Raw genomic sequence first — 46,836 nt, 5'->3', positions numbered from 1 at the left:
GGCGGCGGCCCCCCCCGCCCCCCCCCCCCCCCCCGGCCCCCCCCCCCCCCCCGCCCGCCCCCCGCCCCCCCCCCCCCCCCCCCCCCCCCCGCACGGGTGTCACGACACGCGGACGGCGAGCAGGGCGACGTCGTCCTCGGCGTCGGGGAGGAACAGCCGCTGCAGCACCCGGTCGCACAGCCGCTCGAGCGGCAGGCCCGCGGTACCCCGCAGCACGTCGAGCAGCTGCTCGGTACCGGCCTGCAGGTCCCGGTCGCGTCGCTCGACCAGCCCGTCGGTGTGCAGCAGCACCGTGCTGCCCGCGGCCAGGGCGGCGGTGTGGTCGGTGCGCGGGCGGTCGGGGTCCACGCCGAGCAGCAGGTCGGCCGGCTCGGACCGCAGCACCCGCACGCTCCCGTCGGGGTCCACGACCACCGGCGGCGGGTGGCCGGCGCTCGACCAGTGCAGCACGGCCCCGTCGGCGCCGGTGCGGTCCAGCCGCGCCACCAGCGCGGTGGCCATGGCACCCAGCGCCAGGCCGTCGGCCGCGCGGTCGAGCTGGCCGAGGATCGCGGCCGGTCCGGCACCGCTGGCGTGGCTGATGCCCCGCAGCAGCCCGCGGAGCTGGCCCATCACCGCGGCGGCATTGCGGTCGTGCCCGACGACGTCGCCGATGACGAGCACCGTGCCGCCCAGCACCCCGGGGAAGGCGTCGTACCAGTCCCCGCCCACCTCGGCGCCCTCCGACGCCGGGACGTAGCGGACGACGATGTCGAGCCCCTCCGGCCGCGGCGGCGCGGTGAGCATGCTGCGCTGCAGGGCGTGCGCCAGCCCGCGCTGCTGCTCGAACAGCCGCGCGGTCTGCAGCGCCAGGCCGGCCCGGCGGCCCACCTCGGCGGCGGTCTCGACCTCCCCCGGCGTGTGCGGGCCGCGCTCGGCGTCGTTGGCCGTGCCGAGGGCGCCGATGACCTCCCCGCGTGCCACGAGCGGCACGATCAGGGCCGCGTGCGGCGCCAGCCGCAGCAGCGCCTCCTGGGCCACGGGGTCGTGCAGCGCCCGCCTGATGCGCTCGACGTCGACCTCGGGCACCACCAGCGGCCGGCCGGTCCGGGTCACCACCCGCGCGGCGTGCTCGTCGGTCATCCCGTGCACCATGGCCCCGACGTACTCGGCCACGTCCGCCCGGCGGGCGGGGTCGCGGTGGGACCAGGCCATCTCGTGCAGCCGGCCCTGCTCGTCGGTGACCACGATCCAGCACCAGTCCGCGAGGGCCGGCACCACCAGGTCGGCCAGCCGGCCCAGCTGCTCGGTGATCTCCAGGCTCCCGGACAGCACCCGCCCGGCGTCGGCGAGCAGCTGCAGCCGCTGGTTGGCCTCGGCCATCGCGGCGACGGCGGCGGCGCGCTCGTCGTCGGCCCGCAGCCGGGACACGCTCAGGGCGATCTGCGCGGTCAGCGCGTCGAGGAGCTCGACGTCGGCGTCCTCGAAGGCGTGCTCGGTGTCCCAGACGACGACGAAGCTGCCGAGCAGCCCGGCCTCCACCCGCAGTGGCAGGGCGGCCATGGCGCGCAGGCCCAGGGCCGGGCCGACCTCGGCCATCTGCGGGAAGCGGGCGACGGCCTCGTCGAGGTCGGTGAGCAGCACGCGCTCGCCGTGGCGGGCCGCGTACTGGGTGGGCAGCGCGTCGTCGAGCTCGATGGCCAGCCCCTCGGGCGGGGCCTCCACCTCGGCCTCGGCGGCGGCCGCGGCGACGGTGTCGGCGAGCTGCCGGGCGAGGTAGATCCGCAGCACCCCCTCGCCGTCGAAGGCGGCCAGCGCGCTGGAGGACGCGCCGAGCAGCCGGGCGCCCCGCAGCGTGATGTCGGCCAGCTGCGACAGCGCGGTCGCGTTGGCCAGCTCCGCGGCGACCTCGGCGACGGCGGCGGCGCGCTGCACCGCGGCCATCCGGCGGGCGGCCTGCTCGCGGGCGTCGGTGACGTCGACGACGGTGCCGAGCACCCGCACCGCGTCGCCCCAGGAGTCGCGCACCACGCGGCCGCGCGAGACCGTCCAGCGGGTCGAGCCGTCGGTGTGCATCGCCCGCGCCTCGACCACGTACTCCCCCGTGCCGGCCAGCGCGTCGGTCATGGCCGAGCGGACGGCGGCGTGGTCGTCGGGGTGGATCCGGGCGGCGATCATCGCGTCGACGTCGGTGATCACGAGGGGGCCGGACAGGCCGTGGATGGCCGCGCAGCGCTCGTCCCAGTGCAGGACGCGGGTGCGCAGGTCGTGGTCCCAGATGCCGATCGCCCCGGCCTCGAGGGCGACCTCGAGGCGGACCCGGGAGGCGCCGATCGCCGACCGGGCCGCGGCGAGCTCGAGCTCGGCGACCACCGAGGCGGCCAGGTGCTCCAGCAGCGCGACGTCGTCGTCCTGCCACGTGCGCCGCCGGCCGTCGTAGACGGCGAGGACGCCGATCACGTGCCCCGAGGCGGAGACCAGGGGGCTGCCGAGGTAGGCGACCACCTCCCCGGACACGACGGCGGGGAGGGCGGACACCCGCGCGTCGGCGGGGGCGTCGGGGACCACCAGGGGGCGGCCCTCCCGGACGACGCAGGCGGAGAACTCCCCGGTGAGCTGCGCGCGACCGCCGACGACGCCGGGCGGCAGGCCGTGCCCGCCGACGACGGTGTCCTGGTCGGTGAACACGGTGACCTTGGCGTGCCCCGCGTCGAGCAGGCGCGCGGCGAGTCCGGAGAGCCGGTCGTAGGCCGCGGGCCCGGACACTTCGAGCAACAGCCGGCGCGCGGCGGCGACGCGGTGGGCGTCGTGCAGCACGTCGGCGGCAGGCGACGGCGCGGGGACGGACACGGCCCTCCTCGGCCAGGCGCGGCCCGGGCGGCCGCAGCCGACCATGCTGCCACGCTCCGCGCGGAACGGAATCGACCGTCCGCGCTCCTCCCCCCGGACGGGTCGTCCCCCGGGCGGGTGAGCCCCGCCGGGCGCCCGGTGGAGCGGCTCCCGGACCGGGCCGATGGACCGCGCATGACGGGGATGCTGACGCGGGCGCTGCCGGACTGCCGGCCGCTGCTCGCCCACCCGGACGACCTGACCCTGGTCTTCCAGCCGATCGTCGACCTCGCGCGCGCCCGGGTCGCCGGCTACGAGGCCCTGGCCCGCTTCCCCGGTACCGCCGGCCCCGACGTGTGGTTCGCCGCGGCCGCCGACGCCGGGGTCGCCGCCGCGCTCCAGGCCCTCGCGGTCGGCAAGGCGCTGGCCGCGGTGCCGGACCTGCCCGCGGACACCTTCCTCGCCGTCAACGTCGGCCCGCACCTGCTCGGCACCCGGCCGGTGCAGCAGGCGCTGGCCACCCGCCCGGACCTGCGCCGCGTCGTCGTCGAGCTGACCGAGCAGGGGCCGGTGCCCGACGTCGCCGCGCTGCGCGTGGAGGTCGCGGCGCTGCGGGCCCGGGGTGCGCTGGTGGCCCTCGACGACACCGGCTCGGGCTGGTCGGGCCTGCGCCGGCTCGCGGCGCTGCGGCCCCAGCTGGTGAAGCTGGACCGGTCGCTGGTGGCCGGCGCCGACACCGACCCGGTGTGCACGGCCGTGGTGGAGATGGTCGGCGGGTTCGCCGGCCGCATCGACGCCTGGCTGGTCGCCGAGGGGATCGAGACGCGCGGCGAGCTGACCGCCGCCTGCCGGCTCGGGGTGCCGCTGGCCCAGGGCTGGCTGCTCGGCCGCCCGGCACCCGGCTTCGGCGGGCTGTCCCCCGAGGTCGTCGGGCTCGTGCGCGGCTGCACCGCCCGCGCCCGGCAGCGGGCGACCGTGGCGGGCCTGCTGCGCCCGGTCCGCCAGGTCGAGGTGAGCGAGCCGCAGCCGGGCCTGCCCCCGGTGGTCCTCGTCGGGCCGGACGGCGAGCCGCTGGCGCTGCGACTGGCCGATCCCCGCACCGGCGCCGCGCACACCGCACCGGTGTCGCTGCGGGTCGGCCCGGCCGACGACGTCGTCGCGACGCTGCACACGGCCCTGACCCGCCCGCCGGCGCACCGCTTCGACCCCGTCGTCTGCACCGACGCCACCGGCACCGTGCTCGGGCTGGTGCGGGTCGAGGACCTCGCCTCCGCGGCCGCCGCCCGCTGAGGTGCCTTCATCGCTACAAGGGCACCCCTCCGGACGTCGGTGAGGTGCCTTCATCGCTACAAAGGCACCTCGGAGGGGCTACTCGGAGGCGGCGGTGAGGGCGGCGCGCTCGTCGTCGGTGAGCACGAGGTCCTGCACCGGCAGCAGGTCGGCGAGCTGGTCGACGTCGCGGGCGCTGGCGATCGGCGCGGTGACCGTGGGCTGGTCGGCCAGCCACCGCAGGGCGACGGCGGCCTGGCTCACCCCGTGCGCGGACGCCACCTCGGCCAGCGCCGCGAGCACCCGGTCGCCGCGCTCGCCGAGGTAGGCGCTCGCCCGCTCGGCGCGCGGCGAGTCGACCCGCTCGCCGGCGCGGTACTTGCCGGTCAGGAAGCCCCGGGCCAGGCCGAAGTAGGGCAGGCAGCCCAGCCCGTGCGCCGCGACGACGTCGCGCAGCCCGTCCTCGTAGGCGGGCCGCTCGAGGAGGTTGTAGAGCGGCTGCAGCGCCACGTACCGCGTGGTCCCGAGCCGCTCGGAGGTCTCCAGCGCCTCGGTCAGCCGCGCCGGCGAGTAGTTCGACGCCGCCACGTGCAGCACCTTGCCGGAGCGAACCAGCTCGTCGAACGCCGTGAGCGTCTCCTCCAGCGGCGTCGTCTCGTCGTCGTAGTGCGCGTAGTAGAGGTCGATCCGGTCGGTCCGCAGGTTCCGCAGCGACCGCTCCGCGGCGGCCCGGATCTCGCCCGCCGCCAGCGGGTGCGCCTTCTGCTGCGGCGAGGCCTTGGTGGCCACCACCAGCCGGTCGCGCAGGCCGCGCTCGGCCATCCAGCCGCCGAGGATCTGCTCGGAGCGGCCGTCGCCGTACATCTCGGCGGTGTCGACGAAGGGCCGCTGGGTGCTGGGGACGGCGTCTACGAAGCGGTCGAGGACGGCCTGCGACGTCGCCGCGTCGGCGGTCCAGCCGAAGACGTTGCCGCCCAGGCACAGGTCGCTGACGACCAGGTCGGTCCCGGAGAGCTGTGGCACCCCCTCACGCTAGGTCGGCCCGCGCCCACCCGCCTGCGCTGGGACGGGTGGTACCGGCGGGTCGGCTGCATGCGATCGTGGCCCTGGACTGGCCAGATCCCCCGCTGCCGTGACACGGTGCCCCGGGCCGGGGCCCCCGCGGGGGGACCGGTCCGTCCCGGACGACCGTCCGGGAGCCGGCCGCGCGCTGCGGCCGGCGCCGTCACCGGCGGCCCGCCGAGACCCGGGCGGGCGCCGACACCCACGAGAGGATCCCCGTGAACAAGGCCGAACTCGTCACCGCCATCTCCAAGCGCGCGGACGTGCCCAGCGCCACCGTGGACGCCGTCCTGGCCGGCCTGCAGGAGGAGCTCGTCGACGCGATCACCCGCGGCGAGAAGGTCGCCGTCTCCGGTCTGCTGACCGTCGAGCGGACCCAGCGCTCGGCCCGGACCGGCCGCAACCCGCAGACCGGCGAGTCGATCGACATCCCCGCCGCCAACACCGTCAAGGTCACCGCCGGCTCGAACCTGAAGAAGGCCGCCAGCAACGTCCCGGTCTGATCCGCCGGGCCCTCGCGACGTCCCGGTCTGATCCGCCGGGTCCCCGCGACGTCCGGTCCGACCGGCGCGTCCCCCGGACGTGACCGCGGGACCCACGCGGTCGCCCGCCGGGGCGGCGCCTGCCTCCTGTGACCCGCCGCACCGGCATGGGTCAGGATGCGCAGGGCAGGCGCCGCCCGAGGGGACGGCACCGGGACGGAGGCACGCGTGACGAGCGGACTGACCCAGGACACCGATCCCGCCGAGGTCGGCCTCGACGGCACCCGGCTGGAGCGCCTCGACCGGCGGCTGGCCCGCTGGGTCGACGACGGGCAGCTCCCCGGCTTCCTCGTCACCGTGTCGCGGCACGGCCGGCTGGCGCACGTCGGCCGCTACGGCTCCCGCGACGTCGAGAACGGCCGGCCGGTCGAGGAGGACACCCGCTGGCGGATCTTCTCGATGACCAAGCCGGTGACCTCGGTGGCGGCGATGATGCTGTACGAGGAGGGCGCCTTCGAGCTCGGCGACCCGATCCAGCGGTGGCTGCCGGAGTTCGCCGAGACCCGCGTCTACGTGGCGGGGTCGGCCCAGAAGCCGGTCACCCAGCCGCAGGTCGAGCCGATCCGCATCCGGCACCTGCTGACCCACACCTCCGGGCTCACCTACGGCTTCCACCACGCCCACCCGGTCGACGCGATGTACCGCGCGATGGGCCACGAGTGGAGCACCCCGCCGGGCACCGACTCCGCCGAGGCCTGCCGGCAGTGGGCCTCGGTGCCGCTGGTGTTCCAGCCCGGCGCGGAGTGGAACTACGGCGTGTCCACCGACGTCCTGGGGCGGCTGGTCGAGGTGGTGTCCGGCCAGACGCTCGACGTCTTCTTCCAGGAGCGCGTGTTCGGCCCGCTCGGGATGACCGACACGTCCTTCGGCCTGCGCGAGGACGACGACGTCGACTCGCTGGCCCGGCTCTACGCCGCCGTCCCCGGGCAGCCCGGCGGCGCGTCCACCGGGTTCGCGCCGATCGACGCCATGGGGCAGGCGGCGCACCACCGGCCGACGTTCCTGTCCGGCGGCGGCGGGCTGGTCTCGACCGCGGGTGACTACCTGCGCTTCTGCGAGATGCTGCGCCGCGGCGGCTCCTACGACGGCGGCCGGCTGCTCGGCCCGCGCACGCTGGCGCACATGGTGCGCAACCACCTGCCCGGCAACGCCGACCTGGAGACCTTCGGCCGGCCGCTGTTCGCCGAGACGCCGCTGCGCGGGGTGGGCTTCGGCCTGGGCTTCTCGATGGTGATCGACCCGGCGCGCTACGGCGTCCTGTCCAACGAGGGCGACTACAGCTGGGGCGGGGCGGCGTCGACGGCGTTCTACGTCGACCCGGTCGAGGACGTCGTCGTCACCTTCTACACGCAGCTGCTGCCCTCGAGCACGCTGCCGATCCGCGCCTACCTGCGGGCGCTGGTCAACCAGGCGATCGTGGTCTGACCGTGCACCTCCGCGGATGTGCAGCGGGCACATCCGCGGAGGTGCACGGGGTCAGACGTAGCGGCGGAAGAGGATCGCGGCCACCATCGCCGGCTTGCTCTGGCCCTCGATCTCCATCGTGACGCCGAGGTTCATCTGCACGCCGCCCTCGAACGGCTTGGCCTCGTCGAGGGTGGCCGAGGCGCGGATGCGCGCACCGACCGGCACCGGCGACATGAAGCGGATCTTCTCGGCGCCGTAGTTGACGCCCATCCGGAAGCCCTTCGCCTCGATGATCTGCGCGGCCAGCGCCGAGACCAGCGACAGCGTCAGGTAGCCGTGCGCGATCGGGCCGCCGAAGGGGCTCTCCCGCTTCGCGCGCTCGACGTCGACGTGGATCCACTGGTGGTCGTGGGTGGCCTCGGCGAACTTGTCCACCTGCTCCTGGGTGATCTCCAGCCAGTCGCTGTGCCCGAGGGGCTGGCCGACCTTCGCCAGCACGCCGTCGATGCCCTCCACGGTGGTCTGCGCCATCGCCTGTCCTCCTGTGTGCGGGGTGGTCTGGTTGGCTGACTCCACCACACCGGCGACGGGGACGGAGACGACGGGTGCTGCGACTGGGCCGGCTGGACGTCCCCGACGGCGGCCTGCTGGTGATGGCCATCGTGAACCGCACGCCCGACTCGTTCTACGACCGCGGCGCCACCTACGAGCTGGCGGCCGCCGTCGAGCGGGTGCACCGGGTGGTGGCCGAGGGCGCGGACCTGGTGGACGTCGGCGGGGTCAAGGCCGCACCCGGCGAGGAGGTCGACGCCGCCGAGGAGATCCGCCGCACCGTCGACCTGGTCGCCGCCGTCCGCGCCGCGCACCCCGACCTGCCGATCTCGATCGACACCTGGCGGGCCGAGGTCGCGCGCGAGGCGCTCGCCGCCGGGGCCGACGTCGTCAACGACGCGTGGGGCGGCGTCGACCCGGAGCTGGCGCACGTCGCGGCCGCGGCGGGTGCGGGGATCGTGTGCACCCACGCCGGCGGGCTGCCCCCACGCACCCGGCCGCACCGGGTGCGGTACGACGACGTCGTCGCCGACGTCGTCGCGCGCACGACGGCGCTGGCCGAGGCGGCCGTGGCCGCGGGCGTGGACCCCGAGCGGGTGCTGGTCGACCCCGGTCACGACTTCGGCAAGAACACCCGCCACTCGCTGGAGGCCACCCGCCGGCTCGGCGAGCTCGTGGCCACCGGGTGGCCGGTGCTGGTGGCGCTGTCGAACAAGGACTTCGTCGGCGAGACACTCGACGTCCCGCTGGAGGAGCGGCTCACCGGCACCCTCGCGGCGACGGCGGTCAGCGCGTGGCTGGGCGCCCGGGTGTTCCGCGCGCACGACGTCGCGGCGACCCGGCAGACGCTGGACATGGTGGCCTCGATCCGCGGGGACCGTCCCCCGGCGCGCACCACCCGCGGCCTGGCCTGAGCGGTCGGAGCCGCCGGGGTCCACGCGGTCCGCTCGCCCGGCGCCGTCCCCGCCCCGTGGTGCCCGACCTCACCCCACAGCGCGAGGTCGGGCACCGCACCGCGAGGGCCGAGGGCCGAGGGCCGGTGGGCCCGGGCGGGCGCGACTCAGGACCCTTCCCCCGGCGCGCCGGACGGATCATGCTCAGGACGCCCGCCGGGGCACCCGGTCCCGCGGGGACGGTGCCGAGGAGGCCGTCATGATCGAGCAGCCCGTGCGCGCCGACGAGTCGCAGGCGCGCGGACCCCGGGTGGTGGTGGGCGTCGACGGGTCGGCGGGGGCGCGGGCCGCGCTGCGGTTCGCCGTCGAGGACGCCGCCCGCCGGGGTGTGCCCGTCGAGGCGGTGGTCGCCCACCGCCCGCCCGAGGCGTGGATGGACTTCGACGTCGTCGGCGACCGCACCTACGACGAGGCCGAGGCCGCGGCGGTCGCCCGGACCGAGGCCTTCGTCGCCGAGGTGCTCCACGAGGTCCCGGAGCCGCACCCGGTGATCCACGTGACGGCCGTCCTCGGCTCGGCCGCGGACGCGCTCATCCGGGAGTCGGCCGGCGCGGACCTGCTGGTGGTCGGCAGCCGGGGGCACGGCGGGTTCTCCAGCATGCTGCTGGGGTCGACGGGCATGCAGTGCGTCCTGCACGCGCCGTGCCCGGTGACCGTCGTCCACTCGGCCGAGGCACACCGGGAGCGGCTGCACCTGCGCCGTCGCGACGGCGCCGAGCGGGTGCGCACCCAACGCCGGCGCTTCCGGGGCACGAGGGCCGACGCCGCCTCCCGGTGACCCGCGCCGGCGCTACGGTTCCCGCCCGTGGCCGCCACCGGGTTCCTCACCGCCGACGAGCTCAACACGCTCCTGCCGGGCACGCTGCCCGGACTGCTGGGCCTGACGGTCACCGCGCACGAGCCCGGTCGCCTGGAGGCGGGCCTCGACGTCCGCCCCGACCTGCTCGCGCCCAACGGCTACCTGCACGCGGCGACCGTGGTCGCCCTGGCCGACACCGCCTGCGGCCTGGCGACCCGCGCGCTGCTGCCCGAGGGCGCGACCGGCTTCACCACCATCGAGCTGAAGAGCAACTTCCTCGGCACCGTCCGCGAGGGCCGCATCCAGACGGTGGCCACCAACGCGCACGCCGGCCGCTCCACCCAGGTCTGGGACGCCGTCGTCACCTCCGGCGCCGGGCGGACGCTCGCGCTGTTCCGGTGCACCCAGTCGGTGCTGTGGCCCCGATGAGGTGACCGGCGAGTAACCCCCGTGTCCTGCGACACACCCGGGGTGTGAGACTGGCGCCACTACGCCCCCAACGAGGAGGAGCCCCGTGCCCCTGGCCAGCCGTTACCCCGACGTCGAGATCCCGGACCTCTCGGTCCCCGACTTCGTCCTCGCCGCGGGGCGGGAGAAGCCCGACGCGCCCGCGCTCGTCGACGGCCTGACCGGCGACTCGATCAGCCACGGCCAGCTGGCGACCTACGTCGACCGGGTCGCGGCCGCGCTCGCCGCGCGCGGGCTGCGCAAGGGCGACGTCGTTGCGGTGCTGTGCCCGAACACCATGTGGTACCCGGTGGTGTTCCACGGCATCGCCAAGGCCGGCTGCGTGATGAGCCCGATCAACTCCCTGTACACCGCCCACGAGGTCGCCTTCCAGCTGAAGGACTCCGGCGCGAAGGTGCTCGTCACCGTCTCGCCCTTCCTCGACCGGGCGCTGGAGGCCACCGCGCAGACGCCGGTGGACGAGGTCATCGTCATGGACGGCGCCGAGGGCCACGCCTCGCTGCTCGACCTGATCAGCAGCGACGCGCCGTCGGTGCAGGTCGACATCGACCCGGCGAACGACCTGGTGACGCTCCCCTACTCCAGCGGCACCACCGGCCTGCCCAAGGGCGTCATGCTCACCCACCGCAACCTGGTGGCCAACGTCGCCCAGTGCCGCCCGCTCATCCAGCTGGGCGCGGACGAGCGGATCATCGCCGTCCTGCCGTTCTTCCACATCTACGGCCTGACCGTGCTGATGAACCAGGGGCTGGCCTGGGGCGGCGCCGTCGTCACGCTGCCGCGGTTCGACCTCGAGCAGTTCCTGCGCACCATCCAGGACCAGAGGATCACCCGCGCCTTCGTGGCCCCGCCGATCCTGCTGGCGCTGGCCAAGCACCCGATGGTCGACCAGTTCGACCTGTCCTCGCTGACCTCGATCCTCTCGGGCGCGGCGCCGCTGGACGAGGCGCTGGCCCAGGCGGCGGAGGCGCGGCTGCGCCGGGGCGCCGACACCGGCGTCACGGTGGGCCAGGGCTACGGCATGACCGAGCTGTCGCCGGTGTCGCACACCACGCCCGACCGCGGCGGCGAGCCGGAGGGCTTCTCCGGCGAGGTGCCCAAGGGCTCGGTGGGCCTGGCGATCCCCAACACCGAGTGCCGGCTGGTCGACTCCTCCACGGGCGAGGACGCCGCTCCTGGCGAGCGCGGCGAGCTGTGGGTGCGCGGCCCCCAGGTCATGAAGGGCTACCTCAACAACGCCGAGGCCACCGCCGAGACCCTCGACGCCGAGGGCTGGCTGCACACCGGGGACGTGGCGGTCGTCGACGAGAACGGCTGCTACACCGTCGTCGACCGGGTCAAGGAGCTGATCAAGTACAAGGGCTACCAGGTGGCCCCGGCCGAGCTCGAGGCCGTGCTGGTCGGCAACCCGCAGATCGCCGACGCCGCCGTCATCGGGGTCAAGGACGAGGAGAGCGGCGAGGAGCTGCCCAAGGCGTTCGTCGTGCGGGCCCCGGGCTCGGAGATCACCGAGGACGAGGTCATGGAGTTCGTGGCCTCCCGGGTGGCGCCGCACAAGAAGGTCCGCGCGGTGGAGTTCATCGAGCAGGTGCCCAAGTCCGCCGCCGGCAAGATCCTGCGCAAGGACCTCAAGGCCCGGGCCTGACGGCGGACCCCGTCCCTCGTCGACGCCGTCCTCGCACCGCCGCTCACCCGGCGGGGCCGAGGACGGCGTCGCGCGTCCCGGCGTAGCGCCGGGCGCCGAGCCGCAGGACCAGCAGCTCACCGCGGGACGCGTTCCGCAGCACGTCCGGCAACTCGGCCGGGTGGCAGGCGTCGAGCAGCCACGGCAGCGCGAACAGGGCCTGGCGGACGGTCCGCCGGCCGGCGGGTGCCGCCGGCCGCGTCCACGCGTCCAGCCGGGCCGCGACCAGGTCGGCGAGGTCGGCCAGGGCCGGCGCGAGCAGCGGCGCGCCGGCGCCCAGCTCGCGGGCGAACAACGCCAGCGCCCGGTCGGTCCGCGCGAGGACGGCGTCGAGGGCGACGTCCCCGTCGCGTCCGGCGAGCGCCCCGTGCGCGCGGACCTCGGCCACCACGCCCGCGGTCCAGCGCACCAGCTCGCGCTGCCGGCCGACGCAGCAGGGGTCGTCGAAGGCGATGCCGGTGACCGCGTCCGCGACCAGCCGGGTCCCCGAGCGCAGCGCCCGGGCCGCCAGCGCCGGGGCGTCGAGGAAGGCCACCCGGGTGCGGGCCGGCGCGGTCGGCAGCGTGTCGTGGTCCGGCGTGCGCGGCGCGGGTATGCGGACGGGGGACGTCGTCGTCGTCATGACCGGGACGGTGCCGCCGGGCTCCTGCGACGGGCTTGTGAGCTGCTTGGACGGGTCTCGCAGGTCGCCGGTCAGCCCGCGGACCCCGACGGCACCGGCTCGCCCGCCGCGGTCGGCGGCACGCCGACGACGCGCTTGTAGGCACGGGAGAAGGCGGCCTCCGACTCGTAGCCCAGCCGCCCGGCCAGCTCACCGACCCGCGCGCCCTGCCCGAGGGCGACCGTGGCCAGGTGCATGCGCCAGCGGGCCAGGTAGTGCATCACCGGTTCCCCGGCCAGGTCGGTGAAGCGGGCGGCGAACGACGACCGCGACATCCGGGCCTCCCGCGCCAGCCGGGTCAGGGTCCACGCCGTGCCGGGCTCGCGGTGCAGGAGCGCGACCGCCCGACCCACCTGCGGGTCGCGCAGGGCCCGCAGCCAACCCGGACCCGTCGCCGCGGTGTCCAGCCACGCGCGGACGGCCTGGAGGACGACGACGTCGGCGAGCCGGGTGACCACGGCCTCGGCGCCGGGCCGGTCCTCGGCCGCCTCGTCGGCGAGGACCCGCAGCAGCATCGGCAGCCAGCCGCCGCGGGCCCCGTCACCCCCGTCGACGACCAGCACCGGCGGCAGGAGGCCGAGCAGGTGGGCCGCCCCGGGCCGGTCGGGTTCGACCACCCCGCAGACCATCCCCGTCGCGGCACCGCCGCCGTCGAGCCGCAGGACGGAGTAGTGGTCCCCCAGGTACTGCTGGGGCAGCAGGTCGGCACGGCCGGAGACCGGCGCCTCCGGGGCGCTGCGCAGCAGGTGACCGCGGCCGTGCGGGACCAGGGCCAGGTCGCCGACGCGGAGCTCGTGCCGGTCGCCGTCGACCTCCAGGACGCAGCTGCCCCGGGTGACGACGTGGAAGCTCATGCACCCGGCGAGCGCCGGCATCTCGAGACCCCAGGGCGCGGTCGCCTCCGCCCGGCAGTAGAAGGTGCCACGGATCCGCAGGTCGGCGAGCACCCCGCCGAGCGGGTCGACCGGCGTCCACGGCCGGCCGGGGTCCGCGTGGGTCTCCTCGCTCGCGTGCACGGCTCCAGCCTGCTGACCGCCGCACCGGGCGTCCAGGTCCGCCGGACGAACGGGCACGGACGGCGGACGCGCGGTCATGGGCCCGAACCGGCCGGCCCGCCAGTCTCGACGGCGACCGGCCACGAGGGTCGGCGGGACCGGAGGGGTGAGGAGACGTGCGCGTGCTGGTGGTGGGAGCGACGGGTGGGTCCGGACGGGCGGCGGTCGAGGCGCTGACCGCCCGGGGACACGAGGTGACGGCCTTCGCCCGGCGGGCGTCGGCCGCCCGTGCGGGGCGTCCGGGCGTCCGGGCCGTGGACGGCGACGCCACGGTGCCGGCCGACGTCGCGCGGGCGGTCCGCGGGCAGGACGCGGTGGTGGTGACCCTCGGTATCAGCGAGCACCCGCTGCGGGTGCGGCTGCGAGGCAGCCGGGGCACGCCACTGGACGTGCGGTCGCGCGGCACGGCCGCGGTGGTCGCGGCCATGCGCGAGCAGGGCGTGTCGCGGCTGGTCGTGCAGTCGTCCTACGGCGTCGGGGAGACGCGGGACCGGCTGCCGCTGTCGGCCCGGCTGGTGTTCGCGCTGCTGCTGCGGCCGCAGATCGACGACCACGAGCGGCAGGAGCGGCTGGTCCGGGACAGCGGCCTGGACTGGACGATCGTCCAGCCGGTGTACCTCACCGACGGCGACGAGCCGGCCACGACCTCGCCGACCGGGGAGACCGCGGGGATGCACGTCTCCCGGCGCGCGGTGGGCGAGGTGCTGGCCGACCTGGTCGCCGCGCAGGGTGGCGGCAGGTGCGTCACCGTCTCCGGCGCGGTGGCGTCCCCGGCTCTCGCACCGAGCACCCGAGCGGGCGTCCGGCCCTCCTAGGGTCGGGGGCATGCGTGCGGTGACGACCAGCGGACCCGGCGGCCCCGAGGTGCTCGGCTGGGGTGAGGTCCCCGATCCCGTGGCCGGCCCCGGCGAGGTCGTCGTCGACGTCGCGGCCACCGCCGTCAACCGGGCCGACCTGCTGCAGCGGGCCGGGTTCTACCCGCCTCCCAAGGGTGCCAGCGACGTCCTCGGCCTGGAGTGCAGCGGGATCGTGAGCGAGGTCGGCGAGGGCGTCGTCGGCTGGTCGGTGGGCGACGAGGTGTGCGCGCTGCTGGCCGGCGGCGGCTACGCCGAGCGGGTCGCCGTACCGGCCGGGCAGCTCCTCCCCCGCCCCGCCGGGGTCGAGCTGGCCACCGCCGCGGCGCTGCCCGAGGTGACCTGCACGGTGTGGTCCAACGTCTTCCAGCTCGCCGGCCTGCGCCGCGGGGACACCTTCCTCGTGCACGGCGGGTCCAGCGGCATCGGGACGATGGCCATCCAGCTCGCCGTCCGGGCCGGTGCACGGGTGTTCACCACCGCCGGGAGCGCGGCCAAGCTGGAGTTCTGCCGCGAGCTCGGCGCCGAGGTGACCATCGGCTACCGGGACGAGGACTTCGTCGAGCGGGTGCGCGAGGAGACCGACGGCGCCGGGGTCGACGTCGTCCTCGACAACATGGGCGCGAAGTACCTGGCCCGCAACGTCGACGCGCTCGCCGTCGGTGGGCGGCTGGTGGTCATCGGCCTGCAGGGCGGCGCCAAGGCGGAGCTCGACCTGGGGAAGCTGCTGGCCAAGCGGGCGTCGGTGGCGGCGACGGCGCTGCGCTCGCGGCCGCTGACCGGGCCCGGCGGGAAGGACGCGATCGTCGCGGCGGTGCGCGCCGAGGTCTGGCCCGACGTCGAGCGCGGCGTGGTGCGCCCCATCGTCGACCGCCGGCTGCCGATGTCGCGCGCGGCCGAGGCGCACCGCGTCGTCGAGGCCAGCGAGCACACCGGGAAGGTGCTGCTGCTCCCCGGCACCTGACTACAGCGCGACTGACTACAGCGCGCCCCGCAGCGCGGCCACGGAGTCGATCACGTAGCCGACCTCCTCGGCGGTGTTGTAGTGCGCCAGGCCGAGGCGGACCGCGCCGCCGGCCTCGTTGACGCCCAGCGCGTCGAACAGCTCGCGGGCGTAGAAGTCGCCGTCCCAGGCGCAGATGCCCCGGCGGGACAGCTCGGCGGCCACCTGGCGCGGGCGCATGCCGGGCACGGTGAACGACAGCGTCGGCGTCGTGTGCTCCGGGAAGCCGACCACCTGCACGTGCCGCATGGCGCGCAGGGCCTGGTCGAGCCACTCGAACAGGCCGCCCTCGTACGCGGTGACGGCGGTCATGGAGTCGCGCAGCCGGTCGCGGCGGCTGCCGGCGGTGCTCTCGCACAGGCCGGCCAGGTGGTCGACGGCGGCGGTCACCCCGGCGTAGAGCTCGAACGGCGGGGTGCCGGCCTCGAAGCGGTCGGGCACCCGGTCGGGCGTGGGCAGCAGCCGGTCGGGGTCGAGCTCGCCCAGCAGCGCGGGGTCGGCCACCACGGCGCCGACGTGCGGTCCGCACCAGGTGTAGGCCGAGACGGCGAGGAAGTCCGCGCCCAGGGCGGCCCGGTCGAGGAAGACGTGCGGCGCGGCCTGCACGGCGTCGACGTAGACCAGCGCCCCCACGGCGTGCGCGCGGGCGGCGATCGAGGCGACGTCGGGCCGCGTGCCGATGGCGTTGCTGGCGGCGGTGACCGCCACCAGCCGGGTGCGCGGGGTGATGAGGTCGTCGTACTGCCAGGCCGGCAGCTCGCCGGTCTCGATGTCCACCTCCGCCCACCGGACGACGGCGCCGACCTGGGCGGCCGCGGTGATCCAGGGCCGGATGTTGGCGTCGTGGTCGAGGCGGCTGACGACGACCTCGTCGCCGCGGCGCCAGGTGCGGGCCAGCGCGCGGGCGACGGCGTAGGTGAGCGCGGTCATGCTGGACCCGAGTACGACGCCGGTGGAGACACCGCCGACCAGGTCGGCCACCGCGGCCCGGGCGCTGGCCACCAGGCCCTCAGTCCGCGAGGACGACGGGAACACCCCGCCGCGGTTGGCCACCGGCACCCGCATCGCGGAGGAGACCGCGTGCACGACGCTCTCGGGCAGCAAGGTGCCGCCCGGCGCGTCGGTGTGCACGAAGCCGTCGGAGAGGCCCGGGAACTGCCCGCGGACGCGCGCGACGTCCAGCCGTGGCTCCCCCGGGTGCATGCGGGCGACCCTAGTTGGCCGCCCCGGGCCGCCGTGCCGCCGCACCGGGCGCCCCGTGCCCGGCGTTCCCCCCGCGACCGCGAGGGGCAGGATGGAGACATGACGGCACCCGGCAACGGCAGTGAGCGCCCGCAGCAGGTCCTCGTCGTGGGCCCGGACGGGCGCCCGGTCGGCGCGATGCCCGTGCCGGCCCCCGGCCCGGCCGACGGCGACGGCCCGCCCGGCGTCGGCGAGATGATCGAGCAGCCGGCCAAGGTCATGCGGATCGGCACGATGATCAAACAGCTGCTCGAGGAGGTGCGGGCGGCGCCCCTCGACGAGGCCAGCCGCGCCCGGCTGCGCGACATCCACGCCTCGTCGATCCGCGAGCTCGAGCAGGGCCTCGCGCCCGAGCTCAGTGAGGAGCTGCGGCGCATCACCTCGCCGTTCAGCGAGGGCGAGACGCCGTCGGACGCCGAGCTGCGGATCGCCCAGGCCCAGCTCGTCGGCTGGCTCGAGGGCGTGTTCCAGGGCATCCAGACGGCGCTGGTCGCCCAGCAGATGGCCGCCCGGGCGCAGCTGGAGGAGATCCGCCGGCGCGCCCTGCCCGGGGGTCCCACCACGGGCGAACCCCGCCCCGGCGGCGGCCAGTACCTGTAGCGCGGGGTTCCGCCGGGATCAGGTGACCTGATCCTCGGGCGTCCTCCCTCACGGCAGACGGTGCGGGAGGACGCGCTGCGGTGAGGGAGGACCTCGTCGTCCACAGTTCCGGCCGGGCCGTTCCCCCGGGCGGTGCCCGTCCCGAGACTGACCGCGTGTCCCCCGCTCTTGAGGCCGCGGCGCGACGACGCGGCGGCGTCTTCACCGTCCACGACGCCCGGCGTGCCGGCTACCTCCCCGACGACGTCCGCGGCGCCGTGCGCACCCGGGCCTGGCACCGCCTGCGCCGCGGCGTGTACGTGTCGACGGCGCGGTGGCTGGCGACGGCCGAGGACCCCCGCGCGCGCCACCTGCTGCTGTGCGCCGCCGCGCTCGCCGTCCTGGGGCCCGGTCCGGTGCTGAGCCACACGTCGGCGGCCCGTTTCCACCGCCTCGTCCTACCGCGCGGGGTCGACGACGACGTGCGCCTCACGCAGCCCGACGAGTGGCGGTGCGGGCGGGGCTACCGGATCGCGGCGGCCGCCCTGCCACCGGAGGACGTCGTGGACGCCGGGGCGGTCCGGGCGACCACCGCGGCGCGCACGCTCGTCGACTGTGCGCGCGACTGGCCCCTCGTCGACGCCGTGGTCGCCATGGACGCGGCGATGCAGGGACGGCAGGTGGCACGGGACGCCATAGAGGCCGCCGTCCTGCGACAGACGCACTGGGTGGGCATCGGGGCCGCCGCCCGTGCGGTCGGCCTCGCTGACGGCCGCGCCGAGTCGCCCCTGGAGACGCGGGGGCGGCTGGCGCTGCTGCAGGCGGGACTCCCGCGGCCCGAGTTGCAGGTGGAGCTGCACGGCCCCCGCGGCCTCCTCGGCCGGGTCGACGCCTGGTACGAGGAGGCGGCGCTGGCCATCGAGTTCGACGGCCGCGTGAAGTACGCCGCGCCGCGCGACGGCCGCACGCCGGAGGCGGTGCTGTGGGACGAGAAGCGGCGTGAGGACCGGATCCGCGAGCACGACGTCCGCGTCGTCCGCGTCACGCAGGAGGACCTCGGTCCCTCCAGCCCGGTGCTCGCGCGGGTGGCCCGGCTGCTCGCCCAGCCGCTGGCCGGCCCACGGTCGTTCCGGGTGCACCGGCGCCCCGAGCCGGGACCCGACCCCGAGGACGCCGTCGCCTGAGCGGCCGCGCCACGACGCGCGGACGACGTCCTCCCTCACCGCCGGGCGTCCTCCCTCACGGTGGGCGGTGAGGGAGGACGCCCGATGATCAGGTCACCTGATCCCGGCGGGGACCGCCTACACGGAGAAGCGGCGGACGGCGTCCTGCAGCTCCCCGCTCATCCGGGCGAGCTCCGCCGCGGCCCGGCGGGCGTCGTCGACGCGGGCGCTGGTCTGCTGGGTGCCGTCGGCCAGGCCGGTGATCGCCGCGGCGATCTGGCGGGTGCCGCCGGCGGCCTCGGCCACGTTGCGGTTCATCTCGTTGGTGGTCGCCGTCTGCTCCTCGACCGCCGCCGCGATGGTCGCCTGGAAGTCGTTGATCTCGCCGATCACGGAGCTGATCCGGCTGATCGCCTCGACGGCGCCCGCGGTGTCGGCCTGGATGGCCTCGACCCGGCGGGAGATGTCCTCGGTGGCGCGCGCGGTCTCCTGCGCGAGCTCCTTGACCTCGCTGGCCACGACGGCGAAGCCCTTGCCCGCCTCCCCGGCCCGCGCCGCCTCGATGGTCGCGTTGAGGGCCAGCAGGTTGGTCTGCTCGGCGATGCCGTTGATGAGCTTGACCACGGTGGCGATCTCCTGCGAGGAGTCGCCGAGCCTGCCGACGGTCCGGGTCGTGGTCTCCGCGACACCCACCGCCTGACCGGCCACGCGGGCGGCCTCGGCGGCGTTGTGCGCGATCTCGCGGATCGCGCTCTCCATCTGCGACGAGCCGGTGGCCACGGTGTCGACGCTGGCGGCGACCTCGCCGGCCGAGGCGACGACGACGCCGGTCTGGTCGGACGCGGCGCGGGAGACCTCGGCGATGCCGCCGGCCGCGGCGTCGAGCTGGGTGGAGGCGCCCTGCAGCCGGTCGGCGGACCCGCGGACCAGCGTGAGCACGCCGCCGAGGGCGTCGAGGGTCTCGTCCAGCGAGCGGGCCACCTCGCCCAGCTCGCCGCCGCCGGTGGCCCCGGCGCGCACCGTCAGGTCACCGCCGGCGACCTCGGCGAGCACCTCGCGGATCCGCTGCACCGGCCGGGTCACGCTGCGCGCCACCAGCAGCGCGAGCACGACGGAGACGACCAGGCCGAGCCCGACGACGACGAGCGTGAGGGTGCGGGCGGCGGCGTAGGCGTCCTCGGCCTCGGTGACCGTCTCCCCGGCGGACGCGGCGGCCGCCGCCGTGGCCGCGGTCAGCGACTCCTCGATCACGTCCTCGTTCTGCGACATGGTCTGCAGCAGCGGCAGCGCGCTCGGCGAGGTCGGCGGCAGGGCCTGCAGCTGCGCCAGCGCGGTCAGGTAGGTCTCCGACGCGGTCCGGTACTCCTCGAACCCGGCGCGGGCCTCCTCGGACAGCGGCATCCCGGCCACGGCCTCGGCGTCGGTGACCATCGCCTCGCCCGCGGCGGCCGCGGACTCCCGCGCCTCCTGGACGGTCGCCGCCGGCAGCGTCGGGATGTTGGCCCGGGCGGTGTGCGCCGACAGCTCCCACCAGTCGACCTGCAGCCGGCGCAGGCCGTCGAGCGGCACGGCGCCCTCGTCGTGGACCTGGTCGGCCTTGTCCGCGAGGACCGACATGCGCTGGATGCCGAACAGCCCGACACCCAGGGTGGTCAGCGCGACGACGAGGATCGCGCCGAGCAGCCTCGTGTGCAGGCTCCACCCGGAGGAGGTGGGCTCGGCGGGCGTCGTCGGGACGCGGGCAGGGGTCTGGCTCATCGATCGCCTTCCGTGGCGGGGTGCCGGTCGCTCCGACACATCGGCAGGGAAGGGCCGATCTCAAGCCGGGTCTACAGAGCTGAGAGGAAGGTCGCGACTCCGTCGTCGTCGTTGCCGACGGTGACGTCGGTGGCGGCGGCGAGCAGGTCCGGGTGGGCGTGGGCCATGGCCACGGCCCGTCCGCCGGCCTCCCGCACCCAGTCGAAGGCGGCGATGTCGTTGGGCATGTCCCCGAAGACCACGACGTCCTCCGGGCCGACGCCGTGCCGGGCGGCGACCCGGGCCAGCCCGCTGGCCTTGGTGACCCCGTGCGCGGAGATCTCGGCGAGGGCGTCGGAGGAGGAGTTGGTGACCGTCGCCCGGTCACCCACCACGCGCTCCACCAGCGCGACGAAGGAGTCGCGGTCCATGTCCTCGTGCCGGGCCAGCAGCTTCGCCGCGGGCGCCGCGACCATCTCCTCCAGCGGGGCCTCGGCGACGCCGGGCGCGTCGACGTCCCACCGCGGCCGGTACACCGGCTCGTGGCGGAACTCCAGGCCGTACTCGACGGCGAACCAGGTGTCCGGCTGCTCGGCGCGCAGCCCGGCGGTGATCTCGGCCAGCACCGCCGGGGGCAGCGCCTCCTCCTCGAGGATCTCGAAGCGCCCGAGGTCGAGCAGCACCGCGCCGTTGCAGCAGACGGCGGTGCCGGTCGTGACGACCTGCCGGATCCGGTGCATCCAGCGGGGCGGCCGGCCGGTGGCGAGGACGACGGGGACGCCGTCGTCCTGCCAGCGGCGCAGCTCGGCGACCGTGGCGTCGCTGACGGTGTCGTCGGAGCGCAGCAGCGTGCCGTCCATGTCGCTGGCGATCAGCCGGGGGCGCCAGTCAGACACCGGCGAGCACCGCCTCGAGGTAGGAGGCGACGCCGTCGGCGTCGTGCCCGCCGGTGAGCGCGCCGGCCGCCGCCCGGACGGCGGGGTGGGCGTTGGCCACTGCGACCGCGCGGCCGCCGGCCTCGGTGACCGCGGTGATCATCGGCAGGTCGTTGGGCATGTCGCCGAAGACGAGCACGTCGGCGAGCCCGACGCCGTGGTGGTCGAGCGCGACGGCCAGCCCGGTGGCCTTGGTGACACCCGGCGGCAGCACCTCGATGAAGCCCAGCCCGGCGTGGGTGACCTCGGCCTCGGCCGGGTCGACCACCCGCCGGGCGCGGGCCAGCAGCTCGTCCTGGCCGAGGGAGGACGAGCGCAGGAACACCTTGAGCACCGCGCCCTCGGGGATCACCGCGTGCCGCGGCAGCAGGTGCGCCGGCTCGGGATAGGGCCAGTCGAAGCCGTGCTGCACCCGCAGCGGCGCGAGCGCCTCGGCCTGCTCGGCGGCGTCCTCCACGGCCAGGATCAGGTCGCCGGCGACCGCCTCGATGCGCGCGATGACGGCCTCGGCCTGCGAGCGCGGCAGCCCGACGGTGCGCAGCACCTCGTCGCGCTCGAGGTCGACGACGTAGCCGCCCTGCGCGAGCACCGCGATGCCCCGACCGTCGAGCGCCGTGCGGACGCTGTCGAGCAGCCGCGGCCCGCGCCCGGTGACGCCGACGACCGGGATGCCGGCGGCCCAGCAGGCGTCCAGCGCGGCGCGGGTGCGCGGGCTGACCACGCCGGCGGAGGTGAGCAGGGTGCCGTCGAGGTCGGTGGCCACCAGCCGCGGGCGCCAGCTCCCGAGGTCGCCGGGCTCGACGACCCGGTCGGCGTCCGGGGAGGGGACGTGCCCGGAGAGGACGGCGCGGGGCGCGGGCCCGCTCATGCGGCCGCCGGCGGCACCGGTGCGGCCAGCGTCATGCCGGGTGTGAGCACCTCGTGCCCGCCGAGCCAGGGCCGCAGCGCCACCGGGACGTGCACCGACCCGTCGGCGCGCTGGTGCACCTCGAGCAGGCAGGCGATGGTGCGGGCGATCGCGCACAGCGTGCCGTTGAGCGTGGCGGCCGGCTGCGGCCTCCCGTCGGCGTCGCGGTGGCGGATGGCCAGCCGGCGGGCCTGGAAGGTGGTGCAGTCCGACGTGCTGGTCAGCTCCCGGTAGGTGCCCTGGCTGGGGAACCACGCCTCGATGTCGTACTTGCGGGCGGCGCTGGTGCCGAGGTCGCCGGCGGCGATGTCGACGACGCGGTAGGGCAGCTCGAGCGCCTGGAGGAACTCCTCCTCCCAGGCCAGCAGCCGCAGGTGCTCGGCGGCGCTGTCCTCGGGGCGGCAGAAGCTGAACATCTCGACCTTGTCGAACCAGTGCACGCGGATGATCCCGCGGGTGTCCTTGCCGTAGGAGCCGGCCTCGCGGCGGAAGCAGGACGACCAGCCGGCGTAGCGGCGGGGGCCGGAGGAGAGGTCGAGCACCTCGTCGGCGTGCATGCCGGCCAGCGCGACCTCGGAGGTGCCCACGAGGTAGAGGTCGTCGCGCTCGATCCGGTAGACCTCCTCGTCGTGCTCGCCGAGGAAGCCGGTGCCCTCCATGGCGTGCGGCTTGACCAGCGCCGGGGCGACGACGGGGGTGAAGCCGGCGGCCACCGCGCGGGTGATCGCCAGCTGGGCGAGCGCGAACTCCAGCAGCGCCCCCGGGCCGGTGAGGAAGTAGAAGCGGGCCCCGGAGACCTTCGCGCCGCGCTCCACGTCGATGGCGCCGAGGGCCTCGCCGACCTGCAGGTGGTCGCGGACCTCGAAGTCGTAGCGGGGCACCTCGCCGACGGTGCGCAGCGTCACCGCGTCGTCCTCGCCGCCGGGCGGGACGCCGTCGGCGACCACGTTCGGGATGGCCAGGTGCGCCTCGCGCAGCGCGGCGTCGGCCGCGCGCTGGGCCTCCTCGGCCTCCTTGACCTGCGCCGCGAGCGCCTTGGCGCGCTCCAGGACGGCGGGCCGCTCCTCCTTGCTGGCGCCGCGCACCGCCTGGGAGGCCGCCTTCTGCTCGGCCCGCAGGTCGTCGGCGCGCCGGACCGCCTCGCGGCGGGCGGCGTCGGCGGCCAGGAGCGCGTCGACCCGGGACTCGTCGGCGCCGCGGGCGCGTTGGCTGGCACGGACGACGTCGGGGTGCTCGCGCACCAGGCGCAGGTCGATCACCCCCCGATCGTAGGAGCGCACGGCGGCGGGCACCCCGGCGGCGCGGGGCGGCCTCCCGCATCCGGGTGGGTCCGCGCGGCCGAACACCGGGTACAGGCGTCCGGGAGGAGGTCTCCGTGGCCCGACCCGCGCCCGGCAGCCGGGGACGCTGGCTGCTGCTGGCCACCGCCGTCGCCCAGGCGGCCGCCCCGCCGCTGGCCGGCTTCGAGCAGGGCTCGGGCAGCGACCCGGTGGTGGTGCCGCCCGGACCGTTCTTCGCCATCTGGGGGCCGGTCGTCCTCGGCTGCCTGGCCGCGGCGGTGTACGGCCTCCCGCTGCGGCGCGCGACGGCGGACCCCTGGCGCCGCGTGCAGGTGCCGCTGTCGCTGGCGCAGGTCGGCTTCGTGCTGTGGCTGGTAGCCGCGGCGGCGGCGCCCGCCCTGACCGTCCCCGTCTTCGCGGCGATGCTCGCGGCGCTGCTGGTCTGCCTGCGGACGGTCGTCGCGACGCCGGCCGACCGGACCACCCGCCTGCTGCTCGGCGGCACCGTCGGCCTCTACGCCGGGTGGACCAGCGCCGCGGTCTGGGTGAACACGGCCACCGTCCTGCCCGGGCGGCTGGTCGACGGCACCGTAGTCCCCGCGCTGCTGCTGGCCGGCGCCGCGGCGACCGCTGCCGCCGTCGCCTGGCGGGTGCACGGGCAGCCCGCCTACGTGGTCGCCGCGGGCTGGGCGCTGCTCGGCGCGCTCGTCTCCACCCTCGGCGCCGGGGCGACGGCGCTCGGGCTGGTCGCCGGGACCGGGCTGGCCGTGGTGGTCGCGGTCGCGCTGGTGTCCGCCCGCCGTCCCGCGCCGCGGGTCGGGCGCTGAGCAGCACGGTCTCGGGAGACACGCGGAGGGACCTCGCCCGCGCGGCCGCTGCGGGACAATGGGGTCCATGCGCTTCATCGGCGGCAACCGCCCGGCCACCGACCTCACCTATGCCGACGTCTTCATGGTGCCCAACCACAGCACCGTGGGCTCGCGGCTCGAGGTCGACCTGACCACGCCGGACCGGGTGGGCACCACCATCCCGGTCGTCGTCGCCAACATGACGGCGATCAGCGGCCGCCGGATGGCCGAGACGATCGCCCGCCGCGGCGGCCTGGCGGTGCTCCCGCAGGACATCCCGGTCGACGTCGTGACCGAGGTCGTCTCCTGGGTGCACGCCCGCCACCCGGTCTACGACACCGCGATCACGCTGGCCCCGACGTCGACCGTCGGCGAGGCGCTGTCGCTGATGACCAAGCGGGCGCACGGCATCGTCGTGGTGGTCGACGACGGCGTGCCGGTGGGCGTGGTCACCGACGGCGCGTGCCGCGGCGTGGACCGGTTCAGCCAGCTCGGCCAGGTCATGGCCGAGCACCCGCTGACCATCCCCGCGGGCACCGACCTGCCCAAGGTGTTCGACGTGCTCTCCGGTGAGCGGGTCAGCGCCGCGCCGGTGGTGGAGGGCGACCGGCTGGTCGGCGTCATCACCCGCAAGGGCGCGCTGCGCTCGACGCTCTACACCCCGGCGGTCAACGCGACCGGGCAGCTGCTCACCTCGGCCGCCGTCGGCATCAACGGCGACGTCGCCGGCAAGGCGTCGGCGCTGCTGGCCGCCGGTGTCGACGTGCTCGTCGTCGACACCGCGCACGGCCACCAGGAGAAGGCGGTCGAGGCGGTGCGCGCGGTGCGCGCGGTGGCCGGGTCGACGCCGGTCGTGGCGGGCAACGTGGTCACCGCCGAGGGCACCCGCGACCTCGTCCAGGCCGGCGCCGACGTCGTCAAGGTCGGCGTCGGGCCGGGCGCCATGTGCACCACCCGGATGATGACCGGCGTCGGGCGGCCGCAGTTCTCCGCCGTCGAGGAGTGCGCCGCCGAGGCCCGCCGGCTCGGCCGGCACGTGTGGGCCGACGGCGGGGTGCGCCACCCGCGCGACGTCGCGCTGGCCCTGGCCGCGGGCGCGGCCAACGTGATGGTCGGTTCGTGGTTCGCCGGCACCTACGAGAGCGCCGGCGACATCCACGACGACGGCGGCCGGCTGTACAAGGAGTCCTTCGGCATGGCGTCGGCGCGCGCGGTCAAGGCGCGGACGGCGGCGCAGAGCGGCTTCGAGCGGGCCCGCGCCGGGCTGTTCGAGGAGGGGATCAGCTCCTCGCGCATGTACCTCGACCCGGCCCGGCCCGGCGTGGAGGACCTGGTCGACGGCATCGTCGCGGGGGTGCGCTCGTCGTGCACCTACGCCGGTGCCCGCACCATCGACGAGCTGCACGAGCGGGCCGTGGTGGGGGTGCAGAGCGCGGCCGGCTACGAGGAGGGCCGCCCGCTGCCGACCAGCTGGTGAGGCCGCTCCCCCGCGAGGTCTTCGAGTCGCTGGTCGCCGATGCCCTCGACGCGGTCCCGGCCGAGCTCATGGCGCTGCTGGACAACGTCGTCGTCCTGGTCGAGGACCGCAACGAGGACGAGCCCGACCTGCTGGGCCTCTACGAGGGCTACGCGCTCACCGAGCGCGGCTGGCAGTACGGCGGGACGCTGCCCGACCGGATCATGGTCTACCGCGAGGCCATCTGCGACGTCTGCGAGACCGCCGAGGAGGTGGTCGAGGAGGTGACGGTGACCGTCGTCCACGAGATCGCCCACCACTTCGGCATCAGCGACGAGCGGCTGCACGAGCTCGGGTGGGGCTGAGGCACCCGCGTACCGTGATCGCGTGCCATCCGACGTCGCCAAGGGCAGCGGACTGCCGATCAAGATGCTGCACGACCGGATCCTCGTGTCGCTGCGCAGGGAGGACGGCGAGCGGCGCTCGACCGGCGGCATCCTCATCCCGGCGACCGCGCAGGTGGCCAAGCGGCTGGTGTGGGGCGAGGCGCGCGGGGTCGGCTCGAGCGTCCGGCAGGTGAAGGTCGGCGACCAGGTGCTCTTCTCCCCCGAGGACCAGCACGAGGTCGAGGTGCACGGCGAGGAGCTGGTCATCCTCCGCGAGCGCGACGTGCACGCCGTCGCCGCCGAGCGGATCGAGGAGTCCACCGGCCTGTACCTGTAACGCCGAGGCACAGGAGGCTTTCCGCACGTCTCGGGCGCCGAGACGTGCGGAGAGCTTCCCATGCCTGGAGAAGCGCTCAGCGGTGGGCCACCACCACCTCGGTCACCGCCGTGAGGAACCGGCGGACCACCGCGACCTCAGCGTCGGACATGTCCGCCATCGCCCCCACCACGTCGCGCTGCAGGCCGCCGAAGAACGCGGCGCCGGCGGCCATGGTCGGCTCGCTCATGTGCAGGACGACGCGGCGCCGGTCCTCGGGGTCGCGCACGCGGTGCACGTGCCCGGCCCGCTCGAGCCGGTCGACCAGCGCGGTCACCGACGCCGAGCTCAGGCCCACCGCCGCGCCGAGCGCGCCGGCCGTGAGCGGCTCCCCGCGGCGGGTGGCGTCCAGGATGGCCACCACGGCCCGCACGTCGGTGCGGCCCAGACCGTGCGCGTCGGCGAACCGCTGCCCGACTGCATCCACTTCCACGGTGAGACGCCGAAGGAGGAGTGCGACCTCCACCCGCTGGCCGTCGTTGCGCTCCATGTCCCACCCCCGTAATGTCTCGAACGTCTAGATTATCGCTGGTCGAGAGGAATGACCATGGCCCGTCGGGTCCGCTGGCTGCTCCCCCTGCTCGTCGTCCTCGCCTGGCTCGGCGCGGCCGCCCCCCTCGGTTCCCTCAGCGGCCAGCTGACCGGGCTCCAGGAGAACGACACCGCCGCCTTCCTCCCGGACAGCGCCGAGTCCACCCGGGTCGCGGAGCTCGCCCAGGCCTTCTCCCCCACCGAGGCCATCCCGGCGATCCTGCTCTGGGAGGGCGACGGGCCGCTCGACCAGGCCACGCTCGGCGCGGTCGGCGAGGCGGTGCAGGAGGCCACGGCCGTCGCCGATGAGGCCGGCGCCCTGGTGGCGCCCGCCTCCCCGCCGATCCCGTCGGAGGACGGCGAGGCGGTGCAGGCGGTGCTGCCGCTCAGCCCGGAGCTCGGCGACGAGATCGTGACCGTGGTCGAGGACATCCGCGCGGCGATCGCCGTCGACGGCACCGACTCCTTCGTCACCGGGCCGGGCGGCATCTTCGCCGACTTCGCCAACGGCTTCGCCGGCATCGACGGGCTGCTGCTGCTCGCGGCGTTCGGCGTGGTCCTGCTCATCCTGCTGGTGGTCTACCGCAGCCCGATCCTGCCGTTCCTGGTCATCGGCACCGCGGGTCTGGCGCTCACCGCGGGCAACGCCGTCGCCTACCTCCTGGCCGACGCCGACCTGATCACCGTCAACGGCCAGAGCCAGGGCATCGCGGCGATCCTGGTCGTCGGCGCGGCCACCGACTACGGCCTGCTGCTCGTCGCCCGCTTCCGCGAGGAGCTGCAGCGCGAGCACTCCCGGTTCACCGCGATCCGGGTGGCCCTGCGCCGCTCGTGGGAGCCGATCGTGGCCTCGGGCGCGACCGTGGTCCTCGGCGTCCTCTGCCTGCTGTTCTCCGACCTGGCCTCCAACCGCGGGCTCGGGCCGATCTCGGCGGTCAGCGTCTCGCTCGCCGTCGTCGCGGCGCTGACCTTCCTGCCGGCCGCGCTGGCGCTGCTCGGCCGCGCCGCCTTCTGGCCCTTCCGCCCGCACGTCGGCCAGCGCCCGCGCGAGGGCCGCGGCTGGCAGCGGGTCGCGGCGCTGGTCGGCCGCCGGCCGCGGCGGGTCCTGGCCCTGAGCACGCTGGCGCTGGTGGCCGCGGCCGTCTTCGCGCCCACCTACGACGCGGACGGCATCACCTTCAGCGACGCCATCCGCGGCGAGTCCAACGGCGTCGACGGGCAGGAGGCGCTGGCCCGCCACTTCGACGCCGGTTCCGGCAGCCCCACCGTCGTCATCACCCCGGAGGGGAGCTGGCAGGAGGTGGCCGAGACGGCGGCCGCCGTGGAGGGCGTGGCCTCGGTCGCGCCGTTCACCGGCACCGACGGGCCGCCGCAGCCCGGTGCCGACCCGGCCGTCGTCGACGGGCAGGTCCGCCTCGACGTGACCCTCGCCGTGGCCGCCGACAGCACCGAGGCGATCGACGTCGTCCAGGAGCTGCGGACGGCGCTCGACGACGCCGACCCGGCCGCCCTGGTCGGCGGGGACACCGCGGCCAACCTCGACGCCCGCGAGACCGCGGCCCGCGACCTGCGGGTGATCGTGCCCAGCGTGCTGGTGGTCATCACCGTGGTGCTGGCCCTGCTGCTGCGCTCGCTGGTGGCACCGCTGCTGCTGCTGGCCAGCGTCGTGCTCAGCGTCGGGGCGACGGTCGGCGTGGCCGCGCTGCTCTTCGACAGCGTGTTCGGCTTCCCCGGCAGCGACCCCGGCATCCTGCTCATCGGGTTCGTGTTCCTCGTCGCCCTGGGGATCGACTACAACATCTTCCTCATGACACGGGCTCGCGAGGAGTCCGAGAAGCACGGCACCCGCGACGGCGTCCTGCGGGCCCTGGCAGTGACCGGCGGGGTCATCACGTCGGCCGGGATGGTGCTGGCGGCCACCTTCGGGGCGCTGTCGGTGCTGCCGCTGCTGTTCCTGACCCAGCTGTCGTTCCTCGTCGGCTTCGGCGTCCTGCTCGACACCTTCGTCGTCCGCTCGCTGGTGGTGCCCTCGGCGGTGCACCTGCTGGGCGACCGCACGTGGTGGCCCAGCGCGCTGTCCCGCCGGCGCGCGCCCGAGCCGGAGCGCGAGCTGGAACCGGCCTGACGAAGGACCCTCCTGCCCCCGCCACTCGCACGCTCGCGGCGGGCCCCTGCAGGAGGGCCGATCGCACGGGCCTTCGCCTACACCTCACCGTTTCGCACACGGGCCAGCCACTGCCCGGCCTCGGTGAAGGCCGCGTCGGCCGACTCGTCGGGGACGGGGCGGTTGGTGCGGCCGTCGGCCCGCGGGTAGGAGCCGAGGAAGCGCACGTCCTCGCACACCCGGTGCAGCGCGGCCAGCGCCTCGCCCACCCGGGCCTCGGCGACGTGGCCCTCGCAGTCGAGGGAGAAGGAGTAGACCCACAGCCGGTCACGGGTGGGCCGCGACTCGATGCGGGTGAGGCTGATCCCGCGGACGGCGAACTCGCGCAGCACGTCGAGCAGGGCGCCGGTGCGGTCGGCGACGACGACCACCAGCGAGGTCTTGTCGTTGCCCGTCGGCGCCGGCAGCGCGCCGGGCCGGGAGACCAGCACGAAGCGGGTGACCGCGCCCGGGTGGTCGGCGACGTCCTCGGCCAGCGGCACCAGCCCGTAGCGCTCGGCCGCGATCGGCGCGCAGACGGCGGCGTCGTGCTCGCCCTCGGCCACGGCGCGTGCGGCGGCCGCCGTCGAGGAGGCCGGGAGGGTCGGGACGCCGGGCAGCAGGCCGGCCACCGTGCGCGCGGTCTGGGCGAGCGCGTGCGGGTGGCTGACCACGCTGCGCACCCGGTCGGGGGTGGTGCCCGGGCGCACGGCGAGGACGAAGGAGACGGTCAGGAACACCTCGCGGACGACCACCAGCGGGTCGCCCTCGGCCAGGCCGTCCATCGTCGCGGGGACCGAGCCCTCGACCGAGTTCTCCAGCGGCACGAGGGCGGCGTCGGCCTCGCCGGCGCGCACCGCGGCCAGCGCCGCCGGGACGCTCGCCGCCGGCTGCCGGACCCCCTCGCCAGGGGCGACGGCCCTGCTGAGCGCGGCTTCGGCGAAGGTACCCTCGGGCCCGAGATAGGCGAACCGCGTCGGAGGGGTCTGCAGCACCCGACGAGGGTAGTGCGGTCGGACGGGGATCCCCGGTCCCGTCCGGGGAGGACCGCCTCGCCGCCGGTCGAGCCGTGGCCGGACGTCCGGTGTCGAGGAGGAGGGATGCGTGCCCCCCAGCCCTGCTGCCCTCACCGACGGTGACCTCGACGCTGCGCTCCGACGCCTCCTGGCGGCCAGCTCGCGGGAGGACGCCGACGCGTTCCGCGCCGAGCTCGACGACGCCGAGGCCGCGCTGGCCGCCGTCGGGGACCCCGGCTGGGCGGCCTGGCGCGGGGCGCTCGCGGCCCGTCGCGGGCTGGTCGACGGCGACCGGGACGCCGTCGCGGCCGGCACCGCTGCCGCCCGCGAGGCCCTCGGCGCGTGCCCGGCCTCGGCGTCGACGGCCCTGGTGCTGGCCTACCTCGCCCACGTCGAGGCCGCGGCCGACCACCTCGACACCGCGATGCTGCTGGCCGTCGACGCCAGCCTGCTGACCGAGCAGGTCACCGCCGCCGACCCCGCTCCCGGTGAGCCGCCGCGCGCGCTGCACCAGGCCCACCTGTGGCTCTCGCTCACCCTCACCGCGCTCGACCTCGAGGAGCTCGCCGTCGCCCAGGCCGAGCAGGGCCACGCCGTCGCCGCCCGGCTGCCCGACCTCGTCGACCGCTGGCAGCTGCTGCGGCTGTGCGCGCAGCAGAACGTCGAGCTGGCGCAGACGCTGCGCCGCCGGGGGCAGGCCGGGCGGGCCCGCGAGCTGGCCGGCACCGCGATCGCCGCGGCGCAGGACGCCCGGGCGCTGGCCGTCGAGCCCGAGCCCGGCGACCAGGACCTGCTCGACGTCGTCCAGGCGTGGGCGCTGTCCTGCCACGACGATCTCGACGACGCCCTCGGCCCGCTGCGGTCGGTGCACCGGCGGGTCCACCGCACCGGCAGCACGTGGCTGCGCGGCTTCGCCGACCTCGCGCTGGCCCGGCTGCTGACCCGGCTCTCCCAGGCCAACACCGGCGGCGGGGGCGGCGAGGAGGCCGCCGACCTGCTCGTCGACGCCTCCGGCGCGTTCGCCGCCTCCGCCGACCGCCGCCGCTACCGGCAGTGCCTGCTCGAGCTCGGCCAGGCCACCGCGGCGATGGGCCGCCCCGCCGAGGCGCTGTACTGGCTGGAGGCCTACCGCGCCGACACCGGCCGGGCGCACGCGCGCAGCCGGGAGCTGTGGGCGGAGATGTTCGTGCGGCGCAGCCGGCTGCGCGAGACCGAGCGGCAGGCCGCCGTCCTGCGCCGGCACGCCCTGGAGGACCCGCTCACCGGGCTGGGCAACCGGCGCAGCGCCGAGCGCCGTCTCGCGGGGCTGCGGCCGGGCGCCGAGCCGCTGTCGCTGGCCGTCGTCGACGTCGACCGGTTCAAGGAGGTCAACGACGACACCTCCCACACGCACGGCGACGAGGTGCTGCGGCGGGTCGCGGCGCTGCTCCGCGACCACAGCCGGGCCGGTGACGAGGTCTACCGGTGGGCCGGGGACGAGTTCCTCGTGGTGCTGCCGTCGTCGACCCCGGCGCAGGCGCTGGCCGCGGCCGAGCGGCTGCGGGCCGCCGTCGCCGACGCCGACTGGGGCGACCTGCCGCTGTCCGAGCCGATCACCGTGAGCATCGGGGTGGCCACGGCGCCCGCCGACGACCGCGCCGCGCCGGCCGGCTGGCGCGCGCTGTTCGACACCGCCGACCTGCACCTGTTCTCCGCCAAGCGCGGCGGGCGCAACCGGGTGCGCGCGCCGGGCCTCGTCGACGACCCCGACGGCAGCGCCGACCTCGACGACCTCGACGGGGCGTCGGCGTGACGCAGCGGCCCGCCTGGGGCGCCAGTGACGGGACGGACGACGGGGTGGACGGCCCCCGGCGTGCCGGTGCCCCAGCGCTCGACTCCCCCGCGGACGACGTGCACAGTGCGCTGGTGCCACCGGGAGCCCTGCACCACCGGGTGACCGCCGCCCTCGCCAACTGGCAGCTCGACGACGCCGAGCGGCTGCTCTCGGTCGCCGACCCCTCCTCGCCCTACGCGGCGCCCTCGGACACCCCCGACGGCGACACGTCCGGCCTGGGCCGCGCCTGGGCCGACACCCTCCGCGCCGAGCTGCTGGTCCGCCGGCTGCGGGTCGCCGGGTTCACGCTGGTCGGCGAGCCCCTCGACGCGCCGGGGGTCACCGAGTCGCTCGACCTGCACGCCGGCGTCGCCGACGTGCTCGACCGCGGGGTGGGCGCGGCGGCCGGGCCGGTCGGCGGGGACGGCGACCCGCGGTCGGAGTCGGCCGCGCACGCCGCCCTCGCGATCGCCCTGGTGCGCTCGGCCAAGGCCGCCTTCGACGCCAGCGACGACGACCTGCAGCGCGCCGCGGGGCTGGCCCGGCACGCCCGCATCGAGCTGCTCTCCCGCCGGATCGACGCCGCGATGGACGAGGCGGTCGAGGCCGCGAGCCTGCTCGACCCGGGGCTGCCGCCGAGCGCCCTGCTGGTCGACACGCTGGGCACGCTCGCCGGCGTCCTGGCCGACCTCGAGCTGATGCCGCTGGCGCTGGACTACCAGCGCCGCGCCCTGGAGACGGCGACCGCGGCCGCCGGGGCCGGCGTCCTCGGTCCCGACGACCCCGACGTGCTCGTCGCGCGTGCGGCCACCTGCCTGGGCGAGCTGTGCGCCGAGCTTGGCGAGGCCCTCCTCGACGACGGCGACCCCGCGTCCGCGCGGCCGCGCTTCGCCGAGGCGCGCGAGCTCGCCGAGCAGGCGCTGGCCCAGCTGCCGCCGGACGCCGCGGGCGTCGTCGCCGCGCAGGTGGTGCACGGCTGGGCGCTGGTCGGCCTGGGCGAGCACGCCGCGGCCACCGGCCCGCTGCGCGCCGCCGTCCGCACCGCCAGCGCCCGGGGCGACCGCGCGTTGCTGGCCTCGGCGATGCTGGCGCTGGGCCGCGCGCTGCGGCGGCAGGGCGACGGCCGGGGCGCCGACCGGCAGCTGGCCAAGGCGCTGGCGCTGGCCACCGAGCACGGCCTGCCGCGGCTGCGGCGGGCGGCGCTGCGCGAGCTGTGCACGCTGCACGCCGAGCTCGACGACGCCGGCCGGGCGCTGCCCTACCTGCAGGCCTACCTCGCCGACGAGCTCGACCGGGTCGACGAGCGGCGCACCCGCTGGGTGGAGCTGTTCGGCCGGCGCAAGAGCCTGCTGGAGAACGAGCGGGCCGCCGGCCAGCTGCGCCGCCAGGCCTACGAGGACCCCCTCACCCACCTGCCCAACCGCCGCTACGCCGAGGCGCGCCTCGACGGGCTGCTCAGCGCGGGCACCACGCCGGCGCTGGCGGTGGTCGACGTCGACCGGTTCAAGGCGATCAACGACGCCGTCGGGCACCCCGGCGGGGACGCGGTGCTGCGCGCGGTGGCCGACCTGCTGCTGGCCGGCTGCCGCGACACCGACGAGGTGTGCCGGTGGGCCGGCGACGAGTTCGTCGTGCTGCTGCCCGACACCACCGCCGAGCAGGCCGAGCACGCGCTGGAGCGGGTCCGCCGCGCCGTGGCCGCCCACGACTGGGCCGCGCTGGGCCTGCGCGTGCCGGTGACCATCAGTGTCGGCATCGCCTCGGCCACCCGCGGTGACGACCGCCGCACGCTGTTCGCCGCGGCCGACGGCGTGCTGTACGACGCCAAGCGCAGCGGACGCGACCGCGTCGTGGCGCTGTCCGCGCTCACCCAGACCCGCGCTCCCGGCACCGCGCCCGACGAGGCGCCGCCCGCGGCGGCGCGGCCGGTCCCGGCGGCGAGCTCGCCGCTGGACCCCGTCGGCGGCTTCTCGCCGCTGCTGGCCGACCCCCCGCTGTCCCTGGGCAGTCCGGGCGAGCCGCCGCTGACGCCCGGGCCCGCGCCCGCCGCACCCCCGGCCGCGCCCCCGGCGCCGGCCGAGCCCGACGTCATCTGGGGCGTGGGCCGCTCGACCGAGCAGGTCCTCGCGCTGGTCCGGGAGACCCGCGCCGCGCACCCCGACCGGCCCGCGCTGGTCGTCCGCGCCAGCGCCGACACCCTCGTCGCGCTGGCCTCCGCGCACCCCGGCTCCACGGTCGACGCGGCGGCGATGTCGGCCGCGGTCGGGCCGGTCCCCGACCCGGTCGGACGGGTGGGTGTGCTGTGCGCCGGCACCGCCGACGCGTCGGTGGCCGCCGAGGCGGCGTTCGTCGCGCGGGTCACCGGCACCGAGGTGGTGCGCGTCGACGACGTCGGCGCCGGCCGGCTGCGGCCGCTGCTCACCGACCGCACCCTGCTCGACGACGTCGACTGCCTGGTCGTGGTCGCCGGGCTCGACGCCTCGCTGGCCGGGACGGTCGGGGCGATGACCGACGTGCCGATCGTCGCGGTGCCCACCTCGACCGGGCAGCCGGGGTCGTTCGGCGGTTTCGGCGCGCTGCTGACGATCCTCACCTCGGCCTCGCCCGGCGTCGTCGTCAGCAACATCGACAACGGCCACGCCGCCGGCGTCTTCGCCGCCCGCATCGCCCGCCGCGCCGCGAGATAGGTGCCTTTAGCGCTACAAAGGCCCCCTGGGGGCCTTTGTAGCGCTAAAGGCACCTCCCGGGGTCCGGGACCGGACCGCAGGCAGGGCCGGGGCGCAGACCACTCGCCCGGATTGGCCTGTGATCGGCGGGCCGGCCCTGTCGCAGGATCGGGTCGTGCGCCAGTTCCCCGGACCCCGCCGCCTCGCTCAGCTCTACGCCGGGCTGGTGCTCTACGGCCTGTCGATGGCCCTGCTGGTGCGCTCGGGCCTGGGGGTCATGCCGTGGGACGTGCTGCACCAGGGACTGTCCCGCCAGCTCGGCTGGTCCCTCGGCGTGGTCACCATCGTCGTCGGCGCGCTGGTGCTGCTGGCCTGGGTGCCGCTGCGCGAGCGGCCGGGGCTGGGCACGGTCAGCAACGTCGTCGTCATCGGCCTGGCCCTGGACGCCGCGCTCGCCGTCCTCCCCGAGCCGGGGTCCCTGCCCGTCCGGGTCGCGCTCGTGCCGGCCGGCATCCTGCTCAACGCCGTCGCGACCGCCGCCTACATCGGCGTGCACCTCGGCCCGGGTCCGCGGGACGGGCTGATGACCGGCCTCGTCCGCCGCACCGGGCGCTCGGTGCGTCTGGTGCGCACGTCGATCGAGGTGGCGGTCGTGGCCGTGGGCTGGCTGCTCGGCGGCACCCTCGGCGTCGCCACCGTGCTCTACGCGCTGGCCATCGGGCCGCTGGTGCACGCCCTGCTGCCCCGGCTGTCGGTGCGGCCGCCCGTCCCGGCGGTGCCCGCGTAGCCCACCCGGCCCCTCTAGCGCTGACGGCCGGCCACCACCCGGGGAGCGAGACCGCGGGCGGTCACCGGGACGACGGCGACGAACAGCACCGCCACCGCGACCGCCCCGCCCAGCGCCCACGCGGCGAACACCAGCAGCGCGGCGGCCTCGATGCCCAGGCCGGCGACCGAGGTGACCGTCGCCCGCACCGCGGCGGGCACCTGCTCCTGCAGCCGCGTCTCCCCCACGACGAGCACCGCCAGGTACAGCCCGTAGGACACCGCGACCGCGGCGACGGCGGCGGGGTGGTCCACCGCCGCACCGGCCGCGAGGAGCGCCGCCGACAGCAGCAGCAGGAGCGGCAGCGCCCGCGAGGGCAGCCGCGCCGCCCGGCCGGCCAGCGCCGCACCCGCCGCCCCGGCCAGCGCGACGACGAGGACGGCGGCCGGCACCAGCTCCGTCGTCACGCCCTGGTCTCGGGCCATGACCGGGAAGTACTCCTCGATCGCGTCCAGCCCGCCGAGCAGGGCGACGGCGACGACCACCACCCGCACGCGCGGGCGGCGCAGCGCGGTGCCGACCGCCCTGCGCAGCGGGACCTCCGGCTCGTCGTCGTCGGCCGTGCGCGGCGGCTCGGGGAACCGGGTGGCCAGGACCGCGGCGGCCAGGCAGACGACCACGCTGACCCAGCCGACCAGGGCGTAGCCGCCGGCCTGCACCAGCACCCCGGCCAGCAGCGCGGTCGGCACCTGCACCAGCAGCTCGGCCGCCGTCGTCGCGCCGTGCACGCGGACGTAGGCGTCCTCCGCGCCGACGGCGGCCAGGCCGTCGTAGACCAGCGCCTCGGCCGCGCCGGAGGCCAGCGCACCGCCGACGCCCCAGACGACGAAGCCGGCGGCGAAGCCCGGCAGGCCGGGCGCGACCGTCCACAGCACGAAACCGGCCGCCTCCAGCACGCCGGCGAGGACGAGCGCGCCGCGGCGGGACCAGCGGTCGGCGAGCACGCCGGTGGGGACCTCGGCCAGCAGGGCGGTCACCGACCACAGCGCGAACAGCGCCGACACCTGCGCCTGCGACAGCCCCGTGTCGAGGAACAGCAGCGCGTACAGCGGGTAGACCGGGGCGAGACCGGACAGCGCGGTCCAGGCCACGGCCAGGCGGGCCAGTGGCCGGGCGGCGGCCGGCAGCGGGGAGCGGGACGGGCGTCAACGGAAGGGCACGGGCGGACCGTAACCGGAGCCACACCCGCGCGCACCGGGTTTACCGCGGGCCCTCGGCTAGGGTGGGCGGCCGAGAAGGGGAGTAGCCCCCCGTCCGCTGGTCGACACGCTGGCGCCACCGCGGTGGCGCCCGGTCAGCGGGCCCGCGCCCCGCGCGGGTGGGCGAGACCTTCGACCGAGCAGTCGTCGCACTGCCGGTCGGAGGCGTGCGCCCCCGCCCGGCCGTGCCGAGCGGAAGTGAGTCCCACCCGTGATCGTGCTGTCCGTCGTCGCGACGGCGTTCCTCCTCGTCCTGCCGGTGGAGCTGCCGGACAAGACGCTGTTCGCGAGCCTGGTGCTGGCCACCCGGTTCCCGCCGCTGCCGGTGTTCGTCGGCGTCGGCACCGCGTTCGGCCTGCAGGTGGCCATCGCCGTCACCGCCGGGAGCCTGCTCTCGCTGCTGCCCGAGGCGCTGGTGGCCGGGGTCGTCGCGGTGCTGTTCCTCGTCGGCGCGGTGCTGCTGTGGCGCAGCGCCTCGGAGGGGCCCGAGGACGGCGGGGAGGCCGCGGAGGCCCGGGAGCGGACGTCGTTCCTGCGGGCGGCCGCGATCTCCTTCGGCGTGCTCTTCGCCGCCGAGTGGGGTGACCTCTCCCAGCTGGCGACCGCCGGGCTGGCCGCCCGCTTCGACGCCCCGGTGTCGGTGTTCCTCGGGGCGTGGGCCGCGCTGCTCACCGTCTCGGCCCTGGCGGTCTTCCTGGGCAGGACGCTGGCCGACCGGCTCCCCGTGGCCCTCATCCGCCGGGCCGCCGCGGTGCTGTTCGTCGTCTTCGCCGTCTTCGCCGCCGTGGAGGCCGTGCGCGCGCTCACCTGATCGGGGGACGCCCCCGCCCGGTCGCTGCAGCCGGCCCCGGGCGGGGCCGATCCCCGGTGCCATGCGCGTCTGCACCCCGCCCGAGGAACTCGCCGAGCTGCGTGCCCGGCAGGCCCGGCTCCTGCACGACCTCGGTGTCCTGGACGCCACCGAGGACGCCGACCTGGCCGCCGTCGTCCGGGTCGCCGCGGCCGTCACCGGGGTGCCCTGCGCGACGATCAACCTGCTCGACACCCGCTGGCAGCACCAGCTCGCGCCCCACGGCTTCACCGGGGCGAGCACGCCGCGCGAGGAGTCGCTGTGCGCGACCACGACCGCCGGCACCTCGCGGCCGGCGGTGTACGACGACCTCGCCAGCGTGCCTGCGTTCGCCGACAACCCGTGGGTCGACGGCCGCCGCGCGCGGGTGCGCGCCTACGCCAGCGCCCCCCTCGTCCTCGACGGGGCGACGGTGGGCACGCTGTGCGTCTTCGACGAGGCCCCGCACGCCTTCGCCCCGGACGCCGGCGAGCGGCTGGCCGACCTGGCCTCGGTCGTGGTGGCGCTCTTCCAGCGCCGCCGGCAGGCCCGCGCGCTCGCCGACCTGGCCGTGGCCAACGCCGCCGCGCGCGACCAGGCGGAGACCGCCGCCGCCCACGCCGGCCGCTCGGAGGCCTTCACCCGCGCACTGCTGGAGGCGCTGCCCGTGGGCGTGGTCGCCGCGGACGCCGACGGCGGGATCACCCTGGTCAACCGCGTCGCCCGCGCCTGGCACGGGCTCGACGCGGCGTGGACGCCCGACACCCTCACCTCGAGCCCCGCCGTCGCCGCGGCCTTCGGGCTGACCGCCGCGGACGGCCGGCCCCTGGCGCAGGACGAGCTGCCCGTGCGGCGCGTGCTCGCCGAGGGCCGGGTCCGCGACGCCGCGGTGGCGATCACCAAGGCCGATCGGCCGACGCGGCAGCTGCGCGCCTCCGGCGACCGGGTGGTCGACGCCGTCGGGCGGATGACCGGCGCCGTCGTCGCGATGATGGACGTCACCGCGCAGGGCGAGCTCGAGGCCCGGCTGCGCGAGGCGGCCCTGCACGACGCGCTGACCGGCCTGCCCAACCGGGCGCTGCTGCTCGACCGCATCGCGCAGGCGCTGCGGGTGCAGGCGCGCGAGGGGCTGCCGGTCGCGCTGCTCTACTGCGATCTCGACGACTTCAAGACCATCAACGACACGCTCGGGCACGCCGCCGGCGACGCCGCGCTGCTGCGCACGGCGCGCACGCTGACCGCCGTCGTGCGCCCGGGGGACACCGTGGCCCGCATCGGCGGCGACGAGTTCGTCGTCCTGTGCCCCGGCACCGCCACCACCGCGGCGGCGCACGCGCTCGCCGGCCGGATCGGCCAGGCCCTGGGCGACCCCGCCGACGGCGGCCCGCCGCTGCGCTCGAGCACCGGGGTGACCCTCTCCCGGCGCGGCGACACCCCCGACGCGCTGCTGCGCCGGGCCGACGCGGCGATGTACGCGGTCAAGCGCTCGCGCCGCTGACCCCGGGCGGGACCAGCGCCAGCCGCGTCACCAGCGCGCCGACCTGCTCCTCGGGGTCGGCCCACGGCCGGGCCCGGCTCCCCGCCCACAGCGTCACCAGCCCGTGCAGCGCCGTCCACACCAGGGCGGCGTCGGCGCGCGGGTCGGTGCTGGCCGACCGGCCGGCCTCCACGCAGGCGGTGACGGCGCGGACCAGGACGGCGAAGGCGCGGTCCCCCGCGGGCACCTGCCGGCTGCCGAACATGGCCCGGTAGCGGCCCGGAGCGGCCAGCCCGCTGCGCACGTAGGCCCGGCAGCCGGCCAGCAGCCGGTCGACGGGGTCGGCGACGCCGTCGGTGGCCGCGGCGATCCCGGCCACCAGCTCGGTGAACCCCCGCTCGACGACGGCGTCGAGGAGGGCGTCGAGGTCGGCGAAGTGGCCGTAGACGGCGGGCGCGCTGACCCCGGCCTCCCGGGCGACCCCGCGCAGCGTCACCGCGTCGGCCGAGCCGGTGCGCTCCAGCAGGGTCGCCGCGGCGGTCAGCAGGTCGCTGCGGAGGTCGCGGGACACGGAATCGCACTTTACACGCGTTAAGTCGCGGGTCTACGGTGGCTTTACACCTGTTTAGTCGCCGAGGAGGACCCCCGTGCCCGCCATCCCCGACCTGCCCTGGACCGCCGGCCGCGCGGTCGAGGGCCCCGGCGTCGTCCTCCTCACCGAGCTGCGGCTGCGCCGGTTCACCGACGTCCCGGCGTTCTTCGCCTCGGCGCTGGCGATCCGTCGCCAGGTGGCCGCCTCCCCGGGCGCGCGCTCGCTGCTGCTGCGCGCCCAGCCGCTGGCCCGGACCTCCACCACCGTGTCCTGGTGGGACGACGAGGCCGCCGTCCGCGCCTTCGCCCGCACCGACCCGCACCGGTCGGCGATGCGCCGCTGGGCACCCCGGCTCCGCACGTTCGGCAACCACACGCTGCCCGGCGACGGCTCCGCCCCCACCGTCGACGGCGCCCGCACCGCGGCGGCCGCGCCCCCGGCGTGACGGCGGCGGCACCGTCGGCAGGAGGTGGCACCATCGCCGTCGATGGACGCCGCGGTCGAGGTCGCCGAGCTGGTCAAGCGCTACCCGGGCCGGCCGGCGAACGCCGTCGACGGGGTGTCGTTCACCGTCGACCGCGGTGAGGTCTTCGGGCTGCTGGGCCCCAACGGCGCGGGCAAGACCACGACGATCGGCGTCCTGACCACCCGCGTGCTGCCCACCGGCGGGACCGCGCGGGTGGCCGGGGTCGACGTCGCCGCCGACCCGGTCACCGCGCGCAGCCGGCTGTCGGTGGTGCCGCAGCGCTCCAACCTCGACCGGTCGCTGACCGCCCGGCAGAACCTGGTCTTCCACGCCGCCTACCACGGTGTCGGGCGCGCCGAGCGCAACCGCCGGGCCGACGAGCTGCTCGAGCGGCTGGGCCTCGGCGACCGCGGCGGCGACCGGGTGGACGACTACTCCGGCGGCATGGCGCAGCGGCTGCTCATCGCACGGGCACTGATGCACGCCCCCCAGGTCGTCTTCCTCGACGAGCCGAGCACCGGCCTGGACCCGCAGGCCCGGCTGTTCGTGTGGGAGCGGGTGCGGGAGATGCGCGACACCGGCGTCACGGTCGTGATCACCACGCACGACATGGAGGAGGCCGCGGCGCTGGCCGACCGGGTCGGGATCATGGACCGCGGCCGGCTGCTCGCGCTGGACACCCCGGCCGCGCTCACCCGGTCGCTGCCGGGCAGCGCCACGCTCGAGGTCGACGTCGAGCGGGCGCCCGCGGACAGCGACGAGGCGGTGCTGGCCGCACTCGGCGCACTGCCGCAGACCGAGCGGGTGGAGCCGGTGGCCGACGCCGCGGGCCTGCGCGCCCGGCTCTACCTCTCCGCCGACGCCGCCTCGACGGTCGGCCCGGTGTCCGACGCGCTGACCGCGCGGGGCGCCCGGCTGACCGGGGTGCGGATCGGCGAGCCGAGCCTGGAGGACGTGTTCCTCAGCCTGACCGGACGGGAGCTGCGATGACCACCGAGGCCACGGGCCGGGCCGCGGCCGTGCTCGCGCCGCCGCGGTCGACCCGGCCGGACGTGGGGCGGGCCTTCACCGCGCTGCTGTGGCGCGACCTGTTCGTCACCGGCCGCGAGTTCGTGCCGTTCCTGCTGCAGGTGGTGCTGCAGCCGGTGTTCCTGCTGTTCGTCTTCGGCAAGGTGCTCGTCGAGCTCGGCTTCGCCTCCACCGCCTACTCCGGGGTGCTGCTGCCCGGGGTCATCGCGCTCGCGGCCTTCCTCACCGCGCTGCAGAACACCGCCTTCCCGCTGGTCATCGACTTCTCGTTCACCAAGGAGATCGAGGACCGGCTGCTCGCGCCGCTGCCCACCGCGCTGGTCGCCGTCGAGAAGATCGTCTTCTCGACGGCGCGGGCGCTGGTGGCGGCGGTGGTCATGTTCCCCATCGGCTGGTGGGTGCTCGGCTCGCTGCCGGTGACGTGGGGCGACGTGCCGCTGCTGGCGGCCTTCCTCGTGCTGGGCTCGCTGGTCGGCGCCGCGATGGGCATGGTGCTGGGCACCTTCGTGCGGCCCAACCGGATCAACGTCGTGTTCGCCGTCGTGCTGACCCCGCTGCTGTTCACCGGCTCCACCCAGTTCCCGTGGCCGGCGCTGGACCAGCTGCGCTGGTTCCAGGTGGTGTGCGCGGTCAACCCGCTCACCTACCTCAGCGAGGCGCTGCGCGCAGAGATGACCCCGGACGTGCCGCACCTGCCGCTGCCGGTGTGCGCGCTCGCCCTGGCCGGGTTCCTCGCGGTGTTCGGCGTGCTGAGCCTCGTCGGCTTCCGCCGCCGCGCCCTCGACTAGGGCCCGCTCCCTCGCCGGGCCGGCAGGCTGTGGTCGAGGTGGACGAGGACCGCGAGGACCCGGCGGTTGTCGTCCGGTCCCGGCTCGAGCTCAAGCTTGGCGAAGACGGCGGCGATCACCCCCTCGACCGTCTTGACCGCGACCTCCAGGCGCTCGGCGATGGCGCGATTGGACCGCCCCTCCGCCACGAGGCGCAGGACGCTCCGCTCCCGGCCGGTCAGGCGGACGAGACGGTCCTGCCGCCGCCGGGTCCGGACCAGCTCCTCCACGACGGCCGGGTCGACGGCCGTCCCGCCGGCACCGACGCGCTGGGCGGCCTCGACCAACTGGCCGCCCTCCGCGACGCGGTCCTTCAGCAGGTAGCCGACACCGCCGACCCCGTTCCCGAGCAGGCGCAGGGCGTAGTCCGGCTCCAGGTACTGCGACAGCACCAGGACGCGGACGTCGCCGTCGTACCGGTCCCTGACCTGCACCGCCGCGTGCAGTCCCGCGCTGCCCCCGGGAGGCATCCGGATGTCGACGACGGCCAGCTCCGGCCGGAGGTCGGCCACCGCACGGAGCAGCTCACCGGCCGTCCTGGCCTCGGCGACGACGTCCATCCCGGCGCCGGCCAGGATGCGGACGACACCGGCCCGGATCACCGCCGAGTCGTCGGCCACGATCACCCGCACGGGATCTCCGCCCGCAGCCGCGTCCCGCCGCCCCGGGGACTCACCACCCGGACGCTGCCGGAGAGCGCGTCCAACCGGTCGGTGAGGCCCTCCAGCCCCGATCCGCGCGCGGGGTCGGCCCCGCCGGCTCCGTCGTCGGTGACCTCGATGACGAGGTGCCCGGCGTCCCGGGAGATGGAGACGGCGGCGCCGCTGGCGCGGGCGTGCCTCGTCACGTTCGTCAGCGCCTCCGCGACGACGTGGTAGGCGGCGGCCTCCACCCCCGCGTCGAGCCGGCCGCACCGGACGTCGAGGTCGACGGGCACCGCCGCGCGCCGGGCCAGCCCCGCCACCGCGGGCCGGAGTCCCTCCTCCGTCAGGACGGTCGGGTGGATGCCGCGCGCCAGCTCCCTGAGCTCGACCACCGCGGCCCGCAGCTCCTCGGCGGCCTCGTCGAGGCGGCCCACGACCTCGGTGCCGGCACCGGCCGCCCGGGCGGCGTCCCTGGCCTGCTGGAGGCACAGCGCCACGCCGACGAGCCGCTGCTGCGCCCCGTCGTGCAGGTCCCGCTCGATGCGGCGGCGCTCCCGGTCCCCCGCTTCGAGGAGGCGGGCGCGCGACGCCCGGACCTGCTCCAGCCGGGCACGGTCGACCTCGGTCAGGCGCTCGTTCTCGACGGCCAGGCGGAGGACGGCGGTGGCGGCGGCCACCAGCCCGGGGTCCTCGCGCAGGGCGGGGTCGTGGACGACGGCGGCGACGGGCCCGTGCCGGCCGGCCAGCACCGTGCGGGCGGTCCGGTGGTCCTCGGGGGGGAGGTCGGTCGGCTGCCCCGAGGAGGTCGTCCACGTGCCCGTCGGCTCCCGCAGGTACAGGCGCAGGGCGGGATCACCCAGGGCCACCCGGAGCGCGTCGCGCAGCCGGCGCGGATCCGCTCCGCCGTCCAGTTGGAGGGCCAGCCGGGCGATGGCACCGCGCCGGAGGCGCAGCCGCAGGGCGCCGGCCAGGAAACCCAGCGGCACGAGGGCGACGGCACCGAGGATCGTCCACGCGGCGATCTCCCGCCAGGGCTCCTCGAACGGCAGCAGTGGGTACCGGCCGAGCACCAGGGCCACGATCTCCGCGGCGTCGTAGGCGGCCACGAGCGCGGCCACCGTGCCCGCGAGGACGACCGGCCGCAGGATCCGCCGTGCCGCCGGGGCGGCGGAGCGGAGGCGCCGCAGAGCCCGCACGACGACCCCGAGCGAGGCGAGCACGACGAGCGCGCTCGTCCACAGCTGTGCCTGCTCGAAGAGCACCTGGTGCTCGACCACCGCGAACGGGTTCTCGGACCCGGTGCAGGGACAGCCCACGAGGAGCCTGGACGCGGTCCGGACCAGGTACCCAGCGGCCAGGGCGGCGAGGACGATCCGGTCCCACCGCCGCAGGCGGGCGTCCGGGAAGGTCAGGGTCAGGAACGCGAGCAGCAGGTCGTAGTAGCGCTCGAAGGCGAACCCGAGCACCGCCCACGGCACCAGGCCCGCCGGGGCGTAGGACCCCACGGACCACAGGACGGCGGAGGCGACCAGCAGCGGACCGGTCCGCACCTCGGGCCGTCGTTCCCAGGCGACCAGCCCGGCCGCGACGAACAGCAGACCCAGGCCCGTGTCGAGCAGCAGGAACCGGGCGGGCGCCCCCTGCGACGCCCCGACCGCCGCGGTGACGGCGGTGAACGAGGCCGCGCCGGCTGCCGCCAGCCGGCGCCTCGACGGCCCACGGGCGAGCACGACGGCAGCATCGCACGCCGACTTCCCCCTGTGGTCAGGGAAAACCCTCCCCTCCGGACCGGGCTGGCTCCCTACTGCGCGGCGCCGCGCCTCCCTAGCGTCCGGCGCGTCCCCACCGCCGTCCGGGAGGAACGATGAACCGCACCGCGTCCTGCAGCCTCGTGATCGCGACCGCCCTCGGTCTCACCACGGTGCCGGCCACCGCCGCCTCCGCTGCTCCGCCCGTGATCGAGCGCGGCAGCTTCGTGGACACCTTCGACGACGAGTTCATCCTCGACCTCTGCGGCATCGTCACGCGGACCACGCTGACCCAGCGCTGGTCCTCGACGGTGTACCCGGACGGCTCCGAGACCGTCCACGTCGTCCGCACCTTCGTCCCCGAGGACCCCCGGGTGCCGGTCGAGAAGGGAGCGGGGACGACCTTCATCGCGGCGGACGGCACCCGCCGGGTCGTCGGCAAGCCGATCCAGCTCTTCGATCCGGACGGCGGTGTGCGGTTGCTCGACGCCGGGTGGGTGGAGTTCGACCCCGACGGGACCGTCTCCCGCACCCGCGGCCCGCACCCGTCGCTCGACGTGGACCTCCGCGAGTACTACTGCCCCAGCTGACGGCGAGGATGCCGGCAGGGCGGGCCTAACCCTCCAGCCCGCCGGAGGACGCCCACTCGGACAGGCGGCGCTCCCCCTCCTCCGGGCTGACGTCCTCGACCCGGGTCATGACCGCCCAGCGGTGGCCGAACGGGTCGTGGACCGAGGCGAACCGGTCGCCGGTGACGAAGGTGGCCGGCTGCTCGCGCACGGTCGCGCCCCGCTCGACGGCGGCGGCGAACACGGCGTCGACGTCGGGGACGTAGAGGCAGGTCGAGCCGCTGACCCGGTCCTCGGCCTGCCCGGTGGGCGCCACCAGGCCGTACTGCGGGTTCGGGTCGGACAGCTGCAGCCGGCCGGAGGGGAACTGCAGCTCGGCGTGGGCGACCGTGCCGTCGGGGGCGTCCATCCGGCTGACCGTGGTGGCGCCGAAGACCTCCTCGTAGAAGCGGATCGCCTCGGCCGCGGGCGAGCAGACCAGGAACGGGGTCAGGGAGGTGTAGCCGTCGGGACGGCCGTCGGTGATCGCCATGCGCCCACCCTGCCCCGCCGGGACGGCGCCGTCTTGAACGGACCCGACAGCGTCACGGGAGCGTCGGGATCCACTCGGCCAGCGCCTCGCCGACGGCGTGCGGCGAGTCCTCGGGCACGAAGTGCGCGCCGGGCACGGTGACCTCGGTGATCGACGGCCACTTGCGGACCAGCGCCCGCGGCCTGCCGACCAGCAGCCAGCCGGGCTCGGCGTTCAGGAAGAGCTTGGGGACGGCACTGCCGCGCAGCCAGACCCCGTACTGCGCGACGACGTCGCGGACCCGCGGCGGCACATTCTCCAGCGGGATCTGCCGCGGCCACTCCAGCGTGGGCCAGCGGTCCGCGGGGGTGCCGAAGGGCTGCCGGTAGCGCTCGTGCGCCTCCGGCGTCAGCCCGCGCAGGGTGGACGCGGGGAGGATGCGCTCGACGAAGACGTTCTTGTCCAGCACGACGGTCTCGCCGTCGTCGCCGCGCATGGTGCGGAAGATCTTCCGGCCCGAGGCCGGCCAGTCGGCCCAGGTCATCGGCGTGACGATGGCCTCGGCGAAGGCCAGGCCGCGGACGGCCTCGGGGTGGCGGCGGGCCCAGTCGAAGCCCAGCGCCGAGCCCCAGTCGTGCAGCACGAGGGTCACCCGCCGCTCGACGCCGACCGCCTCGAGGAACGCGGCCAGGTGCTCGGCGTGGGTGGCGAAGGAGTAGGTGCCCCGCTCCGGGTGCGGCAGCTTCCCCGACTCGCCCATGCCGACCAGGTCCGGGGCGATGCAGCGGCCCAGGTGCTGCACGTGCGGGATGACGTTGCGCCACAGGTAGGACGACGTCGGGTTGCCGTGCAGGAACACGACCGGGTCGCCCTCGCCCACGTCGACGTAGGCCATCTCGGTGCCGAGCACCGGCACGCGCTGCCGGGGGAAGGGGTCCTCGGGCGAGACGTCCTCAGCGGCCACCCCGGCATCCTCGCCCAGACACCGGTGCGCCGCCGTCCGGAGATCGCGCTTGACCCTGACGCAGCGTCAGGCTGTGGACTCGTCGCCGTCAGGGAGGAGGAACCCGCGTGAACGTCGGAGAGGTGGCCGCGCTGGCCGGGGTCACGGTGCGCACGCTGCACCACTACGACCGCATCGGCCTGCTCTCGCCGTCGGGACGCACCGCCGCCGGCTACCGCCGCTACTCGGCGGCGGACCTGGACCGGCTGCACCAGGTGCTGCTCTACCGCGAGCTCGGGTTCCCCCTCGATCAGGTCGCGACCCTGCTCGACGACCCGTCCGCCGACCCCGCCGCGCACCTGCGCCGGCAGCACCGGCTGCTGCGGGACCGGCTGGAGCGGACGCGGGCGATGGTCGCGGCCGTCGAGAAGGAGATGGAGGCGAGGCAGATGGGGATCTCACTGACCCCGCAGGAGCGCTTCGAGGTGTTCGGCGAGCACGACCCCGAGCGCTACGAGGCCGAGGTGCAGGAGCGCTGGGGCGACACCGACGCCTACCGCGAGTCCTCGCGGCGCACCGCGGCCTACACGAAGGAGGACTGGGTCCGCATCAAGGCCGAGGGCGAGGACCTCAACCGGCGCATGGCCGCGGCGGTGCAGGCGGGGGTCGCCGCCGACTCGGAGCAGGCCATGGACCTGGCCGAGGAGGCCCGGCAGCAGATCTGCCGCTGGTTCTACGACTGCCCGCCGGAGATGCACGCGGCGCTGGGCCGGATGTACGTCGAGGACGAGCGGTTCACCGCCACCTACGAGGCGGTGACGCCGGGCCTGGCGCAGTGGGTGAGCACCGCCGTGCAGGCCAACGCCGCCCGCCGGGGCTGACCGGCTCCCCTCCGCCGGGGGGGGGGGGGGGGGGGGGGGCGGGGGGGGGGGGGGGGGGGGGGGGGGGGGGGGGGGGGGGGGGGGGGGGGGGGGGGGGGGG

General features: G+C 76.4%; 43 protein-coding genes and 1 pseudogene. 26 read left to right on the top strand and 18 right to left on the bottom strand.

Annotation, left to right across the window (positions count from 1 at the left end; translation table 11 throughout):
* Positions 1-99: 99 nt before the first annotated feature.
* A complete protein-coding gene (locus ACI79O_RS19915; RefSeq protein WP_456892035.1) occupies positions 100-2,829 on the bottom strand; it encodes a SpoIIE family protein phosphatase in 2,730 nt (909 codons plus the stop codon).
* 174 nt (positions 2,830-3,003) lie between these two features.
* On the opposite strand from ACI79O_RS19915, the gene ACI79O_RS19910 reads away from it, so the two are divergent.
* A complete protein-coding gene (locus ACI79O_RS19910; RefSeq protein WP_456914990.1) occupies positions 3,004-4,098 on the top strand; it encodes an EAL domain-containing protein in 1,095 nt (364 codons plus the stop codon).
* Positions 4,099-4,176: 78 nt separating this feature from the next.
* Here the strand turns inward: ACI79O_RS19910 and ACI79O_RS19905 are convergent, their stop codons facing one another.
* Positions 4,177-5,100, bottom strand: coding sequence for an aldo/keto reductase (locus ACI79O_RS19905; RefSeq protein ID WP_456892031.1), 924 nt, complete (start codon positions 5,098-5,100; stop codon positions 4,177-4,179).
* Between the two features lie 236 nt (positions 5,101-5,336).
* Between ACI79O_RS19905 and ACI79O_RS19900 the strand changes: the two are divergent.
* Positions 5,337-5,642: pseudogene (locus ACI79O_RS19900) on the top strand (HU family DNA-binding protein); the annotation flags it as partial.
* A gap of 207 nt (positions 5,643-5,849) precedes the next feature.
* A complete protein-coding gene (locus ACI79O_RS19895) occupies positions 5,850-7,106 on the top strand; it encodes a serine hydrolase domain-containing protein (RefSeq protein ID WP_456914989.1) in 1,257 nt (418 codons plus the stop codon).
* A 51-nt stretch (positions 7,107-7,157) separates the two neighbouring features.
* Here the strand turns inward: ACI79O_RS19895 and ACI79O_RS19890 are convergent, their stop codons facing one another.
* Positions 7,158-7,619, bottom strand: a complete 462-nt coding sequence (locus tag ACI79O_RS19890; protein WP_456876209.1) for a MaoC family dehydratase — start codon at positions 7,617-7,619, stop codon at positions 7,158-7,160.
* A 74-nt stretch (positions 7,620-7,693) separates the two neighbouring features.
* Here ACI79O_RS19890 and folP point away from each other — a divergent pair, with 74 nt between their 5' ends.
* The 4 genes from folP (at position 7,694) to ACI79O_RS19870 (ending at position 11,505) form a co-directional block, all read left to right on the top strand.
* A complete protein-coding gene (gene folP, locus ACI79O_RS19885; RefSeq protein WP_456892027.1) occupies positions 7,694-8,554 on the top strand; it encodes a dihydropteroate synthase in 861 nt (286 codons plus the stop codon).
* Positions 8,555-8,792: 238 nt separating this feature from the next.
* A complete protein-coding gene (locus ACI79O_RS19880; RefSeq protein WP_456914988.1) occupies positions 8,793-9,371 on the top strand; it encodes a universal stress protein in 579 nt (192 codons plus the stop codon).
* Positions 9,372-9,398: 27 nt separating this feature from the next.
* Entirely contained in the window at positions 9,399-9,821 is a 423-nt protein-coding gene (locus ACI79O_RS19875) for a PaaI family thioesterase (protein WP_456914987.1), read from the top strand.
* An 85-nt stretch (positions 9,822-9,906) separates the two neighbouring features.
* The gene (locus tag ACI79O_RS19870; protein WP_456876827.1) at positions 9,907-11,505 is read left to right on the top strand and encodes a 4-coumarate--CoA ligase family protein; all 1,599 of its coding nucleotides are present in this window, start codon (positions 9,907-9,909) and stop codon (positions 11,503-11,505) included.
* Between the two features lie 43 nt (positions 11,506-11,548).
* Here the strand turns inward: ACI79O_RS19870 and ACI79O_RS19865 are convergent, their stop codons facing one another.
* On the bottom strand, positions 11,549-12,166 hold the full coding sequence (locus tag ACI79O_RS19865) for a hypothetical protein (RefSeq protein WP_456914986.1): 618 nt from the start codon (positions 12,164-12,166) through the stop codon (positions 11,549-11,551).
* 71 nt (positions 12,167-12,237) lie between these two features.
* On the bottom strand, positions 12,238-13,221 hold the full coding sequence (locus ACI79O_RS19860; protein ID WP_456914985.1) for an AraC family transcriptional regulator: 984 nt from the start codon (positions 13,219-13,221) through the stop codon (positions 12,238-12,240).
* Positions 13,222-13,382: 161 nt separating this feature from the next.
* On the opposite strand from ACI79O_RS19860, the gene ACI79O_RS19855 reads away from it, so the two are divergent.
* Both ACI79O_RS19855 and ACI79O_RS19850 read left to right on the top strand, forming a co-directional pair.
* Positions 13,383-14,075 (top strand): NAD(P)-dependent oxidoreductase, encoded by a 693-nt coding sequence (locus ACI79O_RS19855; protein ID WP_456914984.1) that lies wholly within the window; start codon positions 13,383-13,385, stop codon positions 14,073-14,075.
* 10 nt (positions 14,076-14,085) lie between these two features.
* Complete coding sequence (locus ACI79O_RS19850; protein ID WP_456914983.1) at positions 14,086-15,078, top strand: NAD(P)H-quinone oxidoreductase; 993 nt, start codon at positions 14,086-14,088, stop codon at positions 15,076-15,078.
* Positions 15,079-15,093: 15 nt separating this feature from the next.
* Here the strand turns inward: ACI79O_RS19850 and ACI79O_RS19845 are convergent, their stop codons facing one another.
* Positions 15,094-16,320 carry a cysteine desulfurase-like protein gene (locus ACI79O_RS19845; protein ID WP_456892013.1) on the bottom strand — a complete coding sequence of 409 codons (1,227 nt, stop codon included), beginning with the start codon at positions 16,318-16,320 and terminating at the stop codon, positions 15,094-15,096.
* 99 nt (positions 16,321-16,419) lie between these two features.
* On the opposite strand from ACI79O_RS19845, the gene ACI79O_RS19840 reads away from it, so the two are divergent.
* Together ACI79O_RS19840 and ACI79O_RS19835 are read left to right on the top strand one after the other, a co-directional pair.
* Complete coding sequence (locus tag ACI79O_RS19840) at positions 16,420-16,959, top strand: bacterial proteasome activator family protein (protein ID WP_456892011.1); 540 nt, start codon at positions 16,420-16,422, stop codon at positions 16,957-16,959.
* Positions 16,960-17,114: 155 nt separating this feature from the next.
* The gene (locus tag ACI79O_RS19835; protein WP_456892009.1) at positions 17,115-18,122 is read left to right on the top strand and encodes a hypothetical protein; all 1,008 of its coding nucleotides are present in this window, start codon (positions 17,115-17,117) and stop codon (positions 18,120-18,122) included.
* A 117-nt stretch (positions 18,123-18,239) separates the two neighbouring features.
* Here ACI79O_RS19835 and ACI79O_RS19830 read toward each other — a convergent pair whose 3' ends face one another.
* The 4 genes from ACI79O_RS19830 to serS all read right to left on the bottom strand — a co-directional run bounded on the left by ACI79O_RS19830 (position 18,240) and on the right by serS (position 22,939).
* The gene (locus ACI79O_RS19830; protein WP_456914982.1) at positions 18,240-19,859 is read right to left on the bottom strand and encodes a methyl-accepting chemotaxis protein; all 1,620 of its coding nucleotides are present in this window, start codon (positions 19,857-19,859) and stop codon (positions 18,240-18,242) included.
* Positions 19,860-19,930: 71 nt separating this feature from the next.
* Positions 19,931-20,734 carry an HAD-IIB family hydrolase gene (locus ACI79O_RS19825; protein WP_456892005.1) on the bottom strand — a complete coding sequence of 268 codons (804 nt, stop codon included), beginning with the start codon at positions 20,732-20,734 and terminating at the stop codon, positions 19,931-19,933.
* Positions 20,727-21,641: an HAD family hydrolase gene (locus tag ACI79O_RS19820; protein WP_456876818.1), complete on the bottom strand. Its 915-nt coding sequence runs from the start codon at positions 21,639-21,641 to the stop codon at positions 20,727-20,729. The genes ACI79O_RS19825 and ACI79O_RS19820 overlap by 8 nt, the downstream gene beginning before the upstream one ends.
* A complete protein-coding gene (gene serS / locus ACI79O_RS19815) occupies positions 21,638-22,939 on the bottom strand; it encodes a serine--tRNA ligase (protein WP_456892003.1) in 1,302 nt (433 codons plus the stop codon). Before serS ends, ACI79O_RS19820 begins: the two co-directional genes overlap by 4 nt.
* Positions 22,940-23,055: 116 nt before the next feature.
* Here serS and ACI79O_RS19810 point away from each other — a divergent pair, with 116 nt between their 5' ends.
* The 4 genes from ACI79O_RS19810 to ACI79O_RS19795 all read left to right on the top strand — a co-directional run bounded on the left by ACI79O_RS19810 (position 23,056) and on the right by ACI79O_RS19795 (position 25,987).
* Positions 23,056-23,787 (top strand): hypothetical protein, encoded by a 732-nt coding sequence (locus tag ACI79O_RS19810; protein WP_456914980.1) that lies wholly within the window; start codon positions 23,056-23,058, stop codon positions 23,785-23,787.
* A 67-nt stretch (positions 23,788-23,854) separates the two neighbouring features.
* Positions 23,855-25,285: a GuaB1 family IMP dehydrogenase-related protein gene (locus ACI79O_RS19805; protein ID WP_456891999.1), complete on the top strand. Its 1,431-nt coding sequence runs from the start codon at positions 23,855-23,857 to the stop codon at positions 25,283-25,285.
* Entirely contained in the window at positions 25,282-25,629 is a 348-nt protein-coding gene (locus ACI79O_RS19800; protein WP_456914979.1) for a metallopeptidase family protein, read from the top strand. The genes ACI79O_RS19805 and ACI79O_RS19800 overlap by 4 nt, the downstream gene beginning before the upstream one ends.
* Positions 25,630-25,651: 22 nt before the next feature.
* On the top strand, positions 25,652-25,987 hold the full coding sequence (locus ACI79O_RS19795) for a GroES family chaperonin (protein WP_456876813.1): 336 nt from the start codon (positions 25,652-25,654) through the stop codon (positions 25,985-25,987).
* Positions 25,988-26,063: 76 nt separating this feature from the next.
* On the opposite strand, the gene ACI79O_RS19790 is transcribed toward ACI79O_RS19795, so the two are convergent.
* Positions 26,064-26,453, bottom strand: a complete 390-nt coding sequence (locus tag ACI79O_RS19790; protein ID WP_456914978.1) for a MarR family winged helix-turn-helix transcriptional regulator — start codon at positions 26,451-26,453, stop codon at positions 26,064-26,066.
* A 120-nt stretch (positions 26,454-26,573) separates the two neighbouring features.
* Between ACI79O_RS19790 and ACI79O_RS19785 the strand changes: the two genes are divergently transcribed.
* A complete protein-coding gene (locus tag ACI79O_RS19785; RefSeq protein ID WP_456914977.1) occupies positions 26,574-28,682 on the top strand; it encodes an MMPL family transporter in 2,109 nt (702 codons plus the stop codon).
* A 77-nt stretch (positions 28,683-28,759) separates the two neighbouring features.
* Here ACI79O_RS19785 and pheA read toward each other — a convergent pair whose 3' ends face one another.
* Entirely contained in the window at positions 28,760-29,695 is a 936-nt protein-coding gene (pheA, locus tag ACI79O_RS19780) for a prephenate dehydratase (protein ID WP_456914976.1), read from the bottom strand.
* A gap of 109 nt (positions 29,696-29,804) precedes the next feature.
* Between pheA and ACI79O_RS19775 the strand changes: the two genes are divergently transcribed.
* From ACI79O_RS19775 to yczE, 3 genes are all read left to right on the top strand, one after another.
* Complete coding sequence (locus tag ACI79O_RS19775; RefSeq protein ID WP_456891992.1) at positions 29,805-31,508, top strand: diguanylate cyclase; 1,704 nt, start codon at positions 29,805-29,807, stop codon at positions 31,506-31,508.
* A 113-nt stretch (positions 31,509-31,621) separates the two neighbouring features.
* On the top strand, positions 31,622-34,216 hold the full coding sequence (locus tag ACI79O_RS19770; protein ID WP_456914975.1) for a diguanylate cyclase domain-containing protein: 2,595 nt from the start codon (positions 31,622-31,624) through the stop codon (positions 34,214-34,216).
* Between the two features lie 154 nt (positions 34,217-34,370).
* Entirely contained in the window at positions 34,371-34,982 is a 612-nt protein-coding gene (gene yczE, locus ACI79O_RS19765) for a membrane protein YczE (RefSeq protein WP_456891989.1), read from the top strand.
* A gap of 14 nt (positions 34,983-34,996) precedes the next feature.
* On the opposite strand, the gene ACI79O_RS19760 is transcribed toward yczE, so the two are convergent.
* On the bottom strand, positions 34,997-36,112 hold the full coding sequence (locus tag ACI79O_RS19760) for an MFS transporter (RefSeq protein ID WP_456891987.1): 1,116 nt from the start codon (positions 36,110-36,112) through the stop codon (positions 34,997-34,999).
* Between the two features lie 319 nt (positions 36,113-36,431).
* Here ACI79O_RS19760 and ACI79O_RS19755 point away from each other — a divergent pair, with 319 nt between their 5' ends.
* On the top strand, positions 36,432-37,031 hold the full coding sequence (locus tag ACI79O_RS19755; RefSeq protein WP_456876806.1) for a TMEM165/GDT1 family protein: 600 nt from the start codon (positions 36,432-36,434) through the stop codon (positions 37,029-37,031).
* A gap of 61 nt (positions 37,032-37,092) precedes the next feature.
* Positions 37,093-38,547, top strand: a complete 1,455-nt coding sequence (locus ACI79O_RS19750; RefSeq protein ID WP_456914974.1) for a diguanylate cyclase domain-containing protein — start codon at positions 37,093-37,095, stop codon at positions 38,545-38,547.
* Here ACI79O_RS19750 and ACI79O_RS19745 read toward each other — a convergent pair.
* Positions 38,528-39,097: a TetR/AcrR family transcriptional regulator gene (locus tag ACI79O_RS19745; protein WP_456891984.1), complete on the bottom strand. Its 570-nt coding sequence runs from the start codon at positions 39,095-39,097 to the stop codon at positions 38,528-38,530. The genes ACI79O_RS19750 and ACI79O_RS19745 overlap by 20 nt on opposite strands.
* 76 nt (positions 39,098-39,173) lie before the next feature.
* Here ACI79O_RS19745 and ACI79O_RS19740 point away from each other — a divergent pair, with 76 nt between their 5' ends.
* The 3 genes from ACI79O_RS19740 to ACI79O_RS19730 are packed head-to-tail and all read left to right on the top strand — an operon-like array spanning position 39,174 to position 41,401.
* Complete coding sequence (locus tag ACI79O_RS19740; protein WP_456914973.1) at positions 39,174-39,563, top strand: antibiotic biosynthesis monooxygenase family protein; 390 nt, start codon at positions 39,174-39,176, stop codon at positions 39,561-39,563.
* 42 nt (positions 39,564-39,605) lie between these two features.
* Entirely contained in the window at positions 39,606-40,574 is a 969-nt protein-coding gene (locus ACI79O_RS19735) for an ABC transporter ATP-binding protein (protein WP_456876802.1), read from the top strand.
* Positions 40,571-41,401, top strand: a complete 831-nt coding sequence (locus tag ACI79O_RS19730) for an ABC transporter permease (RefSeq protein ID WP_456891982.1) — start codon at positions 40,571-40,573, stop codon at positions 41,399-41,401. The genes ACI79O_RS19735 and ACI79O_RS19730 overlap by 4 nt, the downstream gene beginning before the upstream one ends.
* Here the strand turns inward: ACI79O_RS19730 and ACI79O_RS19725 are convergent.
* Positions 41,398-42,072, bottom strand: a complete 675-nt coding sequence (locus ACI79O_RS19725; protein ID WP_456891980.1) for a response regulator transcription factor — start codon at positions 42,070-42,072, stop codon at positions 41,398-41,400. The genes ACI79O_RS19730 and ACI79O_RS19725 overlap by 4 nt on opposite strands.
* On the bottom strand, positions 42,063-43,814 hold the full coding sequence (locus tag ACI79O_RS19720) for a sensor histidine kinase (protein ID WP_456914972.1): 1,752 nt from the start codon (positions 43,812-43,814) through the stop codon (positions 42,063-42,065). The genes ACI79O_RS19725 and ACI79O_RS19720 overlap by 10 nt, the downstream gene beginning before the upstream one ends.
* Positions 43,815-43,948: 134 nt before the next feature.
* On the opposite strand from ACI79O_RS19720, the gene ACI79O_RS19715 reads away from it, so the two are divergent.
* Positions 43,949-44,422 carry a hypothetical protein gene (locus ACI79O_RS19715; RefSeq protein WP_456891976.1) on the top strand — a complete coding sequence of 158 codons (474 nt, stop codon included), beginning with the start codon at positions 43,949-43,951 and terminating at the stop codon, positions 44,420-44,422.
* A gap of 25 nt (positions 44,423-44,447) precedes the next feature.
* Here the strand turns inward: ACI79O_RS19715 and ACI79O_RS19710 are convergent, their stop codons facing one another.
* A complete protein-coding gene (locus tag ACI79O_RS19710) occupies positions 44,448-44,933 on the bottom strand; it encodes a VOC family protein (protein WP_456891974.1) in 486 nt (161 codons plus the stop codon).
* A gap of 52 nt (positions 44,934-44,985) precedes the next feature.
* Entirely contained in the window at positions 44,986-45,876 is an 891-nt protein-coding gene (locus tag ACI79O_RS19705; protein ID WP_456914971.1) for a haloalkane dehalogenase, read from the bottom strand.
* A 107-nt stretch (positions 45,877-45,983) separates the two neighbouring features.
* On the opposite strand from ACI79O_RS19705, the gene ACI79O_RS19700 reads away from it, so the two are divergent.
* Entirely contained in the window at positions 45,984-46,736 is a 753-nt protein-coding gene (locus ACI79O_RS19700) for a MerR family transcriptional regulator (RefSeq protein WP_456891971.1), read from the top strand.
* The last annotated feature ends 100 nt before the right edge of the window (positions 46,737-46,836 follow it).

This window comes from Geodermatophilus sp. SYSU D00696, from assembly GCF_054050235.1.
Note: the sequence above shows the minus strand (reverse complement) of the source record. Positions and strands in the feature narration are given on the sequence as shown.

Coding starts and splice junctions, on each gene's coding strand:
- ACI79O_RS19910 (WP_456914990.1), top strand. CDS start 3,004: ATGACGGGGATGCTGACGCGGGCGCTGCCGGACTGCCGGCCGCTGCTC.
- ACI79O_RS19890 (WP_456876209.1), bottom strand. CDS start 7,619: ATGGCGCAGACCACCGTGGAGGGCATCGACGGCGTGCTGGCGAAGGTC.
- ACI79O_RS19880 (WP_456914988.1), top strand. CDS start 8,793: ATGATCGAGCAGCCCGTGCGCGCCGACGAGTCGCAGGCGCGCGGACCC.
- ACI79O_RS19865 (WP_456914986.1), bottom strand. CDS start 12,166: ATGACGACGACGACGTCCCCCGTCCGCATACCCGCGCCGCGCACGCCG.
- ACI79O_RS19850 (WP_456914983.1), top strand. CDS start 14,086: ATGCGTGCGGTGACGACCAGCGGACCCGGCGGCCCCGAGGTGCTCGGC.
- ACI79O_RS19845 (WP_456892013.1), bottom strand. CDS start 16,320: ATGCACCCGGGGGAGCCACGGCTGGACGTCGCGCGCGTCCGCGGGCAG.
- ACI79O_RS19840 (WP_456892011.1), top strand. CDS start 16,420: ATGACGGCACCCGGCAACGGCAGTGAGCGCCCGCAGCAGGTCCTCGTC.
- ACI79O_RS19830 (WP_456914982.1), bottom strand. CDS start 19,859: ATGAGCCAGACCCCTGCCCGCGTCCCGACGACGCCCGCCGAGCCCACC.
- ACI79O_RS19820 (WP_456876818.1), bottom strand. CDS start 21,641: ATGAGCGGGCCCGCGCCCCGCGCCGTCCTCTCCGGGCACGTCCCCTCC.
- ACI79O_RS19805 (WP_456891999.1), top strand. CDS start 23,855: ATGCGCTTCATCGGCGGCAACCGCCCGGCCACCGACCTCACCTATGCC.
- ACI79O_RS19785 (WP_456914977.1), top strand. CDS start 26,574: ATGGCCCGTCGGGTCCGCTGGCTGCTCCCCCTGCTCGTCGTCCTCGCC.
- ACI79O_RS19750 (WP_456914974.1), top strand. CDS start 37,093: ATGCGCGTCTGCACCCCGCCCGAGGAACTCGCCGAGCTGCGTGCCCGG.
- ACI79O_RS19735 (WP_456876802.1), top strand. CDS start 39,606: ATGGACGCCGCGGTCGAGGTCGCCGAGCTGGTCAAGCGCTACCCGGGC.
- ACI79O_RS19730 (WP_456891982.1), top strand. CDS start 40,571: ATGACCACCGAGGCCACGGGCCGGGCCGCGGCCGTGCTCGCGCCGCCG.
- ACI79O_RS19715 (WP_456891976.1), top strand. CDS start 43,949: ATGAACCGCACCGCGTCCTGCAGCCTCGTGATCGCGACCGCCCTCGGT.
- ACI79O_RS19710 (WP_456891974.1), bottom strand. CDS start 44,933: ATGGCGATCACCGACGGCCGTCCCGACGGCTACACCTCCCTGACCCCG.